This window comes from Flexivirga sp., from assembly GCF_051955415.1.
In the GTDB taxonomy this organism is placed as follows: domain Bacteria; phylum Actinomycetota; class Actinomycetes; order Actinomycetales; family Dermatophilaceae; genus Flexivirga.
The window spans coordinates 1-57671 of record NZ_JBQCGS010000048.1; the positions used below are offsets into that span (position 1 = coordinate 1).

At 69.8% G+C, this 57671-nt stretch carries 48 protein-coding genes, 1 tRNA gene and 1 pseudogene (1 of these 50 running past the window's edge); 31 read left to right on the top strand and 19 right to left on the bottom strand.

All coding sequences use genetic code 11. From position 1 onward, the window contains the following. Positions 1 to 96: 96 nt before the first annotated feature. The 3 genes from ACTHL4_RS07950 to ACTHL4_RS07960 all read right to left on the bottom strand — a co-directional run bounded on the left by ACTHL4_RS07950 (position 97) and on the right by ACTHL4_RS07960 (position 5095). Positions 97 to 1614, bottom strand: a complete 1518-nt coding sequence (locus ACTHL4_RS07950) for an aminopeptidase P family protein (RefSeq protein WP_440282212.1) — start codon at positions 1612 to 1614, stop codon at positions 97 to 99. 62 nt (positions 1615 to 1676) lie between these two features. Continuing rightward, positions 1677 to 2312 carry a hypothetical protein gene (locus tag ACTHL4_RS07955; protein ID WP_440282213.1) on the bottom strand — a complete coding sequence of 212 codons (636 nt, stop codon included), beginning with the start codon at positions 2310 to 2312 and terminating at the stop codon, positions 1677 to 1679. 44 nt (positions 2313 to 2356) lie between these two features. Continuing rightward, entirely contained in the window at positions 2357 to 5095 is a 2739-nt protein-coding gene (locus ACTHL4_RS07960; protein WP_440282214.1) for a UPF0182 family protein, read from the bottom strand. A gap of 334 nt (positions 5096 to 5429) precedes the next feature. Between ACTHL4_RS07960 and ACTHL4_RS07965 the strand changes: the two genes are divergently transcribed. Beyond that, positions 5430 to 6338 carry an ABC transporter permease gene (locus ACTHL4_RS07965; protein ID WP_440282215.1) on the top strand — a complete coding sequence of 303 codons (909 nt, stop codon included), beginning with the start codon at positions 5430 to 5432 and terminating at the stop codon, positions 6336 to 6338. Next, on the top strand, positions 6331 to 7182 hold the full coding sequence (locus ACTHL4_RS07970) for an ABC transporter ATP-binding protein (RefSeq protein ID WP_440282216.1): 852 nt from the start codon (positions 6331 to 6333) through the stop codon (positions 7180 to 7182). Before ACTHL4_RS07965 ends, ACTHL4_RS07970 begins: the two co-directional genes overlap by 8 nt. A gap of 32 nt (positions 7183 to 7214) precedes the next feature. Here ACTHL4_RS07970 and ACTHL4_RS07975 read toward each other — a convergent pair whose 3' ends face one another. After that, entirely contained in the window at positions 7215 to 7748 is a 534-nt protein-coding gene (locus tag ACTHL4_RS07975; protein WP_440282217.1) for a hypothetical protein, read from the bottom strand. Positions 7749 to 7838: 90 nt separating this feature from the next. Between ACTHL4_RS07975 and ACTHL4_RS07980 the strand changes: the two genes are divergently transcribed. Beyond that, positions 7839 to 8687, top strand: coding sequence for a PHP domain-containing protein (locus ACTHL4_RS07980; protein WP_440282218.1), 849 nt, complete (start codon positions 7839 to 7841; stop codon positions 8685 to 8687). A gap of 241 nt (positions 8688 to 8928) precedes the next feature. Here the strand turns inward: ACTHL4_RS07980 and ACTHL4_RS07985 are convergent, their stop codons facing one another. Beyond that, a complete protein-coding gene (locus tag ACTHL4_RS07985; RefSeq protein WP_440282219.1) occupies positions 8929 to 9924 on the bottom strand; it encodes a LuxR C-terminal-related transcriptional regulator in 996 nt (331 codons plus the stop codon). A gap of 9 nt (positions 9925 to 9933) precedes the next feature. Beyond that, positions 9934 to 11442, bottom strand: coding sequence for a DEAD/DEAH box helicase (locus tag ACTHL4_RS07990; protein ID WP_440282220.1), 1509 nt, complete (start codon positions 11440 to 11442; stop codon positions 9934 to 9936). Positions 11443 to 11735: 293 nt separating this feature from the next. On the opposite strand from ACTHL4_RS07990, the gene ACTHL4_RS07995 reads away from it, so the two are divergent. Beyond that, a complete protein-coding gene (locus ACTHL4_RS07995) occupies positions 11736 to 12446 on the top strand; it encodes a ferritin-like fold-containing protein (RefSeq protein WP_440282221.1) in 711 nt (236 codons plus the stop codon). Positions 12447 to 12514: 68 nt separating this feature from the next. Here ACTHL4_RS07995 and ACTHL4_RS08000 read toward each other — a convergent pair whose 3' ends face one another. Next, complete coding sequence (locus tag ACTHL4_RS08000; protein ID WP_440282222.1) at positions 12515 to 12787, bottom strand: GlsB/YeaQ/YmgE family stress response membrane protein; 273 nt, start codon at positions 12785 to 12787, stop codon at positions 12515 to 12517. A 319-nt stretch (positions 12788 to 13106) separates the two neighbouring features. Between ACTHL4_RS08000 and ACTHL4_RS08005 the strand changes: the two genes are divergently transcribed. Together ACTHL4_RS08005 and ACTHL4_RS08010 are read left to right on the top strand one after the other, a co-directional pair. Next, on the top strand, positions 13107 to 13907 hold the full coding sequence (locus ACTHL4_RS08005) for an ABC transporter ATP-binding protein (RefSeq protein WP_440282223.1): 801 nt from the start codon (positions 13107 to 13109) through the stop codon (positions 13905 to 13907). A 3-nt stretch (positions 13908 to 13910) separates the two neighbouring features. Further along, entirely contained in the window at positions 13911 to 16484 is a 2574-nt protein-coding gene (locus ACTHL4_RS08010; protein ID WP_440282224.1) for an ABC transporter permease, read from the top strand. Between the two features lie 177 nt (positions 16485 to 16661). Here the strand turns inward: ACTHL4_RS08010 and ACTHL4_RS08015 are convergent, their stop codons facing one another. Together ACTHL4_RS08015 and ACTHL4_RS08020 are read right to left on the bottom strand one after the other, a co-directional pair. Then, positions 16662 to 16883 carry a DUF3107 domain-containing protein gene (locus ACTHL4_RS08015; protein ID WP_440282225.1) on the bottom strand — a complete coding sequence of 74 codons (222 nt, stop codon included), beginning with the start codon at positions 16881 to 16883 and terminating at the stop codon, positions 16662 to 16664. 179 nt (positions 16884 to 17062) lie between these two features. Then, positions 17063 to 17695, bottom strand: coding sequence for a TetR/AcrR family transcriptional regulator (locus ACTHL4_RS08020; protein ID WP_440282226.1), 633 nt, complete (start codon positions 17693 to 17695; stop codon positions 17063 to 17065). A 77-nt stretch (positions 17696 to 17772) separates the two neighbouring features. Between ACTHL4_RS08020 and ACTHL4_RS08025 the strand changes: the two genes are divergently transcribed. From ACTHL4_RS08025 to ACTHL4_RS08050, 6 genes and pseudogenes are all read left to right on the top strand, one after another. Next, positions 17773 to 17913, top strand: a complete 141-nt coding sequence (locus ACTHL4_RS08025; RefSeq protein WP_440282227.1) for a hypothetical protein — start codon at positions 17773 to 17775, stop codon at positions 17911 to 17913. A 12-nt stretch (positions 17914 to 17925) separates the two neighbouring features. Next, positions 17926 to 18525: pseudogene (locus ACTHL4_RS08030) on the top strand (HesA/MoeB/ThiF family protein); the annotation flags it as partial. An 87-nt stretch (positions 18526 to 18612) separates the two neighbouring features. After that, positions 18613 to 18942 carry a rhodanese-like domain-containing protein gene (locus tag ACTHL4_RS08035; protein WP_440282333.1) on the top strand — a complete coding sequence of 110 codons (330 nt, stop codon included), beginning with the start codon at positions 18613 to 18615 and terminating at the stop codon, positions 18940 to 18942. Between the two features lies 1 nt (position 18943). Continuing rightward, the gene (locus ACTHL4_RS08040; protein ID WP_440282228.1) at positions 18944 to 19255 is read left to right on the top strand and encodes an MGMT family protein; all 312 of its coding nucleotides are present in this window, start codon (positions 18944 to 18946) and stop codon (positions 19253 to 19255) included. A gap of 81 nt (positions 19256 to 19336) precedes the next feature. Further along, positions 19337 to 22456 carry an ATP-dependent helicase gene (locus ACTHL4_RS08045; RefSeq protein ID WP_440282229.1) on the top strand — a complete coding sequence of 1040 codons (3120 nt, stop codon included), beginning with the start codon at positions 19337 to 19339 and terminating at the stop codon, positions 22454 to 22456. Then, complete coding sequence (locus ACTHL4_RS08050; protein WP_440282230.1) at positions 22453 to 25797, top strand: ATP-dependent helicase; 3345 nt, start codon at positions 22453 to 22455, stop codon at positions 25795 to 25797. The genes ACTHL4_RS08045 and ACTHL4_RS08050 overlap by 4 nt, the downstream gene beginning before the upstream one ends. Before the next feature lie 18 nt (positions 25798 to 25815). On the opposite strand, the gene ACTHL4_RS08055 is transcribed toward ACTHL4_RS08050, so the two are convergent. Then, entirely contained in the window at positions 25816 to 27090 is a 1275-nt protein-coding gene (locus ACTHL4_RS08055; RefSeq protein WP_440282231.1) for an MFS transporter, read from the bottom strand. A 75-nt stretch (positions 27091 to 27165) separates the two neighbouring features. Here ACTHL4_RS08055 and ACTHL4_RS08060 point away from each other — a divergent pair, with 75 nt between their 5' ends. Then, positions 27166 to 28038, top strand: a complete 873-nt coding sequence (locus ACTHL4_RS08060) for a LysR family transcriptional regulator (protein ID WP_440282232.1) — start codon at positions 27166 to 27168, stop codon at positions 28036 to 28038. 34 nt (positions 28039 to 28072) lie between these two features. Here ACTHL4_RS08060 and ACTHL4_RS08065 read toward each other — a convergent pair whose 3' ends face one another. Then, positions 28073 to 29290: a phosphotransferase gene (locus ACTHL4_RS08065; protein ID WP_440282233.1), complete on the bottom strand. Its 1218-nt coding sequence runs from the start codon at positions 29288 to 29290 to the stop codon at positions 28073 to 28075. Positions 29291 to 29331: 41 nt separating this feature from the next. Between ACTHL4_RS08065 and nudC the strand changes: the two genes are divergently transcribed. The 6 genes from nudC (at position 29332) to ACTHL4_RS08095 (ending at position 36667) form a co-directional block, all read left to right on the top strand. Then, entirely contained in the window at positions 29332 to 30345 is a 1014-nt protein-coding gene (nudC, locus tag ACTHL4_RS08070) for an NAD(+) diphosphatase (protein ID WP_440282234.1), read from the top strand. Positions 30346 to 30373: 28 nt separating this feature from the next. Further along, complete coding sequence (locus ACTHL4_RS08075) at positions 30374 to 32494, top strand: ATP-dependent DNA helicase UvrD2 (RefSeq protein ID WP_440282235.1); 2121 nt, start codon at positions 30374 to 30376, stop codon at positions 32492 to 32494. Between the two features lie 268 nt (positions 32495 to 32762). Beyond that, complete coding sequence (locus tag ACTHL4_RS08080) at positions 32763 to 33050, top strand: hypothetical protein (RefSeq protein WP_440282236.1); 288 nt, start codon at positions 32763 to 32765, stop codon at positions 33048 to 33050. A gap of 206 nt (positions 33051 to 33256) precedes the next feature. Next, complete coding sequence (locus ACTHL4_RS08085) at positions 33257 to 33544, top strand: WhiB family transcriptional regulator (protein WP_440282334.1); 288 nt, start codon at positions 33257 to 33259, stop codon at positions 33542 to 33544. A 574-nt stretch (positions 33545 to 34118) separates the two neighbouring features. Continuing rightward, the gene (locus ACTHL4_RS08090; protein WP_440282237.1) at positions 34119 to 35723 is read left to right on the top strand and encodes a PucR family transcriptional regulator; all 1605 of its coding nucleotides are present in this window, start codon (positions 34119 to 34121) and stop codon (positions 35721 to 35723) included. 80 nt (positions 35724 to 35803) lie between these two features. Beyond that, entirely contained in the window at positions 35804 to 36667 is an 864-nt protein-coding gene (locus ACTHL4_RS08095) for a hypothetical protein (protein ID WP_440282238.1), read from the top strand. A gap of 10 nt (positions 36668 to 36677) precedes the next feature. Here the strand turns inward: ACTHL4_RS08095 and ACTHL4_RS08100 are convergent, their stop codons facing one another. Beyond that, complete coding sequence (locus ACTHL4_RS08100) at positions 36678 to 38231, bottom strand: serine hydrolase domain-containing protein (protein ID WP_440282239.1); 1554 nt, start codon at positions 38229 to 38231, stop codon at positions 36678 to 36680. Between the two features lie 269 nt (positions 38232 to 38500). On the opposite strand from ACTHL4_RS08100, the gene ACTHL4_RS08105 reads away from it, so the two are divergent. Genes ACTHL4_RS08105 through ACTHL4_RS08125 form a run of 5 tightly spaced genes read left to right on the top strand, consistent with a single transcriptional unit; the run spans position 38501 to position 43795 of the window. Continuing rightward, a complete protein-coding gene (locus ACTHL4_RS08105; protein WP_440282240.1) occupies positions 38501 to 40057 on the top strand; it encodes an ABC transporter substrate-binding protein in 1557 nt (518 codons plus the stop codon). A gap of 60 nt (positions 40058 to 40117) precedes the next feature. After that, the gene (locus ACTHL4_RS08110; RefSeq protein ID WP_440282241.1) at positions 40118 to 41053 is read left to right on the top strand and encodes an ABC transporter permease; all 936 of its coding nucleotides are present in this window, start codon (positions 40118 to 40120) and stop codon (positions 41051 to 41053) included. Beyond that, on the top strand, positions 41050 to 41943 hold the full coding sequence (locus ACTHL4_RS08115) for an ABC transporter permease (protein ID WP_440282242.1): 894 nt from the start codon (positions 41050 to 41052) through the stop codon (positions 41941 to 41943). Before ACTHL4_RS08110 ends, ACTHL4_RS08115 begins: the two co-directional genes overlap by 4 nt. 8 nt (positions 41944 to 41951) lie before the next feature. After that, positions 41952 to 43022, top strand: a complete 1071-nt coding sequence (locus ACTHL4_RS08120; protein ID WP_440282243.1) for an ABC transporter ATP-binding protein — start codon at positions 41952 to 41954, stop codon at positions 43020 to 43022. After that, entirely contained in the window at positions 43019 to 43795 is a 777-nt protein-coding gene (locus ACTHL4_RS08125) for an ABC transporter ATP-binding protein (RefSeq protein ID WP_440282244.1), read from the top strand. Before ACTHL4_RS08120 ends, ACTHL4_RS08125 begins: the two co-directional genes overlap by 4 nt. On the opposite strand, the gene ACTHL4_RS08130 is transcribed toward ACTHL4_RS08125, so the two are convergent. Together ACTHL4_RS08130 and ACTHL4_RS08135 are read right to left on the bottom strand one after the other, a co-directional pair. Further along, positions 43781 to 45109 carry an ABC1 kinase family protein gene (locus ACTHL4_RS08130; protein ID WP_440282245.1) on the bottom strand — a complete coding sequence of 443 codons (1329 nt, stop codon included), beginning with the start codon at positions 45107 to 45109 and terminating at the stop codon, positions 43781 to 43783. The two genes, ACTHL4_RS08125 and ACTHL4_RS08130, sit on opposite strands and share 15 nt — an antisense overlap. Next, on the bottom strand, positions 45106 to 45960 hold the full coding sequence (locus tag ACTHL4_RS08135) for a hypothetical protein (RefSeq protein WP_440282246.1): 855 nt from the start codon (positions 45958 to 45960) through the stop codon (positions 45106 to 45108). The genes ACTHL4_RS08130 and ACTHL4_RS08135 overlap by 4 nt, the downstream gene beginning before the upstream one ends. A gap of 196 nt (positions 45961 to 46156) precedes the next feature. Here ACTHL4_RS08135 and ACTHL4_RS08140 point away from each other — a divergent pair, with 196 nt between their 5' ends. Beyond that, positions 46157 to 46750 carry a M48 metallopeptidase family protein gene (locus tag ACTHL4_RS08140; protein ID WP_440282247.1) on the top strand — a complete coding sequence of 198 codons (594 nt, stop codon included), beginning with the start codon at positions 46157 to 46159 and terminating at the stop codon, positions 46748 to 46750. Here ACTHL4_RS08140 and ACTHL4_RS08145 read toward each other — a convergent pair. Continuing rightward, positions 46742 to 47281, bottom strand: coding sequence for an NUDIX hydrolase (locus ACTHL4_RS08145; protein WP_440282248.1), 540 nt, complete (start codon positions 47279 to 47281; stop codon positions 46742 to 46744). The two genes, ACTHL4_RS08140 and ACTHL4_RS08145, sit on opposite strands and share 9 nt — an antisense overlap. After that, a complete protein-coding gene (locus tag ACTHL4_RS08150) occupies positions 47278 to 48777 on the bottom strand; it encodes a zinc-dependent metalloprotease (RefSeq protein WP_440282249.1) in 1500 nt (499 codons plus the stop codon). Before ACTHL4_RS08150 ends, ACTHL4_RS08145 begins: the two co-directional genes overlap by 4 nt. 153 nt (positions 48778 to 48930) lie before the next feature. On the opposite strand from ACTHL4_RS08150, the gene ACTHL4_RS08155 reads away from it, so the two are divergent. Both ACTHL4_RS08155 and ACTHL4_RS08160 read left to right on the top strand, forming a co-directional pair. After that, entirely contained in the window at positions 48931 to 49383 is a 453-nt protein-coding gene (locus tag ACTHL4_RS08155; protein ID WP_440282250.1) for a molybdenum cofactor biosynthesis protein MoaE, read from the top strand. A 64-nt stretch (positions 49384 to 49447) separates the two neighbouring features. Continuing rightward, positions 49448 to 50563: a YlbL family protein gene (locus ACTHL4_RS08160; RefSeq protein ID WP_440282251.1), complete on the top strand. Its 1116-nt coding sequence runs from the start codon at positions 49448 to 49450 to the stop codon at positions 50561 to 50563. Between the two features lie 92 nt (positions 50564 to 50655). On the opposite strand, the gene ACTHL4_RS08165 is transcribed toward ACTHL4_RS08160, so the two are convergent. Continuing rightward, positions 50656 to 51207 carry a PPA1309 family protein gene (locus tag ACTHL4_RS08165; RefSeq protein ID WP_440282252.1) on the bottom strand — a complete coding sequence of 184 codons (552 nt, stop codon included), beginning with the start codon at positions 51205 to 51207 and terminating at the stop codon, positions 50656 to 50658. A gap of 105 nt (positions 51208 to 51312) precedes the next feature. On the opposite strand from ACTHL4_RS08165, the gene ACTHL4_RS08170 reads away from it, so the two are divergent. After that, complete coding sequence (locus ACTHL4_RS08170) at positions 51313 to 54366, top strand: UPF0182 family membrane protein (protein WP_440282253.1); 3054 nt, start codon at positions 51313 to 51315, stop codon at positions 54364 to 54366. 287 nt (positions 54367 to 54653) lie between these two features. Next, positions 54654 to 54727 (top strand) — tRNA-Met (locus ACTHL4_RS08175). A 149-nt stretch (positions 54728 to 54876) separates the two neighbouring features. On the opposite strand, the gene ACTHL4_RS08180 is transcribed toward ACTHL4_RS08175, so the two are convergent. Beyond that, positions 54877 to 55416, bottom strand: coding sequence for an MOSC domain-containing protein (locus ACTHL4_RS08180; protein ID WP_440282254.1), 540 nt, complete (start codon positions 55414 to 55416; stop codon positions 54877 to 54879). A 115-nt stretch (positions 55417 to 55531) separates the two neighbouring features. On the opposite strand from ACTHL4_RS08180, the gene ACTHL4_RS08185 reads away from it, so the two are divergent. Both ACTHL4_RS08185 and ACTHL4_RS08190 read left to right on the top strand, forming a co-directional pair. Then, entirely contained in the window at positions 55532 to 56230 is a 699-nt protein-coding gene (locus tag ACTHL4_RS08185; RefSeq protein WP_440282255.1) for a DUF4396 domain-containing protein, read from the top strand. Between the two features lie 88 nt (positions 56231 to 56318). Then, entirely contained in the window at positions 56319 to 57545 is a 1227-nt protein-coding gene (locus ACTHL4_RS08190) for a cysteine desulfurase-like protein (protein ID WP_440282256.1), read from the top strand. Here ACTHL4_RS08190 and ACTHL4_RS08195 read toward each other — a convergent pair. After that, positions 57542 to 57671, bottom strand: the final stretch of a protein-coding gene (locus tag ACTHL4_RS08195; protein ID WP_440282257.1) for a helix-turn-helix transcriptional regulator. Its footprint extends 467 nt past the window's final position; 130 of the gene's 597 nt are visible here — the last part of the coding sequence; the start codon falls outside the window, past its right edge; the stop codon is at positions 57542 to 57544. The two genes, ACTHL4_RS08190 and ACTHL4_RS08195, sit on opposite strands and share 4 nt — an antisense overlap.

Here is a 57671-nt window from a genome sequence, read left to right on the forward strand (position 1 = left end):
CCCGCCCAGGGGCCCGGCCCATGGGGGGCCCCAACGGGGTGGGGCCGGCACCCCCGGGGCGCCCCGCCACCCGCCGTTCGCGGATCCGCGAGTCGCTCAGACGGTAGAGCCGCTGCGCACCCGCGCGATCCACGCCTCGACGTCCTCGAGCCTGCTGGGGATGTCGGCCGACAGCACCTCGTGGCCGTCCTCGGTGACCAGCACGTCGTCCTCGATGCGCACCCCGATACCGCGCAGCTCCTGCGGGACGAGCTCGTCGTCGGCCTTGAAGTAGAGCCCCGGCTCGACGGTGAGGATCATGCCGGGCTGCAGCTCGGCGTCCATGTAGTCCTCGCGCAGCGCCAGCGCGCAGTCGTGCACGTCCAGGCCGAGGTGGTGGCTGGTGCCGTGCACCATCCAGCGACGGTGGAACTGGCCGTTCTCCTTGTCGAGGGTCCCCTCGACGTCGACACCGTCGGGCAGCAGACCCCACTCGTGCAGGTGCTCGGCGATCACCCGGATGGCCGCCGCGTGGATGTCGGAGAACTTCACACCCGGCCGCACCGCGGCGATGCCGGCCTGCTGGGCGGCATACACGGCCTCGTAGACCTTGCGCTGCGCGTCGCTGTAGGTGCCGTCGACCGGCAGGGTGCGGGTGATGTCCGCGGTGTAGAGGGAGTCGACCTCGACGCCGGCGTCCAGCAGCACGAGGTCCTCCTCGTGCACGTCACCGGTGTTCTTGATCCAGTGCAGCGTGTTGGCGTGATCGCCTGCGGCGCAAATGGACTCGTAGCCCACACCGTTGCCACGGTGCCGCGCGTGCAGGCCGAAGACGCCCTCCACCCACCGCTCACCGCGACCGCGGCGAACTGCCTCGGCGAGCTCGGCGATGACCGCCTCGAAGCCCTCGGCGGTGGCGTCGACCGCCAGACGCATCTGCTCGATCTCCCACTCGTCCTTGACGGCGCGCAGGGTGGACAGCACCCGGGCCAGCTCGGAGTCGGCCTCCACGCGCTGCTCGGCGGCGGACTCGGTCTCGGCCTCGGTGGTGCGTGCCTTGTCGACGGTCGCGGTGACGTCGGCGTCCGCGTCACGAATGACGCGCACGCCGACCTCGCCGGCGTCCTTGGCCACCGCGTCGCCGAATTCGTCGATGTGGCGGGCGATGACGCCGAGCTCGGCCTCGACGTCCTCGATCGTCGGGCGGCGCCCGACCCAGAATTCGCCGTAGCGTGCGTCGGCGAAGAACTCCTCGGTGTCCCGGCCGGCCAGCGGGCGGAAGTAGAGCACCGCGTCGTGGCCGCCGCCCTCGCGTGGTTCCAGCACGAGCACGGCGTCGGGCTCACGGTCGGCGCCCAGCCCGGTCAGGTGCGCGAAGGCGGAGTGCGGACGGAAGATGTAATCGGTGTCGTTGCTGCGGACCTTCAGCCCGCCCGCCGGTATGACGAGACGCTCGCCGGGGAACGCCTCGGAGACCTGCTCGCGGCGTTTCGCCGCGAAATCCGCGACGGCGGCACGGGCCGGTGTGGCATCGCCGCGCGGCGCCCAGCCGGAACTGATGAACGCCCGGAAGGACTCCGGTGTCGGCTGACTGCGGGACTGGGACTTCTGCTGCTTCTCACTCACACCTGCCATCGTCGCACGTGAGCGGGACGACGGGGATCGGGAGCGGGTGCGGTGCGGACTGGTGCGCCGGCTCAGTGCTGCTTCCAGGCCCAGGTGGAGTAGATCCCGTCCAGCGCCTGGGCCGCCTGCGCCGCCGCATCGGGGGAGGACGCACTGGTCATCGTCATCGAGTAGACGTGGCTGCGGAAGACGACGAAGTACTGCGTCTGGGTGAAGTCCACGCCCTGGGCCTTGCGGTCGAAGGTGTAGCCCCGGGCGGGCAGCCCGCCGATCTTGCGGTCCGGTTCGTCCTTGATGTGAACGCCCTGCTGACGCCAGGCGATCTCGGCCTGGGTCACCACGTCGTCCAGTGCAGGCGTCGGTTGCGGGTTCTCGACCACCACGTTGAAGTTCGTCGTGACCCGGTCCTGCGGCGACGGTGCCCGGATCGCCAGGGTCGCCTGCTTGATGTCCAGCTTCTTCCAGCCCGTCGGAGCGACCAGGGAGAACGATCCGTCACCGCTGGTGGTGCTGCCCTGAGCAGCCGAGGTGCTCGGGGTCGGTGTGGGCGCGGCCGTCACGGTCGTGGGGACCGACACCTTGCTGCTGGGTGTGGGTGTCGTGGCGCCGCCGGAGCTCGAGCAGGCGGTCAGGCCGGCGAGCAGCACGGCTGCCGCACCGGCCGTTGACCAACGTGTCGACAGGCGGGCCGGTAACGAGACAGTCATGCCGCCCGATCCTAGATCGTCGTGTGAGTCGTCGGTCCGGGTGATCAGCCGCCCGAGGTGACGGCCGCCTGCACCGCACCCGCCAGGTCGTTGTCGAACGACGGGGCGCCGTTGCCGTACAACGCGATCACGTGCCGCAGGATCGGGAACGACTGGCTACCGGTGGACTGGGTGTAGACCGGCTCGACATACAGCAGTCGGCCACCGACGGGGATCGCCTCGAGGGAGCCCAGCACCACCTTGGACTGACCACCGCGCTGCAACGTGAGCGCCTCGGTGATGGTGGTGTCGGACTCGATGTCGTTCTGCACCTGCGACGGCGATTCGCCTGCCCCTTCGGAGGGGAAGTCCAGCACGGTGAACTTGCCGTAGTCCGGTCCCGGCTGTGCGTCGACCGACACGAAGGCGGCCAGATCGCGACCGTTGTAGGTCACCATCGGGCTGGACAGCGCGTAGCGCTGCGCGCCGAAACCGTCCGCGGACAGCGAGATGTACTGCGACGGCTGGTTCGGCGTCGCGGCCGAGCCGGCGCTGCTGCCCTTGGCATTGATCGTCTTCGCGGCCGCGACCGTGGGGTCGTTCGGCACGGTCCAGAAGTCGTTGCCGCTGTAGAAGTTCGATGCGCCGGTGACGTGGTACTTCGCCAACAGGGTGCGCTGGACGTTGAACAGGTCGGTCGGGTAGCGCAGCTGCGCCAGCAACGACGGCGAGATGCTCGACTGCGGCTGGACCAGGCCGGGGAACACCGACTCCCACGCCTTCAACAGCGGGTCCGGCTGCTGCTTCTGGTTCCACGCGTACAGCGTCACCTTGCCCGTGTAGGCATCGACGACCGCCTTCACCGAGTTGTGCAGGTAGTTGACTCCCTTGCTCGGCTGGGACACCGACGCGCCGTCCTGGGTGAGTGTGGTGTTCGTCGCGCTGTGCAGGTTGACCAGCTGGGAGTCGGGATAGCGGTTGGAGGTGGTGTATCCGTCGACGATCCAGTCGATCCTGCCGTCGACCACCGCGGGGTAGACGTCGCCGTCGAGGGTGAGCCACGGCGCGACCTGGGCGACCCGCGTGCGCGGGTTGCGCACCTCCAGCAGCTGGGAGGCGCTGTTGACCTCCGAGCTGAACAGGATGCTGGGGCTCCTCAGTTGCACCGCGAACAGGAACCGGCGCAGCGTCGACCCGATCGGGATGCCGCCGTGCGCTGCGTAGGTCGTGTGCGCCGAATCGGCGGAACCCTTCGCGCCCGGGTGGTCGAACTCGAGGTTCTGGTGGCTGCCCGCCGGCCGGCCCACGATCGCATAGGACCCGGCCGGGAAACCCTGCCCGAAGTAGACCTGCGGCCGGGTCACCGGGATCTGCTGCGCCGGCGGCATACCACCGTCCAGGAAGTCGGGGCTCTCGGTGGCCGCGTCCATCCGGTCCGAGGGAGCGGCCACGATGCCGTAGCCGTGCGTGTAGACCAGGTGGCTGTTGACCCAGCTGTTGCTCGGTATGCCGGACAGGTTCAGCTCACGGGTCGCCAGCGCGACGTCCTGCCCGGATGCGCCCGGCAGGTTGTAGTGGCCGACATCGAGGGTCGACTTGAACTGGTAGTAGGGCTCGAGCTGCTGCTTGACGGTGAACGTCGGGGAGAGCTGGTTGGGGTCCAGCACCGGGATCTGCGCGGTCGTCCGGGCCAGCTTCACCAGCGCTGCGCCCTTCGCGGCACCCTTGGCTGCCGTCGAGGAGTTGTAGGGCACGGTCGTGACGTCGTGGTCCAGACCGAAGGCGGTCAGCGTCGCCTTCTGGTTGTGCGCGATCTCCGGCAGGTCGACCTGGGCGGCGCTGGGTGCCTCCCGCAGCCGGTAGACCAGCTTCGGCCAGCCGACCCCGACCACCAGGGCGGCCACCACCAGGGTGACCAGGGCAGCCGTCAGCATGCGCACCCGGCCGACCACGAAACCGTTGGTCACCAGGGCGGCGGCGCACAGCACCGCGATCACGACCATCACATACTTGCTCGGCACCAGTGCGTGGACGGCGGTGTAACCCGCGCCGGTGACCGGACCCTGACCGGAGGTCGTGGCGGCATACCGCGCCAGCCAGAAGCCGACCGCCTTGAGCAGCACATAGCCGGCGAGGAGGAAGGAGAGCAGGATGACGAACGGCCGGGTGACCTTCTGCCGGCCGCCACGGATCCGCCAGCCGCCGTACCAGTAGCCGGCGACGACCGCGATCAGCAGCCCGTACTGCACGGCACTGGACAACAGCGAGACGATCGCGAGGTGGAAGGGGTAGACCTCCACGAAGAACGAGATGTCCTTGTGGAAGAGGGGATCGGTGCGGTGCCAGGGCGCGGCGTGGCTCCACAAGAGGTAGGTCTGCCACTGCCCGGCGGCGCGCTGCCCGATCCGGATGGCCGGCGCTGCCACCGCCGCCAGCACGAGCAACCAGGCCACGCGCGGTTCGAAGCGCCGGAACGCCGACCGGAACACGTCGTCCTCGTCGTCGATGTCCAACCGGGGCCGGGCCCGTCGCGCGGCCACCAGGGTCACGCCGCCGAGGGCGCCGGCGATCGCTCCGAAGACGACGAACAGGCCGACCTTGGCCCAGATCTCCTGGGTGTAGACCGAGCCGGCGTGCAGCGAGTCGAACCACAGGTAGGTCGTCGCGATGCGCACCGCCACCTGGAAGAGCGCGTAGGCCACGGCCAGCGCGCCGACCGCGATCGCCAGGCGGACGAGCCACCGGCGGACGAACCCGGCACGGGCGCCGCGTCGCTGCGTCTCGTGCAGTCGGGCAGACGGCATACGCAAGAGGCTCACCGCCGGACTCCGCTGTGACCCTCGGCAGCACAGTGCCCTCGACGTCGCATGGAAGCCTCCTTCGCGGGCGCCTGGCTGACGCAGAACGACCCGGTCCACTGGATGCGAGGACGCGTGCCCCTTCTGCGCGGGCCCTCAGAACGCGCACATCGTAGGGACCGAAATCGAGTGCCATCTTCAGGTAATTCGAAGGTTGCATTCAGGAAGCTGCGGCGCCCATGAGCAGGGGGCCGCGGCGGCCGGGACGGCCGTATGGCCCTCGTCACGTGCGTCGCCGGGCGGGCGGGGCGAGGCGCTGAATGCCGTATCCTTGCACGTCGTGACACAGTCGGCGCAGGCATCCACCAGCCCTCGACGCGTCCAGCCCTCCAGCAAGGAGGTGCAGGCGCTGGTCGAGCGGTTCGGCCTCAAGCGGGCCGGCGCCCGCGCGCCGCTGGCGGACTACACCCGTGAGTTGTGGTTGCGGCGGCACTTCATCGTGGAGTTCTCCCGGGCGACCAACGCGTCCGGTTATTCCAAGAGCATGCTCGGACAGGCGTGGCAGGTGCTGACGCCGCTGCTGAACGCGGCGGTCTACTTCCTCGTCTTCGGGCTGCTGATCGGCACCCGGCGCGGCGTGACGAACTACATCGGCTATCTGGTGATCGGTGTCTTCGTCTTCCAGTTCATCCAGGGCACCATGAACCTCGGCGCCCGGTCGCTGCAGTCCAACATCTCGCTGGTACGGACCCTGCGTTTCCCGCGCGCGGTGTTCCCGGTCTCGGCCACGGTGGTCTCTCTCGAGCAGATGCTCATGTCGCTCATCGTTCTCGTCCCGATCGTGCTGCTGACCGGTGAGCCGATCCGGCTGCAGTGGCTGGGGGTGATCCCGGCGCTGGCGCTGCAGTCGGGCTTCTGTGTCGGGCTGGCCTTCATCTTCGCGCGCATCGGCGCGAAGGTGCCGGACGTGTCGCAGATGCTGCCGTTCATCCTGCGGGTCTGGTTGTACGTTTCCGGTGTCATGTTCAGCATCGACCAGGTTTCTTCGAAGTTCGCTCCCTGGGTGGGCAATCTTCTCAACATCAACCCGGCTGCCGAGTTCATGTACCTCTATCGGGGATCGCTGCTCGCTTCGGAACCGAGTGTGACCCTGAATGAATGGCTGATCGCGATCTGCTGGACCGTGCTGGCGCTCGTCGGTGGGTACGTGTTCTTCTGGAAGGCCGAGGAGCAGTACGGCCGTGACTGACGTGACCCAGGAACGGACCCCGACGGTGATCGCCGACGACGTCCACCTGACCTACAAGATCTCCGGGCGGTACGCCAAGCGTGGCGGTGCCGTCGCGCTGGCGCGGGCCGTGATGCGTCAGTCCACTCCCGGCCTGCGTGAGGTGCACGCGGTACGCGGGGTTTCCTTCACCGCCTGGGAAGGTGACGCCATCGGACTCATCGGACCCAACGGGTCCGGCAAGTCGACCCTGTTGCGTGGCATCGCCGGGCTGCTCACGCCGTCGGCGGGCGCGGTCTACACCAAGGGCGACCCGGCCCTGCTCGGCGTGAACGCCGCCCTGATCGCCACGATGAGCGGCGAGCGCAACATCACCCTGGGCGGCCTCGCCATGGGTATGACGCCCGAGGAAGTGGCGGACAGCTTCGACGACATCTGCGAGTTCGCGGGGATCGGTGAGTTCATCTCGTTGCCGATGAACGCCTATTCCAGCGGGATGGGCGCCCGACTGCGCTTCGCGATCGCGGCGAGCAAGTCGCACGACATCCTGATGATCGACGAGGCGCTCGCCACCGGCGACGCGGAGTTCCGCCGCCGCAGCGAGCAGCGGATCAAGGAGCTGCGTGAGCAGGCCGGCACGGTCTTCCTGGTCAGTCACAGCCTGGGCGTCGTCCGGGAGACCTGCAACCGGGCGATCTGGCTGGAGAAGGGTGAGATCGTCATGGACGGCGCCACCGACGAGGTGCTCGACGCCTACGAGGACAAGCACGACCCCAAGAAGGCGGCGCGCCGGCGCGAGGATCAGCGCCGCGCCGCCGAGGAATCCGCCAAGCGGCAGGCCGCCGAGGTCCGGGCGACCGGTTAGGCGTACCCCTACGGGCCGTCAGGAGCGGCCGGTCACGCCGAGCCGTCCGGCATCGGCTGCCGCCCACGCGGCGTCGTCCGCAACGCGGCGCACTGTTCGAAGAACCGGTTGCTCGGTTGCTGCCACAGCAGCCAGACGGCGGCGGCCCCCACCAGCAGGGTCGGCACCTCCGCGATCGTCGCGGCGGTGGTGCCGCGGGTCGCCATACCGATGGTGAGCAGCAGGTTCATCACGACCAGCACGGTGGCCACGATGCGCGCCCAGCCCAGGCCGCGGCTGTTGGCGACCGCCATCACCAGCCAGACGACCGTCGCCACGATCGACATGGTGAGGAAGCCGTCGTAGGTCAGATCGGCCGCCTGACGCAGATCGGCCGCGGACAGTCGGTTCCCGGGCGATCGGGAGTTGTTGGTGTGCTCCAGTGCGCGGGTGATGGCGTCGCGGGACAACGCATTGACGAGCACACCGATCAGCGCCAGCAGCACCCCGGCATACATCAGCCGGATGGCGGTGACGACCGGTTTCGGGCGCAACGCGGCCAACCGGGGCGGGCGGGGTGCGGACATGGGTCCAGCTTGTCAGCCGCAGGACGGTCGTGTGGCGCACTCGCGGATACGCGGTGCGCGGCGGTCGGCCCGGCCGGTTACAGTCGGCCCGTGCGCATCGACCTGCATACCCATTCCACCCAGAGCGACGGCACCGAGACCCCCGTGGAGGTCATGCGATCCGCCGCACGGGCCGGGCTCGACGTCGTCGCGCTGACCGATCACGACACGACCCGCGGCTGGGGACAGGCCGCGCGAGCGGTCGCCGAGACGGGCGTCACGCTGGTGCCCGGCATCGAGATCTCCTGCGCGTACGACGGCATCAGCATCCACCTGCTCGGCTACTTCATCGACCCGCTGGATGCGGCCCTGCTGGGCGAGCTCGAACGTGCCCGCTCCTCCCGCCGCACCCGGGCGCAGCGGATGGTCGAACGTTTGGCACCGGACACCGGGCTGACCTGGCACCAGGTGCAGGAGCAGTTCGGGGCGGAGACGACCATCGGCCGGCCGCACATCGCCGACGCCCTGGTGGCTGCCGGCGTCGTGGCCTCCCGGGACGAGGCGTTCGCGTCCTACCTGGCGTCCGGGTCGAAGTACCACGTCTCGCACTACGCACCGGACCCGGCGTTCGCGACCCGGCTGGTGCGCGCGGCCGGGGGAGTGCCGGTGATGGCGCACCCGTTGGCGGCGGCGCGTGGGAGGACCGTCGACGTCGACGTCATCGAGGGTATGGCGGAGGCCGGCCTGGCCGGCCTGGAGATCCATCACCGGGATCACACCGACGAGGCGATCGGCAAGGGCCTGCAACTGGCCCAGCGGCTCGGGCTGCTGGTCACCGGGTCCAGTGACTACCACGGCACGGGCAAGGACAACCAGCTCGGCGAGAACACCACCTCACCGGAGGTGCTGGAACAACTCAGTGCGCAGGCGACCTCGGGGAGTGGACCGATCCGCCCCTGACGCGTGGGTCCTGCGACCACCGGCACCGGCCGGCCCCGAGCCCGGACATAAAAGATCGCCGGCACATCCCCGTATGTGCCGGCGATCTCTCCCCTGGACCGGCGTTCGCTCCCCCCAGTGCGCGAACGACCTTGTCCAAGGATGTCCGATCCCGCCAGCGCTCGCTATGCGACTGGGGCTGAACTTTCCCCGGGAACGGCCTAGGCCCAAGGACTAGGACCGGGTGGGACCCCGCGCCAGGTCAGTGGCTCGACCGGCGCAGCGCCGGGCTCAGCACCAGCTCGATGCCGGCGCGCTGGGCCACCCCGAGTTTGCGCAGCACGTTGCCGACGTGCGTCTTGACCGTCTTCTCGGAGATGTGCAGTTGCCGGGCGAGGTCGGCGTTGCTCACGCCGTCGCGGGCGATCAGCTCGGCGATCTCCCGCTCCCGGGCGGTCAGCTCGGCTGCGGGGTCGGCCAGGTCGTCGTCCGCCTCCTTGTCGGCGAGCGCGCCGAAGAGGTCGCCGATCTCGACCTGTGTCGTCTCGGACAGCTGCTGCAGTTGTTGCGCGGCCTCGGCCACCTCACCGCCGGCCGAGGCCGCCAGCTCGGCGAGGTCGCGGATCCGGCGGTGCAGCCGGTTGACCCGGGCGCTGACCTCGTCGATCAGGTCGGTCTGGTCCCGCACGCCGGTGGTGTCCAGCTCCGGATAGATCGTGTAGAGCTCGAGTTCGTCCTGCGCCGCGGTGTCCCGGGCGAAGGAGTGCATCAACGCCCGGCCGAGCCACTCCAGGGCACGGACGGCCTCGTCGTCATACACGTGCGGTTGCAGGCTCTGCGCGCTCATCAGCCCGGTGACCTCACCAGTGACCGCATCAATCAGCGGCACCGCCATCGCGTCCAGGGACACCTCGTCGGTGTCGCCGAACGGTATGGCGTTGGTGAGCAGTCGCCCGCCGTCCTCCCGGTAGACGTAGGGCCGCCTGCTGCTGCGCACCCAATAGGAGACACCGTGCTTGCCGTAGCGCCCGATGCTCGGGCGCAGGAACTGGTCGTGGTCGTAGATGTAGGGGATGAACACGGTGTCCTCGCCCCGGAAGAACCCGATGTAGAAACTGTCCACCCGGGTCAGCGCGGAGATCGTGGTCCGGCACACGGCGTAGCGTGCCGCGTGCGCGTCGCGTTCGGAACTGCGCAGCCAGCGGTCGGCGGACCGCAGCCGTTCGACGTAGGGCGGACTGAACCGCGGGCTCGCCACGGCCCGGGCTCAGCCCTGCTCGGCGGAAGCCCGACCCGCGGAACCGCCGCGATGGGTGCGGCGCCGGCGGCGCGGCGTGCCGGAGCGTCGGCTGCCCTCGCCGTCGGAGGCGTGCCCGGCGGCCTTGTGGGCGCGGCCGCCGCGGCCACCCTCGCGAGCACCGTCACGGCCGCCGGTGCGCTTGCCCGTCTCGCCCCGGTCCTCGACCCGCTCGGCACGCAGCCCGGCCCGGGTGCGCTGCGCCCGCGGCAACTCACCGGTGGCCGAGGTCGGGATGTCCAGGTCGGTGAACAGGTGGTCGGAGGAGGAGTAGGTCTCCGGCGGCTCCGGGATGCCCAGGTCGAGCGCCTTGTTGATCAGTCCCCAGCGGCCCAGGTCGTCCCAGTCGACGAAGGTGACGGCGGTGCCGGTGTTGCCGGCCCGGCCGGTGCGACCGATGCGGTGGACGTAGGTCTTCTCGTCCTCGGGGCACTGGTAATTGACCACGTGCGTGACGTTCTCGACGTCGATGCCGCGTGCCGCGACGTCGGTGGCGACCAGCGTGTCGACCTTGCCGGTCCGGAACGCGCGCAGCGCCTGCTCGCGGGCGCCCTGGCCGAGGTCGCCGTGCAGGGCGGCGGCGGCGAACCCGCGCTGGGTCAGCTCGTCGCTGACCTTGGCCGCGGTGCGCTTGGTGCGGGTGAAGACGACGGTCAGGCCGCGTCCCTCGGACTGCAGGATGCGGGCGAGCATCTCCACCTTGTCCAGGGCGTGCGCCCGGTAGACGAACTGCTCGGTGGCCGCCACGGTCTGGCGGTCGTCGCCGTCCTCGCTCATCGCCCGGATGTGCGTGGGCTGGGTCATGTAGCGGCGGGCCAGCGAGACGACGGCACCGGGCATGGTCGCCGAGAAGAGCATCGTCTGCCGGGAGGCCGGCGTCATCGCCAGCAGCTTCTCGACGTCCGGCAGGAAGCCCAGGTCGAGCATCTCGTCGGCCTCGTCGAGCACCACGCTGCGCACGTAGCTCAGGTCGAGGTGCCCCTGCCCGGCCAGGTCGATCAGCCGGCCCGGTGTGCCGACGACGATCTCGACGCCCTTGGTCAGCTGCTCGATCTGCGGCTCGAAGGCGCGGCCGCCGTAGATGGTGGCCACGCGTATGCCGCGCCGCTTCGCGGCGGTCTGCAGGTCACCGGCCACCTGCACGGCCAGCTCACGGGTCGGCGCGACGGCCAGTGCCTGCGGCTTGCCGGGCGCCGGCAACCGATCGAAAGCCTCGTCCTGCGGGGCGACGGTCTGCTGCAGCATCGGGACGGCGAAACCGAGCGTCTTGCCGGTGCCGGTCTTGGCCTGGCCGATGATGTCGTGCCCGGAGATCGCGACCGGCAGGGTCATCGCCTGGATCGGGAAGGGCGTGGTGATGCCGGCCTCGGAGAGCGCGGCCACGATGTCGGGGTGTACGCCGAAGTCGGCGAACGACGGAGCGGGGGCGGTGTCTGTGGTGGCGGCAGTCGTGTGGTCAGTGGTGGTGTCGTCGGTCATGACGCGTGATGAATCTTCCTGTGATCGGCGTGCGTCGCGTCCAGCGCCGGGGCGACCAGTCGTCGGACGGGTCGCTTCGGCGCGAGCATCGCATCGCGCGGTGTGGCGGAGCCGATCGGAATTCTTCGGATGCGGGGCGACCCCGCGGATGTGTCTTCGTGACCGACCGGGCACCTGGGTGTACCGGTTGTGCTCATGTTCGTGCGCGTGACAGGACGGGCACGCTGCTGCGGCCCGTCCACGGCGATTGTACCTTGTCGGGGCGTCATACCACGACCGCTACCATCGGCGCCATGACTCAGGAGACATCGGATCGGCCACGGCGCACCCAGGCGGATCTGTCCCTGCCGGCCTACCGGCGCGGTGTCGTCGCCCTGCTCGGCGTCCTGTCGTACGGCGAACTGGTCGGCTTCCTCACCATCGCGCAGGAGGCGGGTTACGCACCCTCGTCCCGCGACAAGGTCACGCTGGGCAAGGTGGCGACTCAGGAGTTCTCGCACTACGAACGGCTGGCGGCCCGGCTGGCGGAGCTCGGTGCCGACCCGCACCAGGCGATGGCGCCGTTCACCCGGGCGGTGGACGACTGGCACCGGCGCGCGGCCCCCACCGACTGGCTGGAGGCGCTGATGAAGGTCTACGCCGGCAACTCGATCGCGAACGACTTCTACCGCGAGGTCGCCGATCTGGTCGACGAGGAGACCCGGACCCTGATCCGGGAGGCGCTGGAGGACAGCGGCCAGGTGGAGTTCGCCGCCGGGGAACTGCGCCGGGCCATCGCGGCCGACGCGACCGTCGCCGGTCGCCTGGCGCTGTGGGGCCGGCGGCTGATCGGGGAGGCGTTGTCGCAGGCGCAGCGGGTCGCCGCGGAGAATGACGACCTGATGGGCCTGCTGGTCGACGACGGGTCCGGCTACGGGCTCGATCTGGGCGGCTGGATGCACATGTTCACCCGGCTGACCGACGCCCACACCGCACGCATGGAGGCGCTCGGCCTGTCCGCGTGAGCGCGCCATACGAACAAGTGCCCCGCGACCGGACGGCCGCGGGGCACTCTTCGTGACGCCGGTGCAGGTCAGCGGGTGACTTGCTTCCTGCCGGTCATGTTGCCGTAGATGGTGATGATGATCGCCGCGAAGACGATGCCGACGATGAACGGCACCCAGGCGAAGCCGCTCTTGTTGTGGTAACCGATGAGCCCGACGACCAGGCTCGCGATCAGTGACGCGACGATGCCGATGCCGATCGTCATCAGGATCGAGATGTCCTGTTTGCCGGGCAGAATGAGCCGTGCGAGCGCTCCGATGATGAGACCACCGATGACGGCTCCGATGATTGCGCCGATCATTGCTTCTCTCCTTCTGTCGAGGTCCCGTCGATGGACGGACCCAGGACGCTGACTGTGCTACACCCTGGGAGAACCCGCAATATTGCCTGCGGGCGCGCCGGGTATCTCTTCGGTAAAGCCCAAATTCTGTTGTTCGCACCAGCCGGTGCTGGGAGGCTGGTACCCGCCCGGGTGCCGGCCAAACCAGGCGTCATACCGGACCGCACGCTCAGGGTCGACCGGGGGACAGTCAGGGTCGAACCGCATGGTGGGGGTCCCCGCCCGGCGGAATAGTCGTAGCCGACACTGCAGCAGATCCAGCAATCTCGGGAGGAAACACATGTCCAACCCAGCAGCCGCCCCCGAGGTGGCCCGCGAGGCGCAGACGCCGCCGGCCGCCGCGGCATACAAGCTGGCCAAGACCTACGGCAAGGGCGAGACCGTGGTGCATGCACTGCGCGAGGTCTCCGTCGAATTCGCGGCGGGGGAGTTCACCGCGATCATGGGCCCGTCCGGCTCCGGCAAGTCCACGCTGATGCACTGCCTGGCCGGCCTGGACACCGCGTCGTCCGGCGACGTGCAGATCGGCGACGTCGCCCTGACCGGCCTGAACGACAAGCAGATGACCACGTTGCGCCGTGACCTGGTCGGGTTCGTCTTCCAGGCGTTCAACCTGGTGCCCACCCTCACCGCACGCGAGAACATCACCCTGCCGCTGGACATCGCGGGCAAGAAGGTGGACAAGGAGTGGATGCGCGCCGTCGTCGACCGGCTCGGGCTGGCCGACCGGCTCGGCCACCGGCCCAGCGAACTCTCCGGTGGCCAGGTGCAGCGGGTGGCCTGTGCCCGAGCGCTCGTGGGCCGGCCGCAGATCATCTTCGGGGACGAGCCGACCGGCAACCTGGACTCCCGCTCCTCGGCGGAGGTGCTGTCGATCCTGCGCGCCACCGTCGACGACTTCGGCCAGACCGTGGTGATCGTGACGCACGACCCGCGGGCCGCGTCATACGCCGACCGGGTGATCTTCCTGGCCGACGGCCAGATCGTGAACGACCGGCGCGGCCTGTCGACCGATGACATCTACGAATACATGAAGCACCTGGACGAGCACGCCCCGACGCGGCTGGCCGAGCAGGACTGACCCATGGCTTCCACGATGCGCAAGGTCTCCTTGCGAAATCTCGCGGCGCACAAATTGCGCCTGGTCCTCACCGTGCTGTCCGTCGTGCTCGGCACGTCGTTCATCGCCGGTGCGCTCGTCTTCACCTCGACGATGAGCAACTCCTTCAACGGCATCTTCGACAAGGTGGCCATCGGCGTCGACACGCAGATCAGCCCCAGGGCCACCGACACCAACGCGTATGGCGGGGTGGAGAGCCTGGGGGTGCCCGACTCGGTCATCGCACGCATCGAGCGCGACAAGGCCGCCCTCGGTGTCGCGAAGATCGTCCCGGGCTACCAGTCGACGATGACGATCGCCGGCTCCGACGGCAAGGCGATCCAGACCGGCGGCGCCCCGACGATGGGCGCCAACTGGGTGCCCAAGAGTCAGGCGCTCGATCCGGACGGCGCCACGATCCTGCCCGGTGGCCGGGCGCCGCACGGACCGCACGAGGCGGTGCTCAACGAGAGCGCGGCCGAGCGCGGGCACCTGAAGGTCGGTTCGACGACGAAGGTCGTCGTCTCCTCCGGCACCGCCACACCGTTCGAGGTCACGATCGTCGGCCTGGTCAAGATGGCCGGCGACACTTCCGGCTACACCGAGATGGACTTCGACGCCGCGACTGCCAAGAAGCTGTTCACCGACGGCTCGCACGCGTCCATCGTGCAACTCGGCGCCGTGCCCGGCGTCTCCGCCGACACCCTCAAGCAGCGGATCACCAAGGAGTTCCCCGGCTACAAGGTGCAGACCGGTGACGAGGTGCGGCAGGAGAACAAGGACGCGATCAACTCGTTCCTGCAGATCTTCAACTACATCCTGCTGGCCTTCGCGGCGATCGGCCTCATCGTCGGCACGTTCATCATCTACAACACCTTCTCGATGATCGTGGCCCAGCGGGTGCGGGAACTGGCCCTGCTGCGCGCCATCGGGGCCGCCCGTGGCCAGGTGATGCGATCGGTGATGCTCGAAGCGGTGGTGGTCGGCCTCCTCGGCTCCGTGGTGGGGCTGGGTGTCGGCATCGGGCTCGCGGCCGGCCTGCAGGCGTTGTTGTCCAGCACCGGCACCGGGCTGCCCAGTGGCTCGCTCGTGGTCGGTCCCGGCGCGATCATCGCCTGCCTGGTGGTCGGGGTGGTCGTCACCACGGTGAGCGCGCTGGCGCCGGCCCGTCGAGCGTCCAAGGTGGCGCCGGTCGAGGCGATGCGGGAGAGCCAGACCGACGGGTCCGCCACGCTACGGGTGCGCACGATCGTCGCGGTCGTACTGGCCGTGCTGGCCGTCGCGGCGCTCGCGATCGGGGCCGGCGGCAAGGGCGGCGGCGCTGCCGGCCTGGTCGGTCTCGGAGCGCTCGGGACGATCATCGCCGTCGTGTGCGGTGCGCCGGCGCTGGCCCGCCCGGTGGTGGGCTTCCTCGGCCTGCTGTTCGCCAAGCCGTTCGGCAAGCTGGGCCAGCTGGCGCGCACCAACGCCATACGCAACCCACGGCGGACGGCGGCGACGGCGTTCGCGCTCACGCTCGGCCTGATGCTGGTGGCGATCATCGGCACGCTCGGAGCATCGTTCAAGTCGACCATCGACAAGGCGGTCAACGACGAGGTGAAGGCGCCGATCATCGTGACCGGCACCACCAACTCGGGCGCCCTGCCGCCGACGGTGAGCTCGGCGATCGGCAAGGTCGACGGTGTCGACCGGGTGGTCGCGATGCACGCGGTCGCCGCCACCGTCAAGGGCAAGGAGATCGGCGGCACGTCGCCCAGTGGCGACCTGACCGCGGTGGCCAACATCAAGCTGGTCAAGGGCAGCAGCACCCTGGGATCGGACGGTCTGCTCGCGTCGCAGAAGATGGCCGCCGACAAGGGTTGGTCCGTGGGCCAGACCATCGATCTCACCAGCAAATTCGGTCAGCACGTCGCGGTGAAAGTCGTCGGCATCTACAAGGACTCGGCGCTGCTCGGCCCGTTCCAATTGGGCTCCGGAGCGTTCGAGAAGCTGACCCCGCCGCGTCTGCGCGCCGACTACGTCGACCTGATCCTGCTCAAGGACGGCGCCGATCGGTCGGCGGTGCAACAGCGGATCGAGGACGTCACCGGCAGCTACCTGACCGTGAAGGTGCAGACGAAGGCGCAGTTCGCCAACTCCTCGGCACAGCAGATCAACCAGATGCTGGTGGTGCTCTACGGCATGCTCGGACTCGCCCTCGTGATCGCCGTGCTCGGCATCATCAACACGCTGGCCCTCTCCGTGGTGGAACGCAAGCGGGAGATCGGGATGCTGCGTGCCGTCGGCATGCTGCGCAAGCAGGTGCGCCGCACCATCTACCTGGAGTCGGTGCTGATCTCCATCTTCGGGGCGCTGCTGGGCATGGTGCTCGGTGTGATCATCGGCTGGTGCCTGGTGCGGACCTTCCGCGAATGGATCGCCGGCATCACCCCGGTCGTCCCCTGGGGCACGGTGCTGTTCACGCTGGCCGCCGCCGCGGTGTGCGGTGTGCTGGCAGCACTGTGGCCCGGCATACGGGCGGCACGCACCAAGCCGCTGGAGGCCATCGCGGACCTGTGATCCCGCGGTGGTATGCCGAGCGGGCCGGTCACCCTCGATGGGTGACCGGCCCGTTCGTGTCGACGCAGTGCGGTGGCTGGGCGATGTCGCGACGACGATCGGAACGGACTCAGCCGTCGGCGAACTTGTGAGCGACGGCTGAGGACCGATCCGTGAGGAATGCGACCAACAATGCAGTCAGCCGCCGAAACCGACGCGGCCGCGCTGCTCGCTGCCGATGTCGATGTAGCCCAGCACCGCGGCCGGTATGACGACATGGTGGCCGCGCTCGTCGGCCAGCACCAGGGGAGTGCCCTTCTCCAGTGCGGTCCCCACCTGCTGCTGCACCTCGTCCGGCGACTGCTCGGACTCCAGGACGACCTCGCGTGCGACGTTCTGCACACCGATCCGGATCTCCACGTTCAAGCTCCTTCGAATAGGGCTGGTTCACGAACTGGCGCTCACTCTACGTCCGGCCCGCCGGCAGACCGGAGGGTGTCGCGGTGACTGGCACAGTTGTCGCCCAGTGGCACAGCCGTAGGTGTGCCACTCGGTGGCAGGTGTGCGACTCGGCGGCCGGGCGAGGCAGGTCAGCCGCGTCAGTCGGCGACGGATTGCTCCGGGTGCAGCGGGAACCCGGCGAGGCCGCGCCATACCAGACTGGAGACAAGGCGCTCGGCCTCCTCGCGCGGCACCGTGCGGCCGTGCAGCCAGGAACGGGCGACGGTCTGCGACATACCGACGGTGGCGACGCCGAGCAGCAACGCCTGCTCCGGCGGCAGGTCGGTGTCCTCCTGGATGACCCGGGCGACGGCGTCGGCGCACTCCGCACTCATCCGGTCCACCCGGCCGGCGACCTCGGGTTCGCCCAGCAGGTCGGACTCGAAGACCAGCCGGAACGCGGCGTCCTCGCGTTCGACGAAGGTGAAGAAGGTGCGCACCGCCGCGGCGACGCGCTCCTGGTTGTCCTGGGTCGAGGCCATCGCGGCGCGGACCAGCTCCGGCAGCTCGGAGGTGTGCTGCTCGATCAGCGCCAGGTAGAGGTCCAGCTTGCCGGGGAAGTGCTGGTAGAGCACCGGCTTGCTGACGTGTGCGCGATCGGCGATCTCGTCCATCGCCGCAGCGTGATAGCCGGACTCGGCGAACACCGACTGCGCAGCCTCCAACAGCTGGGCGCGACGCGCCGAGCGTGGTAGACGTCCTCCGCGGGCTCCCGTGTCCGCAACACTCACTCCAAGCTCCCTTTCTGACCGGCGCCGACCTGGCGGGTCCCGCTCGGCATCCTAGAGCGAGACTAGGCTGTGGCAGCGTGACGCGCCCACCAAGGTTACGGGGCAGTACGCCCGCAGACAGCAAGCAGGCCGAGCGGTACTCCCGGCACACGCTGCTGCCGGAGGTCGGGATCGCCGGTCAGGACAAGCTCGCGGCGGCCCGCGTGCTGGTCGTCTGAGCCGGTGGTCTCGCCGCACCGGTGCTCTCCTACCTGGCCGGTGCCGGGATCGGCCGGTTGACGGTCATCGACGACGACGTCGTGGAGTTGAGCAACCTGCACCGGCAGGTCATCCACCGCACCACGGACATCGGTGTCGCCAAGGTCGACTCGGCCGTGCGCGCGGCGCTCGACCTCAACCCGGACATCGAGGTCGTCGGGGTCGAGGCGCGGTTGACCGCCGACAACGCCCTGCCGCTGTTCGCCGAGCACGATGTCGTCGTCGACGCCACTGACAACTTCGCCACCCGCTATCTGATCAACGACGCTTGCGTGCTGCTCGGGCTGCCGCTGGTGTGGTCCTCGATCAACCGGTTCGACGGACAGGTCACCGTCTGGTCGTATGGCGAATCCCCTTGCTACCGCTGCATCTTCCCGACCGCTCCGCCACCCGGCACGGTGCCGTCCTGCGCCGAGGCCGGCGTGATCGGTTCGCTACCGGGTGTCATGGGCTCCATCCAGGCCACCGAGACGGTGAAGCTGGTGCTCGGCATCGGCGAGCCACTGGCCGGTCGGATCCTGGTCCACGACGCGCTCGCCGGCAGTTGGGCGGGCGTGCCCGTCGCCCGCGATCCGCATTGTGCCGTCTGCGGGGACCAACCGACCATCACCGTCCTGCAGGACGAGGCGTCCGCCTGTGCGGTGCCGCCGGAGGAGCCGGTGCCGACCATCGGTGCCCGCGAGCTGGCGGACCTGATCGAGGCGGGCCGGGCTCCGGTGCTCGTCGACGTGCGCACCCCGGCCGAGCGCGACATCGTGTCGCTGCCCGGCGGCGGCATACAGGTGGACGTGGCGCAGTTGCGCGACGGCACGGGGCTGCCGGCGGTCGCCGGATTGGACGAGTCCGCGGTCTTCTACTGCAAGAGCGGCGCGCGATCGGCCGAGGCGGTGCGGCTGGTCGCTGACGCGACCGGTGTGCGCGCTCGGTCGCTGGACGGCGGAGTGCTGGGCTGGATCGATCAGATCGACCCCTCGCTACCCCGGTACTGACATGCCGGCCGTTCACGAGCTGCCCGATCTCGCCGACGCCGTGCTCGACGTCGTCGACCGGGTGCCCGAGGGCAAGGTCGTCACGTATGGCGACATCGGCCGCGTCGTCGGTGCCGGGCCGCGTCAGGTCGGCGCGGTGATGTCGGAGTACGGCGCGTTGGTCACTTGGTGGCGCGTGCTGCGCGCCGACGGCCGGCCACCGCAGGGCCACGAGGACGAGGCATTGGCGCACTACCGCGCCGAAGAAACGCCGCTGAAGGGCACCTTCCTGGACCGGGTCGACCTCGCGCGGGCTCGCTTCGACCTGGGGTGAGCGACATACGTCCACCTGCGACCGTCGGGGCGGGGCGTCGGGGACCGAGCACCTGTGGGTATGTCGGTCGTGCGTGATGGGATGAGTCCCGTGCTGGAACTACGTCGACCGCCCGCTCTCACAGCGGAACCGTTGGTCCTGGACGACGTGCAGCAGGCCGTCTGCGACAGCACCAGCCGCGCATCGGTGGTGATCGGTGCTCCCGGCACCGGCAAGTCGACGCTCGCGGTCGAATCCGTGGTGGCAGCGGTCGAGCGCGGCATCCCGCCGGACCGCTGCCTGCTGCTCGCACCGACGCGGCTGGCGGCCGCCGACCTGCGCGACCGGGTCACCGCGCGACTGCAGCGCACCTCGACCGAGCCGCTCGCGCGCACCCACCAGGCGCTCGGCTTCGGCATCCTGCGACAGGCCGCCGCGCTGCAGGGCGAGCCGGCACCACGGCTGCTCAGTGGACCCGAGCAGGACGTCGTCCTGCGCGAGTTGCTGGCCGGTCACGCGGCCGGTGACGGCATACCGCCGGGTTGGCCCGACTTCGTGCACAACGCCCTGCCGACCAGGGGTTTCCGCAACGAGTTGCGCGACCTGCTGATGCGCGCGGTGGAGTGGGGGCTGACTGCGGACGAGCTCGCCGCGCTGGGCCGGGCACACGACCGCCCCGAGTGGCAGGCCGCCGCGCGCGTGCTGGACGAATACGACCAGGTGACCGCACTGTCGCGACCCGGTGCGTTCGACCCGGCATGGATCCTCAGCGCGGCCGCCGATCTGCTCGAGTCCGACCCGCGGGCGCGCGAGCGGGTGCACCGGGCCATCGGCTTCGTCGTGGTCGACGACGCGCAGGAGCTGACCCGGGCGGCCGCCCGGCTGTTACGGCTGGTGATCGCGCCCGACACCCGGATCGTGCTGATCGGGGATCCGGACGCGACCGTGCAGAGCTTCCGTGGCGCCGAGCCGCAGATGTTCGGCGCGCTGGGCGACCACTTCGGTGCGATCGACCAGGTCATCTTGCCGGTCGGGCACCGGCACCCGGAAGCGGTCCGCCGGGTGGCCGAGCGGGTGGCCGAACGGATCGGCGCCGTCGCGGGCGCCGAGCACCGGCTGGTGTCGTCCCGGCCGGGCGGACGGGTCGACGTGGCGCTGCTGCGGTCGGCGCCCCAGGAGGCCGCACACATCGCCGCCCAACTGCGCCGGGCACACCTGCTCGACGGTCTGGACTGGTCCCGGATGGCGGTCATCGTGCGCGGCCAGGGCCGGGCCGGTTCGCTGCGCCGCGCGCTGGCCACGGCCGGTGTGCCGGTCAACTCCCCGCCGACGGTGGTCCCGCTGCGGGACGAGCCGGCGGTCCGGCCGTTCCTGGCGCTGCTGGAGACCATCGGCAAACTCCTCGCCGACGACCCTGACCCGATCAGCCCGGAGCTGGCCGCCGATGTGCTGAGCTCACCCCTCGGCGGCGCCGATGCGGTGGCGTTGCGGCGGTTGCGTCGCGCGCTGCGCGCCGAGGAGCTGGGCGCGGACGGGTCGCGCTCCTCCGACGAGCTGCTCGCCGCGTCGGTCGTCGGGCTGCCGTGGCTGGAGCTGCTGGGTCCGGTCGCGACTCCGGCACTGCGGGTGGCGGGCGTCATCCGCGCCGGCCGGGAGGCTGCGGTTGCTGCCGGAGCCACCGCCGAGACGGTGCTGTGGGCGATGTGGGAGGCCAGCGGACTCGCCGACGACTGGCAGGCCAAGGCGCTGGCGGGCGGCCGCGAGGGCAAGCGCGCGGACAGCCGGCTCGATGCGATCGTCGCGTTGTTCGCCGACGCCGCGACGTATGTCGACCGTCTCCCGGGCGCAGCCCCGCTGGATTTCCTGGAGCACGTGCGCGGCCAGGACGTGCCCGGTGACCGGCTGGTCGCGGCGGCGCCCGACGACGAGACCGTCGCACTGCTGACTCCGCAGGCCGCCGCCGGCCGCGAGTGGCAGTTCGTGGTCGTCGCGGGCGTGCAGGAGGGCGTGTGGCCGGACCTGCGGTTGCGCGGATCGCTGCTGGGTTCCGAGCGATTGGTCGATGTGCTGGCCGACCGGGGCGACTCGTGGCGTGCCGCGCAGACCGCCGTCCGCTACGACGAGACCCGGCAGTTCCTCGTCGCGGTCAGCCGAGCCACGGAGCGGCTGCTGGTCACGGCCGTGCGCAACGAGGACGAGCAACCCTCGGCATACCTCGACGTCGTCGACCCGCTCGACGTCAGCGACGACCCGGACGCATTGCGTGATTTCACCGAGGTCGCGCGACCCACCACCCTGCCCGCGGTCGTCGCCGAGTTGCGGCGCGAGCTGGCCGTGGGTGACGAGGAGGACCGGTCCCAGGCGGCTCGACAACTCGCGCGGCTCGCCGCGGCCGGCGTTCGTGGCGCCGACCCGGCCCACTGGTGGGCGCTGCGCGAGCTCACCGACGACCGGCCGCTGCGCTCACCGGACCAGCTGGTCCAGATCTCGCCCTCCCGGGTGGAGAGCTTCGGCACCTGTTCGCTCAACTGGTTGCTGACCACGGCCGGCGGGGAAGGACCCGACGTCGGCGCGGCCGCGTTGGGCACCCTGGTGCACGAGGTCGCCCAGGAGTTCGCCGACAAGGACCCCGACGCGATGGCGGCCGCGCTCGACGAGCGGTGGGCACGGCTCGGTCTCGGGGACACGTGGGTGTCGGTCCAGAAGCGGGCGACCGCGCACCAGATGCTGCAGCGGCTGACCGGATACCTCGACGAGGCGAAGGCGCAGGGCTGGCGGCCGGTCGGTGTCGAGGTCGATTTCTCGGTGCTCGTCGGCCGGGCACGACTCACCGGGCGGGTCGACCGCATCGAGGGCCGTGGGGAGGAGATCCGGATCATCGACCTCAAGACCGGTTCGTCCAAGCCGTCCGCCGCGGAGCTGCCGGGCAACCCGCAGCTGGGCGCCTACCAGGTCGCGGTGACCGAAGGCGGCTTCGCCGAGGGCTCGGTGTCCGGCGGGGCGGCGCTGGTGCAGGTCGGTAAGGCCGCCGGCAAGAAGGCGGTCACCCAGGCCCAGGCGCCGCTGGCCGAGCAGGAGGACCCGCGATGGGCCTACGACCTGCTCGCCGAGACGGCTGACGGCATGTCCGGCGCGACATTCAGCGCACAGGTCAACTCCCGGTGTCGCACCTGCCCGGTTCTGAAGAGCTGTCCGCTGCAGCCCGAAGGCGGACGTCTGTGACCAGGCAGCAGCGTTACTCCGCCGTGGAGCTCGCCCGGGCGCTCGGTCTACCGACTCCGACCGACGAACAAGTGGCGGTGACCGAGGCCGCCCCCGGGTCCCCGCTGTTGGTGGTGGCCGGTGCCGGCTCGGGCAAGACCGAGACGATGGCCGCGCGCGTGGTGTGGCTGGTCGCCAACGGCCAGGTGGAGCCCGACCAGGTGCTCGGTCTGACCTTCACCCGCAAGGCCGCCGGTCAGCTCGCCGAGCGCATCGGCGTGCGGTTGCGGCGGCTGCGCCGCGAAGGCATCTGGCTGCCGACGACCGACGACGGCACCCAGGCGTTGGCCGAGGTGCCCACCGTGCAGACCTACCACTCCTACGCCGGCCGGCTCGTGGGGGAGCACGGGCTGCGCCTCGGCATCGAGCCGGAGTCCCGGCTGCTCTCCGAGGCCGCGGCATGGCAGCTCGCCTCCGAGGCGGTGCTCGGCTACGACGGCCCGATGGACCAGGTCACCCACACCGAGGGCAATGTCACCACCGCAGTGGTCAGCCTGGCCGGCGAACTCGCCGAGCACTTGGTCGACGCCGAGGACCTGATCGGCTATCTGGACCACTACCTCACCGACACCGCACAGCTGCCGCCGGTGGGTGCCACGAAGGTGACCGGTGGCGACATGAAGAAGGTCGCGGACGCGCTCACCGCTCGTCGGCAGATCGTGCCGATCGTGCAGCGCTACCTGCAGTTGAAGCGGCAGCGGTCTGCCCTCGACTTCGCCGATCAGATGGCCCTCGCGGCGCAGCTGGCACGGTCCTTCCCGGCACTCAGCGCGCTCGAACGCGGCCGCTTCCGTGCCGTGCTGCTGGACGAGTTCCAGGACACCAGCGAGGCGCAGATGGTGCTGCTGCGATCCCTGTATGCCGGTGACGACGAAGCACCCGGCGATGATGTTCGCGTGACCGCGGTGGGCGATCCGCACCAGTCGATCTACGGCTGGCGCGGGGCCAGCGCCACGACCCTCGGCAGCTTCCCGCACCTCTTCGCCGACACCAGTGGGCCGGCGAAAGTGCTTCAGCTGTCTCGGAGTTGGCGCAATGACAGCAGCATCCTCGCCGCGGCCAACCGGGCCGCCTCGCCGTTGCGGGCGGCCAGTGCCGTGCCGGTCGCGACGCTGCAACCCCGGCCGGGCGCGGGGGAGGGCTCCGTCGTCGCCGCACGGCTGTCCGACCAGGACGCCGAGGCGGCATACATCGCGCAGTGGATCCACGAGCGGCACACCGGCGCCGACGGTGCGTGGACCCGTCGCACGGCCGCGGTGCTGTGCCGCAAGCGGTCCCAGTTCACCGCGGTGGTCGAGGCGCTGCGAGACCGCGACCTGCCGGTCGAGGTGGTCGGTGTCGGCGGTCTGCTGACCACGCCCGAGGTGGCTGACATCGTCAGCCTGCTGTGGGCGGTGCAGGATCCGACGCGCGGCGACCAACTGATGCGGTTGCTCACCGGACCGCTGCTGCGCCTGGGCGCGGCCGACCTCGACGGTCTCGGGGAGTGGGCGCGCACGCTGGAGCGGCGCGACCGGCCGCAGCCCACGCCCGGCGGCGACGACCGCGTTCGCCAGGACATCTCAGCCGAGACCCGCGACCGGCCGTCGATCATCGAAGCCCTGGACGAATTACCCGACGCCGACTGGTGCGGGCCCGCCGGACAGCGGATCGGCCCGGTGGCGTTGGACCGCCTGGCCGGCCTGCGGGACGAGATCCGGCGGCTGCGGTCGATGACCGGACTCCCGTTGAGCGAGTTGGTCGTGGAGGCCGAACGCGCTCTCGCGCTCGACATCGAGGTGCTCGCCCGGCCGGGCCAGACGCCGGACACCGCCCGTGTGCACCTAGACGGATTCGCAGAAGTGGCAGCCGGTTTCGCGGCATCGTCCGACCGGCCGACGCTCGGCGGTTTCCTCTCCTGGCTGGCAGCCGCCGAACGCGAGGAGCGTGGCCTGGACCGCCCTTACCTGGAGGCCGAACCCCGAGCGGTGCAGGTCCTCACCGTGCACGCCGCCAAGGGCTTGGAGTGGGACATCGTCGCCATCCCCGGCCTGGTCGAGGGCACCTTCCCGGACCACAACGGTTCGGTCGGCTGGAGCGCCGACCACCACGGCTGGAAGATCAGCCCGCACGGCGTCCCCGGCGATCCCTCCACCTGGGCCGTCAATGCCAGTGAGTGGATCGGCGGGCTCGAGGGCCTGCCCTTCGACCTGCGCGGCGACGCCGACGGGCTGCCTCCACTGCGCTGGGCGGAAGCGACCGACGCCCGCGAGTTGCGCGACGCGATCGTCGAATTCCGTGCTGCCGCAGGTCAACACGGTCTGGACGAGGAACGCCGCCTCGCCTACGTCGCCTTCACCCGAGCGCGCTCGGAGCTGCTGCTGACCGCCTCGGTGTGGTCCACGGCGAGCACCCCGCGGATCACCTCTCGCTACCTCACCGAGCTCGTCGACGCCCGGCTCGTGCGCACCGACGTGTGGGAGCCGATGCCGGCACCCGCACCCGGTGAGACCACGGTCGCCAATCCCCGAGCCGACGAGGACTCGTCGGTCGGCTGGCCGACCGATCCGATGGCGGCGCGCCGGGCCGATCTGGCGGACGGTGTGGCACGGGTGTCCGCCGCGCTGGCCGGGGACCGCCAGGATCTGCTGCCGATCGGTGACCGGGAGCAGGAGATCGAGCTGCTGTTGCGCGAGCGTGACCGGTCGCGCTCCCGTGGGCTCGGAGCAGTGCTGCTGCCACGACACCTCTCCGCATCCGCCGTGGTGTCCCTGGCCGACGACCCCGTCGAGTTCACCCGGCGGCTGCGGCGCCCGATGCCGTCACCACCGGCGAGCACGGCCCGGCGGGGCACCGCGTTCCACGCCTGGATCGAACAGCACTACGCACATGCTGCGCTGGTCGACGTGCTGGAGCTGCCCGGCGCGGCGGACGAGGACGCCGACCACGACGCCGACCTCGAGGTGCTGAAGGAGCGATTCCTCGCCTCCGAATGGGCTTCGCGCACCCCTGAGGAGATCGAGGTCTCGGTCGAGACCTGGATCGACGGCATCTCGGTGCGGGGACGCATCGACGCGGTGTTCCGGCGGGACGACGGCTTCGTCATCGTCGACTGGAAGACCGGCGCACGGCCCTTCGGCGCGGCGATGCAGGCGCGGGTGCTGCAGTTGGCGGCATACCGGCTGGCCTTCGCCCGGCTGCGCGGAGTGGCGACCGATGAGGTGGACGCGGCCTTCTACTACGCCGGCACCGGCGAGACGGTGTGGCCCGCCATGCCTGCCGACGACGCGATCGCCGCCTTGCTGCGGCGGGTGCCCGGCTGATCCGGGTCCGGTGCGGCCTCAGCGATCTCCGGTCCGCAACGGCGTGGCGGCTGAGGTGCCGGCCAACGGGCGGTCGCCGCAGATCGTGGGGGCGGTGTCGCGTCGCAGCCTGCGGGTGGACATCTCCAGCAGCCAGACGGTCAGTCCCACCGTCGGGAACGCCGCTCCCAGCAGGCAGACACCGCCCCACCCATGGGAGGCATACACCGCAGCCGAGAGGGCGCTGCCGACGGACCCGGCCGCGAAGTAGGACGTCATGTAGGCGGTGTTCAGCCGGCTGCGCGCATCCGGTCGCAAGGCGTAGAACAACGACTGATTACTGATGTGGGTGCCCTGGATGCCGAGTTCCAGCAGGGCAGTGCCGACCGCCAGCGCGACCACCTGGTGCCGCCCGACATCGAGCAGCAGGAAGCTGACTGCGGTCGCGGCGACGAACACCCCGGTCTGCACGCGGGCCCACCCGCGATCGGCGAGCCGTCCCGCCACCTTGCCCGCGAGGGCGCCGGCCACGCCGCAGAGCGAGAACACGCCGATCTGTGCATCGGACCAGTGGTAGGGCGCACGGGCGAGCAGGAAGCCGATGCTGGTCCAGAACACCCCGAAGGAGGAGTAGGTCACCGCGCCGTACAGCATCCGCCGGCGCAGCACCGGCTCCTGACGGATGAGGGCGAGCACCGACACCAGCGCGCGTCGGTAGCTGAGCTGCGCGGCCGGCGGGGCGTCGGGCAGTTCCCGCCGCAGCAAGACGATGGTGGCGACCATCAGTGCCGCAGCGACCCAGAACACCGCCCGCCATCCGGCGACCTCGGCCAACAACCCGGCGACGAAGCGGGAGAGCAGGATTCCCAGCAGCAGACCGGTCATCACGTCGCCGATGACCTTGCCGCGCTCGTCGTCGGCGGCCAGCGAGGCAGCGAACGGCACGAGAATCTGGCCGACGACCGACGAGACGCCGACCAGCAACCCTGCGGCGGCGAGCGTCTGCCACGTCGGTGCGAGTGCCATGGCGAGCAGGCAGCCGGTGGTGCCGATCAGCACCGCGGTCAGCAACCGGCGCCGGTCGACCAGATCACCGATGGGCACCAGCAGCGCCAGGCCGACCGCGTAACCGATCTGTCCGGCCGTCACCACCAGGCCGATGCTCGTGGTCGACGCCGCGAAGTGGTCGGCGATCTGCGCGACCAGCGGCTGGGCGTAGTAGCTGTTGGCGACGACGATCCCGGACGCGAGTGCCATCACCAGCACCAGCCGGTGATCGATGCGACGGGCTGCGGAGGAGGGTGTCGGACTCACGGGGCCAGGCTGACGGCTGCATGAGGTACTTGTCCAACAAGGTAATCAACTCGGGTTCATTGCTAGCTTTTATAAATGGAGTTGAAGCAGCTGACCCACTTCGTCGCGGTCGCCGAAACCCACAGCTTCACCGTCGCGGCGCAACGGTTGCGGATCTCCCAGCCGGGACTGAGTTCCTCCATCCAGGCATTGGAGCGGGACGTCGGCGCCGTGCTGCTCGAGCGCACCACCCGACGTGTGTTGCTGACGCCCGCCGGAGCCGCGCTGCTGGACTCGGCGCGCCTGATCCTCGGCGAGATCGCCACCGCGCGGCGGCGCATTGCCGGAGCGGCGGGTCTGACAACGGGGCAACTCGCCGTCGGAATGGTGCAGACGTTCAGCTCGGTCGACGTGCCGGCTGCGCTGGCCGGTCTGCACCGGCGGCATCCCGGCATCCAGCTGACGCTGCGGGAGGCACCGACCGCTGACCTGCTGCGCGCGGTCCTGCGGGGCGAGCTCGACCTCGCCTTCGCGGCGCTCGACGGCACACGGCTGCCCGACGGGTTGACGGTCCGCCGGTCCTACACCGAGCGCATCGTCGTGGTCGTCGGTGAGCAGCACCGGCTCGCGGGACGTTCCCGGGTGCGCCTGGCCGACCTGGCGGAGGAGACGTTCATCGAGTTCCGGGCCGGCCAAGGGCTGCAGACCGTCATCGAGAACGTCTGCGCGGACGCGGGTCTGCATCGCCGCATCGGCTGCGCCGTCAGCGACATGGATCAGGTGCTGTCGCTGGTCGGGCACGGACTGGGCGTGGCGCTGGTGCCGGCACCGCTGGCCGATCGCAGTGGGCTGCCGGCGATCTCGGTGGCACCCCGGGCGCCGTCCCGCACGCTGGCGCTGGTGACGCGCACGACCCCCTCGGGCAATCCGGCAGCGCGCGCCCTGCTGGAGATCCTGTCGGGGGAGTGAACTTCGCGGCCGGCGCAGCGTGACGCGAGGCGTGTCAGGACGGGCGCTTCGCGTCCTTCGCGTTCTCGTCCGAGTGGTCGGGGTCGTCGGTCGCGTCCGCCTCGTCGTCCGCCTCGTCGTCCAGCGGGTATGACGACGGCTCGGGATCTTCCTCCGGGCCGGTCTCGTCGGCTGCGGCCGAGGAGGTGGACCGCTCCCGGGCGTTGACCGGGATCTCGACGGTCTCGTCGTCGGAGCCGGCGTCCTCGAACTCCACCACTTCGATGTCCTCGGGGTCGACCGCCGGCGTGGGCTCCGGCGCGACTTCCGGCACCTTGCGCCGGCCGGGTGCCGGCGGAAGGAGTGACTCGTCATCGCGCATCGCCTCGTCCAGGCGCCGGAGTGCGGCGCTGCGGCGAGCGACCAGCTCGCGGTCGTTGCTGGTCACCGCGTCCATCAGGGCGTTGACCCGCTGCAACTCGGCGGCCAGCCGGACCCGGCGCTCCAGGTGGGTGTCGATCGTGTCGCGACGTGCGCCGGCATACGCCTCCAGCACGGTGTCGAACGCGGCCGGCTCGGCGAGCACCGACAGCACCGCGAAGTCGGCGGCGGGATCGGAGACACCCGCCTGCTCCCAGCCGGTCATCGCGACCACCGCGTCACCGTCGACCAGCACGTGCGAGCCCTCCAGCGGGCCGTGCACCGTGCAGGTCGCGAACTTCCACAGCGCCACCTCCTCCAGGGCGCGTTCCCAGCGCGACAACAGCCCGGCGGGCACGTGGCCGGTCGCGGCGGCGCGGTCGAGCGTCGCGAGACGCCGGGCGCGGTAGGCGTCCGCGTCATACGTCGGCAGTCCCGCCTCCTCCACCGCCCGCGGGTCGGCGTCGTGTATGGCGGCCAGCGCCTTGCCGATGTTGCGCGCCATCGGGGAACCGGCACGCAACTCGCGCCATACCAACGGGGTGCCCGGCAACCGGGTCTGCACGGACACCACCGTGCCGTCGTCGGCGACCGCGGTGCCCTCGATGCGGGGCACTGCGAACGGGACGCGCGCCGAGAGCAGCCGCAGCAAGCCGTCCGACTGCTCCATCTGCGCACCGGCAGCGGTGCTGCGGCCGGCGCGCACGACCCAGTCCTTGCCGTCGGCGGTGGTGACGTAGGCGATCTGGAAACGATCGTCCTGCGCCGTCGACGTGCCACGGACGGTCGTCGGCGTGAAATGTGGGACGGCTGCGGTCGCGAGGGCGGCGAGGGTCAACGGGCTGCGGAGCACGGCCCCACGGTAAGCCGAACCGACCGCATAACCTGGATGGCGTGCCCGCAGCTTCGCAAACTGGTTTCGATCTGGTCCTCGACAGCTCCGCCCTCGACCGCCGTGCGTTGCGTCGCCGCGACCCGGCGCTGATCGACGCGCTCCTCGAGCAGCCCTCCACCGCAGTGCTCGAGGTGTATGGCGACAGGCTCCCCCACACCGGGGACGGTCATCGGTTGCATTATCGGGCCCCCGACCCGGCCGACCGCCACGAAGTCGTGGTCTACCTGGGCGAGATCGCCGGCCGCGAGGTGCTCGCGGTGCTGCGGGACAGCGACGACCGGCGTCCTCGCGAAGTGTCGGGGGGTGCAGCCCCTGACGAAGCATCGAAGGAGCGTAGCGGGGGAGAGCTTCGTGGGGTGGTCGGCGACGTTCCGGCCGACGGTTTGCGCTACCTCGGCATGCGGCTGCACGGCGACGACGTCCCGATCGCCGTCACCGCGACCGGCATCGGCCGGTGGCACGCGGTCAACGGGTTCTGCTCCCGGTGCGGTCACGCGACCCGGGTGACCGAGAGCGGCTGGACGCGGCACTGCGACGGATGCGGGCGCGACCACTACCCGCGCACCGATCCGGCCGTGATCATGTCGGTGGTCGATGCCGACGACCGGCTGCTGCTCGGCCGCGGCCGCAACTTCACCGGCAACGGGATGTCGGTGCTGGCTGGTTTCGTGGAGCCCGGCGAGTCGCTCGAGACCGCGGTCGCCCGGGAGGTCATGGAGGAGGTCGGGGTGGAGGTCGTCGACGTGCGATTCCTCGGCGATCAGCCGTGGCCGTTCCCGGCGTCACTGATGGTCGGCTTCACCTGCCGTGCGACCACGACCGAGCTGACCCTCGATCCCGAGGAGATCGCCGCGGCCCGATGGTTCACCCGGCCGGAGCTGGCGGCCGCCGTGGGCAGCGGCGAGGTGCGTCTGTCGGCGCGGCTGTCGATCGCGCGCCATCTGATCGAGCACTGGTACGGCGCACCGATTGACCAGGCCGACGACGGATCCCTGTTGCGGCAGGCACGGTAGGACGGTTAGGGACAGGGACAGAGCACGGATGACGACAGCAGACGAGGTCCTCGCGGGGCTCGACCCGGAGCAGCGGCAGGTAGCGAGCAACCCGCTCGGGCCGATGTGCGTGCTGGCCGGTGCCGGCACCGGGAAGACCCGGGCGATCACCCACCGCATCGCCTACGGCGTGCACTCGGGCGCCTACCGGCCGGATCGTGTGCTGGCGGTGACGTTCACCGCCCGCGCGGCGGGGGAGATGCGCACCCGGTTGCGCGGACTCGGCCTGCCCGCGGTGCAGGCGCGCACCTTCCACGCTGCCGCGCTGCGGCAGCTGCACTACTTCTGGCCGCAGGCGATCGGCGGCCCGATCCCGCAGCTCCTCAAGCACAAGGCTCCGGCGGTCGGCGAGGCCGGCGCCCGCCTGCGCCTGGAGCTGGACCGCGTCGTCATACGGGACCTGGCGGCGGAGATCGAGTGGGCCAAGGTATCGATGCTGACTCCGGAGACCTACCGCGCGGCGGCCGCCAAGGCCGGGCGCTCGCCGGCCGAGCTCGATCTGACCGCGATGGCCCGGCTGTGGGAGACCTACGAGGAGGTCAAGTCGGCCCGCGACGTCATCGATTTCGAGGACGTGCTGCTGCTGATGGCCGGTGTGCTGGCCGAACGCGACGACATCGCGGCGACCGTGCGCGGTCAATACCGGCACTTCGTGGTCGACGAATACCAGGACGTCAATGCGGCCCAGCAGGCGTTGCTCGACCTGTGGGTCGGCGACCGGCCCGACCTGTGCGTCGTCGGTGACCCGGCGCAGACGATCTACTCCTTCACCGGCGCGACACCACGCCACCTGCTCGACTTCGCCGGCCGCCGTCCCGGCACGCACACCGTGCAACTGGTGCGCAACTACCGCTCCACTCCGCAGGTCGTCGACCTGGCCAACCTCGTCCTGCAGTCCGGCACGCGGCGTGCCGAGAGCGTGCGGCTGCAGGCGCAGCGCGAGCCAGGGCCGGCCCCGGTGCTGACCCAGCTGACCGATGACGAGGCCGAAGCGGCATACGTGGCGCAAGAAGTGAAAAGGCTTCTCTCTCAAGGAGTTCCGGCGAGCGAGATCGCCGTGCTCTATCGCATCAACGCGCAGAGTGAGGCGGTCGAGCAGGCCTTGTCGGCCGCGGACATCCCCTACCTCGTGCGCGGCGGCGAGCGGTTCTTCCAACGCTCGGAGGTCAAGCAGGCGCTGGTGCTGTTGCGTGGCGCGGTGCGCGGCGACGACGGCAGCGTCGAGCTCGGCAAGCTGGTGCGCGACATCGTGACCGCGGCCGGCTGGTCCCCGCAGCGCCCCTCGGGCGGGGCGGTGCTGGAGCGCTGGCAGTCGCTCAATGCGCTGGCCGAGCTGGCCGACGACCTCGGCGGCGCCGACGAGGGCTTCCGGCTGCGCGAGTTGGTCACCGAGCTCGACCGGCGTGCCGCCGAACAACACGCGCCGACGGTCGAAGGCGTCACCCTCGCGTCGCTGCACGCTGCCAAGGGGCTGGAGTGGGACGCCGTGCTGCTCATCGGCTGCTCCGACGGGCTGCTGCCGATCTCGCTCGCCGAGGGGCCGCAGGCCGTCGAGGAGGAGCGGAGGCTGATGTATGTCGGGCTCACCCGCGCCCGCCGGCACCTGTTGCTGAGCTGGGCCGCCGCACGCAACCCCGGCGGTCGCGCGAGCCGACGGCCGTCGCGGTTCCTGGACGCAGCCGCGCCCGTCCTCGGCCCGGGAGCGCGCAGCGCACCCCGGAGCAGATCGACCGGGCCCGCCCCCAAGAAGCCGGCCAAGCCGAAGACCTGCCGCAGCTGCGGCCGCACTCTGGACACCGCGGCCGAGCGCAAGATCGAGCGGTGCGGCGACTGTCCGGCGACCTATGACGAGGCGCAGTTCGAAGCGTTGCGGGCCTGGCGGCTGGAAGTGGCGACGTTGGCCAAGGTGCCCGCATTCGTGGTGTTCACCGACGCGACTCTCATCGCCATCGCCGAACGCCGCCCGCGGGACATCGCCGGGCTCAGCGGCATCTCGGGCGTCGGCAAGCACAAGCGCGACACCTACGGCGAGGCAGTTCTCGCCGTGCTGGACGGCGCCGACCCGGAGGCGGCCGCCGCCGCATGTGTCGCCGCGCAGGACAGCGCCTAGGCCGGCGCCGTGGACCGGCGTCCGCAGACACGCTCGCCGGAGGCGCGGTGGCGAGCCCCTCGAGACGTGTCCGACGATCACGTCCTACCGTTTTTCTGTAGGTGAATCCTGTTGTGCTGCAATGTTTTTCGCCCACACGAAAATCGTGCAAAGAATTCTCGTTAATTCAGTTGCTCGCGTGCATAGACACCCCGTAGCCTGTTGGACGTTCAGCTCGCGCGTCCAGGCGACGTGGCGAGGCCCGCGAAAGCGAGAGGAGGGGTTCGACGTGGAAATCACCAAGATGACGCAGCCGTGCGACGAGCACGCCGCGATGACGTCTGCCCTTCCGGTGATGACGAGTGTCCACCTCGCTTCCTCCACCGCCCGGGTCCAGGGGATCAGTGCGCCCGCCGCCGGCAGTGTCAACGGTCTGATCATGCGCGAGCGCTCCGTCGACGGCATCGCCGTCTTCGCTGTCGGCGCCGATCTCGGCGTCACGCGCGATGTCCCGACCTACAACTCCAAGTTTGCCGGCGGTGTCCGGTGTTCCGTCCTTTCGAGGCCACCCGTCTGACTCAGACGACAACGTCCTCATCGAAGGCCGCGGAACCCGACACCAGGGTCCGCGGCCTTTTTGTGTCGCGGGCTTCCACCACCACCAGGAAGACCGAGTTCATGACCCAGTGCATGACCACCGCACGACCGGCCGGCGCTCACCAGGCGCCGACCGAGCAGGAAAGGCCCCGCACCCGGGGTGACCGCGACAAGGAGGTCCCACCGATGATGTTGTCCGATCTGATAGACGCGACCGCGCTGGCCGCAGACTGCGGGGAGCAGCTCCCGTGTCACCAGAACGATCCGGAGCTGTGGTTCGCCGAGCGCCCGGAGGACGTGGAGTTCGCCAAGGCGCTGTGCACCAGCTGCCCCCTGCGGGAGGCCTGCCTCGCCGGAGCCAAGGACCGTTCCGAGCCCTGGGGCGTCTGGGGCGGCGAGCTGTTCTCCCAGGGCGTCGTCATCCCGCGCAAACGGCCGCGGGGTCGTCCGCGCAAGCAGACCGTGGCCGCGTGATCACCATGCGTTTCACCACCTTCCTTCTGCATGACACCGGTATGCCGCACGACCGGTGCGTTCCTGACGGACACCACCGGTCGTGCCGGGATACCCCTCCCGAAAGAGCTTCCACGATGTTCCAGTTGCTGCGGGTCGAACCGACCCGACCTCGCCCACCGACGGGGCAGCCGGCGACCAGGCGAAGCAAACACGTGACGCGTGTGCTTCCCCCGCCGACCACACCACGTCGATGAACGCCCTGCAGCCGCCGTTCGGCGGCCCGATCGCAAAGCCGGTCGCGGCTTACCGCGACCGGCTTTGCCGTGTCCGGAGGTGGTTTGCTCGTCCGTCTGCCCGGGTGGTGGCCGAGCGGAAAACACGCTGAGCTGGCCGCGCCCCGCACGTTGGTTGCTCTCTCACCTCGTCCACCGCGTGAGACGCCGATCGCACATCAGCCGAAAGATCTGCGGATCTGGACCATGATGCTCGCGATCCCTGCAGGCCTTCGCCGCTGTCGCACAAAATCTGTTTCCTGCCTCCTGTGGGCCCGCTGGTATGTACCGCACACACTCGCGCCCGAAAGGACATCCTGATGGTTGCTCACACGACGCTCGGAACTGTCGTCGAATGGCTCGGCCTGACACTGCTGACCGCACGTGCGGGCTCGGTGGACAGCAGCCGGTCAGTGCGCAGTGTGGTGGTGCACGACATCGCCGACCCGCCATCGGTGCCGACCGGTGCCGTCGTGCTGGGCGTCGGGGTGCAGGGGGAGTGCGCCATCGCAAACCTGCTGCGCGAGCTTGCCGCGCGGGAGGCCGCCGCCCTGATCGTCCGGGAGCCGGTGACGGTCACCCCGTTGATCGACGAACTGGCCTCGCGGAGCGGCGTCGTCGTGCTGGGGCTGGTCCGGGGCGCGTCGTGGCTGCAGGTCGCCCGGATGCTCGACGACCGGCAGGTCGACGACGACGGCTGGTCCGGCGGGGCGACCGAGGCACTCGACCTCTTCGAGGTCGCCAACTCGCTGTCCGCGTTGCTGACCACCCCGGTCACCATCGAGGACGTCAGCTCGCACATCGTCGCCTTCTCGGCGGACCAGGCGGAGGCGGACGAGGCCCGCAAGGCCAGCGTGCTGGGTCACCAGGTGCCGGCACGCTACAACGACCCGATGGTGGAGGCGGGTGTCTTCCGCCGGCTGTATGCCGCCACCGCGCCGATCTTCGTGCCGTCACTCGCCGACGGCATCCGGCCGCGTGCGGCCATGCCGGTACGCGCCGGGGCAGAGGTGATGGGATCCATCTGGGCGATCGTCGACGAGCCGTTGAGTGAGTCGCGCGCGACCGCGATGATCGAGGCCGCGAGCACGGCAGCGATCGCGATGCTGCGGCGCCGGGTGGCTTCCGACGCTTCCCGCCAGATGCGCGCCGCGCTGGTGGGCGGCCTCATCGACGGTGGTCCCGCGGCGGTCGGGACCGCAGGCCGGATGGGCGGGAATGTGACGGGCGGCTGCGTCATCGCGGCCGGCATACGTGGCCGTCGCACCGCCGGCCACGCCGCTGTGTCGGCCGAACTGGACCGGCTGGCGAATGCGCTGCGGATGTGGCTGCACCCGGAGTTGCCGGAGTCGGCGGTGGCAGTCGTGGACGAGACCGTCTACGCGGTGATCCCGGCATACCGTGGCGACTGCCTGCAGCTGCGCCAATTGCGCCGGCTGGCAGAGGGATTCGTGCAACGGGCCGCCCGGCACGACGAGTTCGTCATGGCGATCGGCAAGCCGGTCGTGGGCGTCGCGGCCATGGGCGAGTCTCGGCGAGAGGCCGATCTCGGACTCCGCGTGCTGCGCACCGTCACCACCGTGCGGCAGCGCGTGGCCGTGGCGAGCGACCTGCAGCCACAGATCCTGCTGATGCAACTGTCCGACCTGATGGCCCACGAGAACACCACGCTCTCCGGGCCCATCGCCGTCCTGCATGCGTATGACGAACAACATCAGTCGGCGCTGGGGGAGACACTGCACGCGTGGCTGGACAACTTCGGTGATGTCGCAGCGGCTGCCGCCGCGTTGCACGTGCACAAGAACACCTTCCGCTACCGGCTGGGCCGATTGGTGCAGATCGCGGACATCGATCTGGACGACCCCGAAGTGCGCTTCCAGCTGATGATGCAATTCCGCCTGAGCGCACCGGCGTTCGTCCGGTAGGACAACGGCGGCGGGGAAGTTCGTCCCCACGCATGAGGTCCCGAGCCCTGCGATGATCGATGCTGACTCACGTGACAGCGATGGGTGAGCCGTCGGACGGGCGGCGCGGGGAACGGACGGCCGCCGCGTGCCGGCCGGTGCCGGACGCGGCGTGGCAGGTCGCCGGCCGCCGGGCCCGGGACAGTGGCGTGGCGGTCCGTCGGCTGCGTACGGCGGAGACGTCCGAGGCCGCCGAGCTGCTGGCCGGGATCTGGTCACCCGGACGCGGACGGGTGCCGATCGAGGCGAGTCTGCTGATCGCGCTGCTGCATTCGGACAACTACGTGGCCGGAGCCTTCGACGGTCGGCTACTGGTCGGCGTGTGTGTCGGGTTCTCCACGGTGCCAGCGGGTTCCGGGTTGCACTCGCACATCACGGGTGTCCGCGATACGCATCTCGGCCGTGGGTTGGGGGCCGCGCTCAAGCTGCACCAGCGCGCCTGGGCCCTCGGGAACGGCATGACCACCATCACCTGGACCTACGATCCGCTGGTGGCGCGCAACGCCTACTTCAATCTGCATCGCCTCGGGGCCCGGGCGGTCGAGTACGTCCCCGACTTCTACGGCCGGATGGGCGACGCCCTCAACGACGGACAGGCGAGCGATCGGATGGTGACGCGTTGGGAGCTGCCGGTGTGGCCACGCGCGCTACCGGACCTGCCCGTCGGGCCCCCGGCCCTCGAACTCGGCATGGCCAGGGAGCCGGTCCGGATCACGGTGCCGGCCGAGGCGATGACGTGCCGCGTCGCGGTGCCCGACGACATCGCCGCCCTGCGGCTGCGCGACCCCGGGTTGGCTCACGACTGGCGTCTGGCGACCCGCGAGGTGCTGATCGACCTGACCCGGAACGGCTGGCACATCGACGGATTCGACCGGTCCGGGTTCTACCGGCTGGGCAGATCCTGAGCGACGGGGTTCAGGGCAGTTCGACCCGCACATTGCGCAGCGCGGTGATCGTCGTGTCACCGGGGTTGCCGCGGCGTGGAGAGATGTCCACCGGCGCTGCCGTGCGGGGGCGGCCGACCGGGACCGCCTGGATGACGAACTCCTGCACCTGCGCCGGCTCGACCGGAGTCAGGTGGATCATGCACAACAGCTCGCCGCGTGCTGCGGGGATGGACCACGTCACGTCTGCTGCCGTCGCAGCGGAGACGATGTCGTGTGCCGGGCGCGCTTCGCCGAGCGGGCCGACCTCGGCGACCAATTCGTTGATTTCAGCGCGTCGTTCGACCAGCGGTCGGTCGAAGTCGACGTTCGGGGCGAAGACTTCCGCCGCCAGCTCGTCGTCCCAGGAACGGATCAACCGCTCCACCGAGGCACGAAGGTGCACGGTCTCCGGCCACAGGACGATCGTCTCGGCCGGAGTGTCGTCATACGCCAGCAGTGTGCCCAGGGCGTCCATGCAGAGGATGCCGGCACTACTGCGATGGCTGTTGGTCAGGGCGACGATGCCGTGGCCGGAGTCGGGGTGCCAGCACATGAAGAGACTGAAGCCGGGCAGCCCGCCGCCGTGCGCGACGATCGGTCCGCGCTGCAGGTCCAGGTCGATGCGCAGGCCGAGCCCGTAGCCGGAGACGGACGGGTGCAGCGCACCGCCCGTGGTGACAGTGACCGAGGGGGTGTCGACGATGTGCAGTCGTTGCATCTCCCGCCGGGAGGCGCGACTGAGCACCGGCACGTCGCCGTCCTGCGGTGCGCGGAAGGCTGCACCCAGCCAGCTGATCCAGGTGGTCAGATCCCGCACGCTGCTCATGATGCCGCCGGCCGCCGCGAACGCGGCCGAGGCGACATACGGGTAGCCGACCCAGTTGCCGCCGGTGTCCAGGTGATAGCCGGTCGCACGGCGCACGTCGCTCGGCGCCGCATTGTCGAAACAGGTTGCGTCCAGGTGCAGTGGTGTGAAGATCTCGTCGCGGACGAAGTCCTCGATCGGGCGTCCGACGGCCCGGCCGACGGCGAGACCGGCGAGTGTGTAGCCCAGGTTGGAGTATTCGTAGACGGCGCCGGGCATGTGGCTGTATCGCAGCCCCTTGGCTACCTGCTCCAGCAACACCTCCTCGGTGGCGTCGATGAACGGGTCCACCCACGAGTTGTCCTCGGTCAGGCCGCCCGACATCGACAGCAGCATGCCGAGCGTCGGCGGCTCACACGGGTCGTCGGCGGTGCCGCTCGCCGAGAACTGCGGGAAGTATGCCGTGATCGGATCGTGCAGCGACAACGCGCCGCGATCCCGGGCGATGAGCGCCGCACACGCGATGAAGCTCTTGGACATCGAGGCGATCGGGAAGACGGTGTCCACGTCGGGCACCAGGCCGTCGTCCGAGACCACTCCGAACCCCCGGCCGTGTCGTAGCCCGCCGGGTCCGCTGATGCCGTAGGCCAATCCCTTGGCCGTGTCGGCCGCGACGTAGTGCGCGAAGTAGGCGTCCAGTTGGGACTCGATCGGGATCCGGATCGTCTCGTTCGACATCGTGTCCATGCTCCTCGGGCGGCGGCTGGGCCGGTTCGTCGGGTGAGTGGCCGTCGGGGGCATCGGCCACCCACAAACTAGTGAGACCGACGCGGTGGCGGACCGTTCGGCTGCACCAAATCGACGCCGAACTTTCGTGCCAGCGACCAGTTCGGACCGGTCGGCCACGCACCTACTGTGGCTCGTGCCCGGCAGGGCGGACCTCAGTGAGTGGGCGGCGGCAGCGTGATCGCAGCGGCCCTTCCTCGTGCGACAGGAGCTGACGATCAATGACCCGCAGGAAGACTCTCACCAGCGCAGTGGTGATGGTGGCCGCAGCATCGCTGGCCGCGTGTTCGTCGGGCTCCACCAGCTCGGGCGCGGCCGCCGGCACACCCCAGTCCGGGGGCACGCTGGTGATGGCACGTGCCGACGAAGCCACCAGCCTGTTGCCGTCGGTCCCCACCGACAATGCGTCCATCTGGATCATCGAGGAGATCTACGACACCCTCACCGTCCCGGCACAGGACGGCAAGGACGTGCAGCCGTCGCTCGCGACGTCGTGGACCCAGTCCGCGGACAAACTGAGCTGGACCTTCCATCTGCGCAAAGACGCGAAGTTCACCAATGGCAGCCCGGTCACCTCGGCCGACGTGAAGTTCTCCATCGAACAGAACCAGGCCAAGGATGCTCCGTTCTCGTTCATCGACTCCATCATCACCAAGATCGACACACCGGACGCCCACACCGTGGTGTTCCACACCGCCCAGCCGTGGGCGCCGTTGCCGGCCGACATGGCGCTCTACGCCAATTCGATCGTGCCCAAGAACTACGGGGGCAAGTCGGCCACGGCATTCGCCCAGCACCCGATCGGATCCGGGCCGTTCAAGTTCGACAGCTGGACCAAGGGCAGCAGCCTGAAGATCGTCAAGAACACGGCGTACTGGAAGAAGAACACGCCCCGCCTGGACTCGGTGGAGTTCACCGTGGTTCCGGACAGCAACACCCGCAGCACGCAACTGTCCAGCGGTCAGATCCAGATCAACGAGTACCCGTCCAACTCCAGCATCCAGTCGGTGCAGAAGACGCCCTCGCTGCAGGTGAGCACCTTCCCGTCCAGTGAAGTCGACTACCTCGGGATGAACACCAAACGCAAGCCGCTGAACGATCTCAACGTGCGCAAGGCGATCCGGCTCGCGATCGACAAGAAGGCCATCCTGAAATCCGTGTACTACGGGCACGGAACGATCGCCGGCTCCTACCTGTCACCGACGAGCTGGGCGCACGACGCGTCGATCAAGAGCACGCCGTACGACCTCGCCTCCGCCAAGGCCGCGCTGGCCAAATCCACGGTGCCGCAGGGTTTCAGCACGACGATCACCATCCCCTCGGGCGATCAGAACGCCTCGGGCGAAGCGCAGCTGGTGCAGAGCGACCTGGCCAAGATCGGCATCACACTGAAGATCAAGACGCTGGACCCGTCGGCGATCGTGACCGCCAAGCATGCCGGCAACTACGACATGGCGTTCGGGCTCTACACCACCGACATCGTCGACCCGGACGAGATCGCCCGTTTCGCAGGCACGTTCACCGGTGGCGTGCACACCGTCTACACCTGGTTCGACAGCGCGAAGATGAACCAGCTGGCCGCGACCGGCAGCAGCGCATCGGACCAGGGCACCCGCAAGAAGGCCTATGACCAGATGCAGCAGATCATCGACGACAACGTGCCGTTCATCCCGCTGTTCTACGTGCCGGGCATCTACTCCTACTCCCAGAAGGTCGGCGGCTTCCGGCCCGGTGCCACCGGCAACTACTTCCTGGAGCGGGCCTGGTTGGCCCACTAGCGATCCTGCTCCCACCCCGTTGCAACCCTGACCTGATCGCCCTGGCGAAAGGAGCCATCCGTGCTGCGCTGGCTGGTCCGGCGGCTACTGCTCGCCATCCCGGTCGTGTGGGGCGTCGTCACCATCTCGTTCTTCCTGATGCATCTGGCGCCCGGTGACCCGGCCCGAACAGCGTTGGGTGAGAAGGCCGATGCCGCCTCGATCGCCGCACTGCGGCATCAGTGGGGCCTCGACCAGAGCCTGCCGATGCAGTACCTGTCCTACCTCGGACAGCTGATCCACGGCGACCTCGGCACGTCCTTCTACTACCACTCGCAGATCACCGCGCTGATGGCGCAACGGCTCCCGGTCACGCTGATCCTGATCCTGCTGAGCGCGGTCTTCGCGGTCGTCATCTCCATCCCCCTGGCCTCGCGCAGTGCGACGCGGCCGAACGGTGTCGCGGCAACGCTCGTCCGGTTGTTCAATGCCGTCATACAGGGTTCACCGACGTTCTTCATCGGCAGCATGCTGATCCTCTTCCTCGGGGTGCGGATCGCGATCTTCCCCGCCGGTGGCTACCCGAGCGGGCTCGGTGCCCGGGCCTGGGCGCTGGTGCTGCCGGCGATCACCATCGCACTGAGCATCGTGCCCCTGTTGGTGCGTGGCCTGCGCGCGGCCATGATCGAGTCCTACGGCAGCGAATACGTCATGTTCGCGAGGTCGAAAGGCTTGACAGCAGGGCCGATCCGACGGCGCTACGTGCTGCGCAATGCGGGCATCTCGGGTGTGAGCATCCTCGGCATCCAGGTCGGCGCACTGGCCAGCGGGGCCCTCGTCATCGAGCAGGTCTTCGCCATACCCGGCATGGGTTCGATGCTGATGACCGGCATCCTCAACCGCGACTACGCGCTGGTGCAGGCCTGCACGCTCATCTTCGGTCTCATCGTCGTGGTGGTCTACCTGCTCACCGATCTGATCTACGCCCGGCTGGACCCGAGAGCGAGGTTGTCATGACCACGACCGAATCCGCCACCTCCGTCGTCCCGCCCGAAACGGTGCCGGAGGTCCGTTCCGCCGGCTGGGCGCCGGGATGGCTACGTCGGCACAATCTGCAGCTGTGGCTCGGCGCGTCGATGATCGGTGTGCTGGCGCTGGCAGCCATCTTCGCGCCACTGATCACCCGGCACGATCCGACCACCCCCGACGCCATGCACACGCTGCTGGGACCGTCCGCGGACCATTGGTTCGGCACCGACAACCTGGGCCGTGACGTCTTCTCGCGCGTGGTGTACGGCGCCCGCAGCGACCTGACCATCGCAGTGGTCGCGGTCATCGCGCCCTTCCTCATCGGGCTCGTATTCGGTGTCGTGTCAGGCTATTTCGGTGGCTGGATCGACACGATCCTGATGCGTCTGGCCGACATCGTCACGGCGTTCCCGTTCTTCATCCTGGTCATCGCATTGGTGTTCGTGCTGGGCAACGGTGCCTGGAGCATCTTCGTGGCGATCACCTGCGTGTCGTGGGTGGCCTACGCACGCCTGGTGCGCGGCGAGGCGATGGTGCTGCGCCACAAGGAGTTCGTCGCGGCCTGCCAGGCCGGCGGCATCTCGACCGGACGGATCCTGGTGCGGCACTTCGCGCCCAACGTCGCCACCCAGGCGATCGTCTATGCGATGAGCGACATCGTGATGAACGTCGGCGTGATCGTGACGCTCAGCTACTTCGGGCTCGGCATCGTGCCGCCGACACCGGACTGGGGCTCGATGATGGCCGACGGCCAGCAGTTCCTGGCCGGCGGCTACTACGGGGTGACGTTGTTCCCCGCCGGTGCCGTCATCTGGACCAGTCTGGCGCTGTCCTTCATCGGCGACGGGCTGGCGCACGCACTGCGGGTCGAGCGATGAGCAGCGGTATGACGTCCCGCGAACCCTTGCTGTCCGTGGAGGACCTGACACTGAAGGTGCGGGTCGGAGGCGCCGAATGGGCTGCGCTGGAGCACCTTTCGTTCGATGTCGGGTATGGCGAGGCGCGTGGCCTGGTGGGCGAATCCGGCTCCGGCAAGAGCCTCACATTGCGTGCCATCCTCGGGCTGCTGCCGCCGAATGCAGTCATCACGTCGGGTCGGATGCAGTTCGACGGTGATGAGTTCGACCTCGCGCGGCAGGGCAAGCAGGAGCGCCGGCGGCTGGAACGCCTTCGTGGCGCCGGGATCTCGATGATCTTCCAGGAACCGTCGGTCGCACTGAATCCGGTGATCCCGGTCGGCGAGCAGATCGTCGACGCCGTCATGCGGCGCGACGGGATGCGGCGCGCCGCGGCGCGCGACTACGCCATACACCTGATGGAGCTGGTGGGGATCCACGACGCCGAGCAGAAGGTCGACGCCTATCCGTTCGAGTTGTCCGGTGGCCTCAAACAACGCGTGATGATCGCTGCCGCGGTCGCCGGCAAGCCCAAGCTGATCCTCTGCGACGAACCGACGACCGCGCTGGACGTGACCGTGCAGCAGCAGATCCTGAGCCTGTTCACCCATCTGCGGGACGAGCTGGACGCCGGATTGCTCTATGTCACACACGATCTGGCAGTCGTCGCGCAGCTATGCGACTCGGTGACCGTGCTCTACTCGGGCAACGTCATGGAAGGCTCGACGGACCTGCGGGCGGTCTTCGAACGACCGCAACATCCCTACACCGAGGCACGGCTGCGGTCGACACCGGACATCGACCGCATCGGCCGCCGGCTCTACTCGATCCCCGGCAGCGCGCCCTCGCTGGCGGACCGGCCCGTCGGCTGTCCGTTCGCGCCTCGCTGCGAACACCGGCAGGACGACTGCGAGATCACGCGGGTGCCCGACACGTCCTCGATCGACGGCCGGGAGGTGCACTGCCTGCATCCGGTCGGCAGCGCCACCGGACAGATCGAACTGGCCGAGGAGGCACGAGGACCGTCGAGCCGTTGCTTCAGTGCACCGACGTGGTGGTGACGTTTCAGCAGAAGCAATCCCACACGATGCTGCAAGCGGTCCGGTCGGCATCGCTGACCGTGGGGCGCGGCGAGATCGTCGGGCTGGTCGGTGAGTCCGGCTCCGGCAAGTCGACCCTCGCCCGCGCGGTGGTGGGGCTGCAGCCGATCGACTCCGGCTCGATCAGCTTCGAGGGCAAGCGGTTCGGCGCGCGACGCAGCCGTGCGGACCGGCGCGGCATACAGATGGTGTTCCAGGACCCCTACGGCTCGCTGGACCCGCGCATGACGATCCGCGGCACCCTGGTCGAGATGCTGCGCCGGCACACAGCACTGCGCGGCTCGGCCATCGACGAACGGTGCCGGGAGCTGATGGACCAGGTCCGGTTGCCCGCCTCGCTGCTCGGCTCCCGGCCGGCCGGCATGTCCGGCGGTCAACGGCAGCGGGTGGCCATCGCCCGGGCGTTGTCGATCCAGCCGCGGCTGCTGGTGGCCGATGAACCGGTCGCGGCGCTGGACGTGTCGGTGCAGGCCGGCATCGTCAACCTGCTGTCCGACCTGCGCGATCAGGTCGGTCTGTCGATCCTGTTCATCTCCCACGACCTGTCGATCGTGCGTACCCTGTGCGACCGGGTGAACGTCATCTATCGCGGTGAGATCGTCGAGGAGCAGGGCTGTGCGGAGCTCTTCGCCGATCCGCGCGACGACTACACCAAGACGTTGCTCGCCGCGATCCCGCGGCTGGGAGGCCCGCGCAGCGTCGGGCTGGCCGACGGGCGCTCACTGCTCCGGTAGCGGCGGCAGGTCGGCGCCGGGCACCCAGCGGTCGAAGATCTCGCGCGCGGGCACCGTGCCGCCGATCTGGCACAGCACGGCGATGCCGCCCAGCCAGGCACGGTGGATCATCACGTAGCTCGGCGGCAGGTTGAGCCGCAGACCGACGGTGAACGTGGAGTTGCGGGGATCGTTGAGGAAGTTGAAGATGCCGCGCAACCACTCGCGGTCGAAGCGGAAATCATTGCTGCGCAACGGTTTCAGGAAAACTCCGAGATAGTCGAGCACGTCCTGGGCGTCGACGTCGATCGAACGCTTCACGAAGCCCTCGTCACGCAAACCCTCCAGCAGTGCCACCTCGTCGCCGCGCAGCGCCGCCGAGATCAACTCGCCCATCGCGGGGGGCAGCCCGTCGGGCAGCCGATTGACCGCGCCGAAGTCGAGGACACCCAGCCGCCCGCCCGGCAGCAACCGGAAGTTGCCGGGATGCGGGTCGGCGTGCAGCAGTCCGGCGCGCTCCGGGCCGCTCACGAGGAACTCGAAGTAGCGCGCGGCCGCGAGGTCGCGTTCCTCGGGGGTGCCCGACGTGATGATCTGGGACAGCGGCACACCGTCGATCCAGTCGCTGACGATGACCTGCTCGGTGGCGAAGACGACCTGCGGCAGCAGGTAGTCGGGGTCGTCGGCATACGCCTCGGCGAACTGCTCGTGCATCGCCGCTTCGAGGCTGTAGTCGGTCTCCTCGGCCATCCGTCCCTTCAGCTCGCGCAGGATCGGCGCCACGTCGAGTCCGGGCACCCAGCTGGTGCTCATTCGGGCCACCCGGGACAGCTGGTTGAGGTCGGACATGAGCGCCTCGGCGGCGCCCGGATATTGCACCTTGACCGCGACCTCGCGCCCGTCGCGCCATACGGCGTGGTGCACCTGGCCGATCGACGCGGCCGCGCGCGGCTGCTCCTCGAACTCGCGGAATGTGGCGCGCCACTTCGCCCCGAGCTGGTCGGCGAGGACGGCGTGCAACGACGTGGTGGACATCGCCGGAGCGGTGTCCTGCAGCTTGGTCAACGTCGACCGGTAGGGCGCGGCGAGCTCCTCCGGCAGCGCCGCCTCGAACATCGACAGCGACTGGCCGAACTTCATCGCGCCGCCCTTGAGTCCGCCGAGCACGCGGAAGAGCTGCTCGGCGGTCTGCGCCTGCAGTTCGGCGGTGACCGCCTCGGCAGGGCGGCCTCCGACACGCTTGCCGAGCCCGACGGCGGCGCGCGCGCCGATGCCGAGCGGCAGCGTCGCGAGCCGGGCGGCCCGGGTCACGGCCTTACGGGGCAATTCGCTCATGCCCTCATTGTCACCCTTGCCTCCGCGGCGCCGCAGCAGGACGGGTGGCACGTCCACAAGTGGTGCCGCACGCGAGGCTGCGGACGCTCCAGGCTGAGGCTCACCCCGGCCGGCAACGGCTCGTGCTCCAGCAGCCCGCGCGCAATCAGCGCGGTGAGCGCCGCCGCGGCGCTGCGTAGTTCGGGCGCCGTGTCCATCTCGCGGTCGACGTCGGTGTGCACGGCGCGCGACGCGAGCCAGGACGCCCAGCCCGGATCACGGGCACCGCGATGCAGGTCGAGGCAGCTGAGGCAGGGCCCGCTGCCCGGGCGCACCAGCGGCCCGACGCTGAGGCGGCCACCGGACACCACGACCGGCAGCTGCGGTATGCCGCGACGCTGCCACGGCTGTCCGGCCAGCGGCGCGAGCGCGTCGACCGCGGGCAGCACCACCAGGTCAGCAGGTGGTCCGGCGGGATCGGACTCCGGTGCCAGCAACGCCTCGGGCTCGTTGACGACCCGCCCCACGACCGGCTGCAGGGCCCGGCAGATCTCCTCCGGCAACGGACCCGCACCCAGCACCAGCACCTGTCCGGCGACCGTCTGGCCGGCGGTGAGCCGAGCGGCCGCCCGGTGGACCGCGCCGAGCACCTGCGACCACCGCGCGGAGGGGGCGCACCGATGCCGGACGACACCGGGGGCACGCAGCGCGGCGGTCAGGCCGACGACCGCGGTGGTCTCGGCCTCGGTGAGACCTTCCAGGACCAGTGCGCCGGGACTGCCGCCGGTCATCAGAACGGCGCCGGCGCCGCGGCGGCGGACCGCGAGGGTCGACGGCAGCCGCGGCGCGAGCTCCCGCACTGGTTCAGTCATCAGCGGTGTCCCTTCGATCCCGAGGCGATGGCGTGTGACGCCGGTCGCGGCGCACCCAGCCACCGTGCCAGCAGCGCCGCGTTCCCCGCAGAAGTTGTCCACAGGCCCGACCTGCTCCGGCCCGACGGACACGTCGGGCTGAGGATCGCGGGCCGACCTCGTCGCCAATGTCACCCGCATCGCTTAGGTTCGGGGTATGACGTCGCCGACACCCGAAGTGGAAGTGCGGCGCTCTGCGCGACGGCGGCGCACGGTGTCGGCATACCGCGAAGGCGACCGCATCGTGGTGCTCGTGCCCGCCCGGTTGTCCAAACGCGACGAGGAGCGGCTGGTCGCCGACATGGTCCGCAAGGTGGAGGCGGCGGCGGCCCGGGGCAGGTCCACCGACGCCGAGTTGATGGAGCGGGCGGCGGCATTGTCCACCCGCTATCTCGGCGGTCTGGCGCATCCGGTGTCGGTGCGGTGGGTCGCCAATCAGCGCGCCCGCTGGGGCTCGTGCACCCCGGCCAACGGCACCATCCGGCTGTCCGACCGGCTGCAGGGCATGCCCGAATACGTCAGCGACTACGTCCTGCTGCACGAGTTGGCGCACCTGCTGCAGCCCGACCACGGCAAGAGCTTCTGGTCGCTGCTGGAGGCCTTCCCGCGCCTGGAACGGGCCCGTGGTTACCTCGACGGTGTCGCGTTCGGGTTGGGCATGCCGTCCGATCAGGACGACGAGACGGTCGGTGACCCGGCGGACGATCCGGACGGCGACCTGCCGGCGGTGGTGCGCGACTCCTCAGGCTGAGACCAGCTGCGTGCGCAACTGCTCGATGCAGTGCGCGAGGTCGGGATCGGTCGGCTCCGGCAGGGCGTCGACCGGCCACCAGCGCACGTCGTGCGACTCGTCGGAGACGGTCACTCCGGCCTCCTGTGGTGCGACCGCCGCGACCCGAAGGTCCCAGTGCGCCGTGCACCGCCCGAACGCGCCGGTCAGGTCGTGCCGGTGCAGATAGATCGCCCCGGGCACCGCGGTGAGACCCTCGATGCCGGATTCCTCGGTCGCCTCGCGCAGCGCCGCACCGGCGACCGTGCGGTCGCCGGCCTCGAAATGTCCGCCGGGCTGCAACCACAGCCGGGCCTTCTTGTGCAGCACCAGCAGCACCTGCTGTCCGTCGGCCGAGAAGACGACCGCGCTGGCGGTGAAGTGCTCCGGCGGCCCGTGCCGCCACATCGCGTCGTCGTATGCCGCCAGGTGTGCCTCGAACGCGTCCCGCAACGGAGTCGCCGGCGCGGTGCGCAACACCTCGAAGGCGTTGTCGCGCAGCGGATCGCTCACGCGTCGCCCGTGCCGTGGTCGCCCTTGCCGTCGTCACCGTCGGGCCGGTCGTCCTCGCCGCCGCGCTCGGCATCCAGCTCCGCGGTGCCCTGCGCCAACAGCGCTTCGAGGGCGGCATCGACCTCGTCGGGCGCGGTCGCGGCCTCCTCCGGCTGCTGACGGCGTCGGACGTAGCCGCTGGGGTCGTCGAGGTCGGCGGTGGTCGGCGCGAAGTCCGGGTGCTTCCACGCGGCGTCGCGCTCCGCGGCGCCGAGGGCGGCCTCCAGCTCGGTGAAGACCTGGGCCGCGTCGCGCAGCCGTCGCGGCCGCAGCTCCAGGCCGACCAGGGAGGCGAAGACGCGCTCCGCCGGGCCGCCGGAGGCCCGGCGGCGGCGGACGGCCTCGGACAACTGCACGGTGTGCGGCAGGTGCTTGCCGGCGGCCTCGTTGGTGACGACGTCCACCCAGCCCTCGACCAGTGCCAGCAACGTCTCGAGATGCGCCAGCGCGCGCTGCTGCGCCTCGGACGGTTCGTTGCTGAAGAGCGAACCCTGCAGCGCCTCCTGCATCGCCGCCGGGTCGGAGGTGTCGGCGTCGGCGACCGCGCGTTCGATGCCGTCGGTGTCGATGGAGATGTCTCCGGCATACGACTGCACGGCGGCGATCAGCGCGGGGCCGAGCCAGGCGACCGAGGCGAAGAGGCGGGCGCGGGCGGCCTCGCGCACGGCGAGATAGAGGTGCACCTCACCACCGTCGATCTCCAGGCCTTCGGCGAAGTCGCGCACGTTGGCCGGCAGCATCGCAATCCCGTCGGTGAGCGGCAGCCCGACCTCGGTGCCGCTGACCAGCTCACCCGCGAGCGCACCGACGGCCTGCCCGATCTGCGCACCGAACATGCCGGCGCTCATCCGCGCCATCATCGGCTGCATCTGCCCCATCATCTCGGCGGGATTGATGCCGGCCGGCAGGCCCATCTCCTCGGCCTGGTGCGGATCCAGCCGGCGCAGCTGCTCGCCCATCGCGCGCTCGATCGCGGCGTTCACACCGCCGGCGACCGGCTCGACCAGTTGACGCCACATGGGCATCGTCTGCTCGACCCACTCGGCGCGACTGAGTGCCTTGGCGGGGCCGACGGCCGCGAACTCGGTGACCTCGTCCAGCCACAGGTTGGCGACCTGCACGACCTGCTCCACGTCACGCACCGTCGCGGCACCGACGCTGGAGTCGCCGGCCGCGGCGACCGTCTTACGGGCGACGTCGGTGGCCAGCTCGAGGTTGACCGGGCCGTCGACCGGGGCGGACATCATCGCCTGCAGCTGGCTCTGCAGCATCTGCATCATCTGCGGGTTGATGCCGTCCGGACCGAGCTCGATGCCCATCTGCTCCAGGGCACCTGCAAGTTGGTCGTTGCCGGAGTCGCCGCCGAGGATCGACCGCAGGAGTTCGGACAGGTCCGGCTCCTTGGCGGAGTCGTCGCCGAAGTTGTCGTCGGGGCGCTCGGGTGGGTTGTCAGACATCTCTCTCCGTCCTGTGCCGGTGCCCGGGCGGGGCACGCGGCGAATGCGCGCCGGTCGCGGTGAATAGGCTCTCCACTAGACAACCACGAAGCGGCCGGTGGGGTTCCACCACCCGGGCTGTGTTCGCTGCCAGCGCAACGAGGAGGAGCAGGTATGACGATCTCGGACGGCACGACGGACCGGACGCCCGATGCCCGGGTGCGTCTGGTGGACCTGCGGGACGAGGCGTTGTCCGTCGACGAGGCGCTCGCCGCGGTGAGCGATCCGGCCGCCGGCGGAGTCGCGCTCTTCGTCGGCACGGTGCGCCGGCAGGACCACGCCAAAGCCGTTGAGCTGCTGGACTACTCGGCTCACCCCAGCGCGGTGGACACGCTGCGCGAGGTGGCCGAGTCGGTGTTGACCGACGAGATCACCGCGCTCGCGGCGGTGCACCGGGTCGGCCGGCTGGCGATCGGGGATACGGCCGTGGTGGTCGCGGTCAGTGCACCGCACCGTGGAGCCGCGCTCACAGTTTGCCGGGAGATGATCGACACTCTCAAAGCGCGGGTGCCGATCTGGAAGCACCAGGTGTTCCGCGATGGAAGTGACGAATGGGTCGGACTGTAGATCGATGACAGGTGCGCAGGACCGAGGCGAGGACACGGACACAGTGGGTGGATCACCAGGGACCATGAACGCACAGCCGGACGGTCACCCGGGTACGGGAGCGGCCCCCGGGCCGGTCACGGGGGCGAAGCGGTCGCTCAGCGGGCGCAACGTCGCGCTGCTGGTGACCGCCGTGGTGCTGGTGATCGCGGTGGCCGCACTCAACCTGATCCACGTGCCCAAGGTGATCCTGCGTCCGGGGCCGGTGACCAACACGCTGGGCAAGACCGACGGCAAGCCGGTGATCGAGGTCAAGGGCGTCAAGACGTACCCGACGTCGGGCACCCTGGACTTCACGACGGTGTCGATGGCCGGTGGGCCGCAGTACCCGGTGAGCATCATGGAGTGGCTGCGCGCCAAGTATTTCGAGGACGACGCCGAGATCTATCCCGAGGACGTCTGGTTCCCCCAGGGCATCACCTCCAAGCAGGTGCAGAAGCAGAGCACCGCGGAGATGACCAACTCGCAACAGACCGCGGAGGTCGTCGCCATGCGCGCCGCCGGCATCACCGTCCCGGAGACCATCAAGGTCATCCAGCTGCAGAAGGGCGCCGCTGCGCAGGGCACGCTGAAGCCCGGCGACGTGCTGGTCAAGCTCGACGGCACGAAGGTCACCACGCTGAAGTCCGTCTCCACGGTGATGGCGAAGGTCAAGGCCGGCACCGCGGTGCCCGTCACCGTCGAGCGCGGCGGCAAGCAGCTGCGGTTGACGGTGCCCACCAGCGCGGGGGACGGCGGCCACGCGGTGTTCGGCATCGCGATCTCCCCGTCATACGCATTCCCCTACCAGGTGAAGGTCAACGCGGGCGACGTGGGCGGACCGTCGGCGGGCACGATGTTCACGCTGGCGATCTACGACCTGCTGACTCCGGGTGCGCTGACCGGTGGCCACCAGATCGCCGGCACCGGGACGATGAGCGAGGACGGGTCCGTCGGTCCCATCGGCGGCATCCGGCAGAAGATGCTGGGGGCCAAACGCGCCGGCGCGAAGTTCTTCCTCGCACCGACCAGTGACTGTTCGGAGGCGAAGGGTCACGAGCCGAAGGGTCTGACCGTCATCCGGATCGACACGGTCAAGGACGCCATCTCCGAGGTCGAGCAGATCGCCCAGGGCAAGACCAGCGGGTTCCCCAGCTGCTGACTCGGCCGTCCAGCGAAGGAGCCGCAATGCCGACGTCGGGGTCCCCGCGACGTATGAGGTGACCCAGCGGAGGAGAACGCCGTGGGGTGACGTCAGTCCTGCAGGGTGACCTGCAGGGCGTGCACCAGGCCCGGTGCGATGTCCTTGCCGACCGCGACCTTGTCGTCGGCGTCGTGGGCCCGCTGCCGCAGCAGGCAGATCGAGTCACCGTTGCGCAGCACCGCGACCAGCAGCCGCACGTCGGCCCGGTCCGGATGCGCCGCCAGCGCCTCCGCCGCGGCCTCGGCGTTCTCCGGCAGATCCCGCTCGGCCTCCGGCGGCACGACGATCCGCTCCACCGCCAGCGCGACGCCGTCGACCTCGGCCGGCCAGGCGAGTTGACGCAACAGGCTCTCGATGTTGGAGGTCTGCGGCAGCCCCTCCTGCTCGATGGTGCTGTATGCCGAGGGGTCCGCCCCGGCAAGCTGTCCGGCCAGACCCGGCTCGCGGGCCAGCAGGTCGGCGTTGCGCGCGATGGCGAACAGCCGCGGCGACTGGTCCCACCCGGCGGAGGCGACGTGTCGTTCGGTGTCGAGGGCGCATTCGGCCAGCGGGCTCAGGACCTGCTTGAGCTGCTGACCCGGGTCAGTGGCGTCTTCCGGCATACGACCAATGCTGCCGTATTGCGATCGGGCAACGCCTGGGCCCCGCACATAAGTGCGCGGGTTAGGTTGTCCCCAGACCCTGCACCCTTGGACACGAGGCCCACGTTGACTTCTTCGGACGAGCCGGCCGGCAACGAGCACGACGAGCGTGGCGCGGCGGTGCGCCGTTTCGGACCCATCGGTGCGCGACGGGTCGTGATCGTCGCCGCGGCGATCGTGGCCGTCCTGGTGCTGGTCCAGGTCTGGGCCAACGTGTGGACCAATCAGCTGTGGTTCTCCAGCATCGGCTACTCCTCGGTGTTCCGGACCGAATACCTCACCAAGAGCACGATGTTCGTCGGTGGCGCACTGTTGGCGGGCGGCCTCATCTGGGTCAGCATGTGGCTGGCCTACCGGCAGCGGCCGATCTACGCGCCGGCGACCGCCGAGCTGGACAGCATGGACCGTTACCGCGAGGCGATCGAGCCGTTCCGCCGAGCGGCGTTCTGGGTGGTGCCGCTGGTTTTCGCGCTGTTCACCGGCTCCGCCGCGATCGGGCAGTGGAAGATCGCGCTGCTGTGGCTCAACCGGCAGCGTTTCGGCACCCAGGACCCGGAGTTCCACAAGGACATCGGCTTCTACGTCTTCACCCTGCCGTGGCTGCAGGTGGTCGTCGGCTTCCTCACCATGACGTTGATCCTGTCGCTGATCGCCGCCGTCGTGATGCATTACCTGTATGGCGGGATCGCCCTGCGGGACAAGGGCATTCGCACCACCGGTGCGGCACGCATCCACCTGTCGCTGCTGTTGGCGGCGCTGGTGCTGGTGCGTGCGGTCGCCTACTGGCTGGGCCGCTACGACCTGACCGCGATCGACAACTCGCTCTTCACCGGCATCGACTACACCGCCCAGCACGCCACGCTGCCGGCCAAGGCGATGCTGGCCGGAGCGGCGGTGATCTGCGCGGTGCTGTTCGTCGCCACCATCTGGACCCGCACCTGGCGGCTGCCGATCGTCGGACTCGCGCTGCTGGTGGTCTGCGCGATCGTGCTGGGTGCGATCTACCCGGCACTGGTGCAGCGCTTCAAGGTGCGCCCGACCGAGCAGTCGCTGCAGACGCCGTACATCGCCCAGAACATCGAGGCGACCAAGACGGCATATGGGCTCGACAAGGTGAAGATCACCTCCTACACGCCGACCAAGAAGACCGATGCCGGGCAGCTGGCACAGGACGCGGCGACGGTGCCCGGCATCCGCCTGGTCGACCCGTCGATCGTCTCCCCGACCTTCCGGCAATTGCAGGGGCAGCGCAACTACTACCAGTTCGGCAACACGCTGGACGTCGACCGCTACCGGATCGACGGCAAGACCGACGACGTCGTGGTCGGGGTGCGCGAGCTGGACCTGAACGGCGTGCCCGATTCGCAGCGCAACTGGGTCAACGACCACACCGTCTACACGCACGGGTTCGGTGTCGTGGCGGCATACGGCAACGAGCGCACCGACGACGGGCAGCCGGTGTTTCTGGAGTCCGACATCCCGCCGGTGGGCAAGCTGGGCGACTTCGAGCCCCGCATCTACTTCGGCGAGTCCTCGCCGCGCTTCTCGATCGTCGGCGGCCCTGCGGGCGGGCCGAAGCGCGAGCTGGACTATCCGCGCACCTCCTCCGGCGGCGAGCAGCGCACCACCTACACCGGCGGTGGCGGCGTCGGCGTGGGTTCGTGGCCCCGAAAGCTGGCGTATGCCACCAAGTTCCACGACTTGAACTTCCTCTTCTCGGGCTCGATCAACAGCGAGTCGCGTGTGCTGGACACCCGCAACCCGGTCGACCGGGTCAAGAAGGTCGCGCCGTGGCTGACCGTCGACGGCGACCCCTACCCGGTGGTCGAAGGCGGCCACGTGCAGTGGGTGGTCGACGGTTACACGACCTCGGCGCACTACCCGAACTCGCAGCTGCAGTCGCTGGGCAACGCCACCGCGGACGCGCTGACCAGTTCCTCGAGCAACCTGCGCAAGCTGGCCGGTGGGCGGGTCAACTACATCCGCAACTCGGTCAAGGCCACGGTCGACGCCTACACCGGCCAGGTGACGATGTACGCCTGGGACGACAAGGATCCGGTGCTCAAGGCGTGGCGCAGTGCGTTCCCCGGCACGGTGAAGCCGATGGCGAAGATCCCGGCCGGGCTGATGTCGCACCTGCGGTACCCGGAGGACCTTTTCAAGGTGCAGCGGGAGCTGCTGACCAAATACCACGTGACCGATGCGGGGCAGTTCTTCCAGGGCAACGACCAGTGGCAGATCCCGACGGACCCGGCCCGCGGCAACCGTGAGCAGCAGCCGCCGTACTACCTGTCGGTGGCCATGCCGGACCAGAAGTCGCCGACGTTCTCGCTGACCTCGACCTTCATCCCGACCGGCGACCGGCAGAACCTCGCCGCATTCATGACCGTCGACGCGGACGCCGGCTCGACACCGGGGAAGAAGAGTCCCGGCTACGGAACGTTCCGCATCCTGGAGATGCCGCGCAACGTCACGGTCAAGGGGCCGGGGCAGTTCCAGAACGACATCAACTCCTCGCAGGCGGTGTCGCCCACCACCAAGCAGACGCTGGCGCAGTTCCTGACCTACAACAAGCAGGTCGGCTCCGAGGTACAGGAGGGCAATCTGCTCACCCTGCCGGTCGGGGGAGGGCTGCTGTATGTCGAACCGATCTACGTCAAGGCGGCCGGCAACACCTCGTTCCCACTGCTGAAGGCCGTCGTCGTCGGGTTCGGCGACAAGCTGGCGTGGGACACCACCCTGGACGGTGCGCTGAACGAACTCTTCGGCGGGAACTCCGGTGCCAGCGCAGGGGATTCGGGACAATCGACGCCGCCGTCGTCCACACCTTCGCCGTCCCCGTCGGGCTCGTCCGATTCGTCGTCGGGCTCGCCGTCCGGTTCGTCGAAGTCCAGCGGCAACCCCGCCCTGCAGCAGGCGCTGCAGGACGCGAACAAGTGGTACACGCAGGGTGAGCAGGACCTCAAGAAGGGCGACTTCGCGGCATACGGCGAGGACCAGAAGAAGTTGAAGGCCGCCATCGAGAAGGCCATCGCGGCCCAAGGTGGCAGCTCGTCGTCCAATCCGTCGTCCAGTCCGTCGTCCAGCTCGTCGCCGGCGCCGAAGTCGACCAGCAAGTAGGTCCTGCCGTCTGGCGCGGTGTCGCCCGGGCGGGAGTATGCCGATCGCGGTGTATGGCGCGCGATGGGCATAGTCGGAAGGTGTGGCCCGGCCCGGAGTATGCCGATCGCGGTGTATGGCGCGCGATGGGCATAGTCGGAAGGTGTGGCCCGGCCCGGAGTATGCCGATCGCGGTGTATGGCGCGCGAGGGCATAGTCGGAGAATCTCGGCGGATTCGTGCATATTGGATGAGTCAACGCGCCGATTTGGCGCTCCGGCCGGTGTCACGTAAGGTGGTGTTCACCGACGCGGGGTGGAGCAGCTCGGTAGCTCGCCGGGCTCATAACCCGGAGGTCGCAGGTTCAAATCCTGCCCCCGCTACTACGCGAAGCGTCGCGGAAAGCGCCTCGGATCACAGCGGTCCGGGGCGCTTTCGTCATACCCGCGGGCGTCATACCCGCGGGCGTCATGCCCGCGCGTCATACCCCAAGGCGGGGGCGGCGCACCGGCCGCGGGTGCCCCCGGCCGGTCTAGACGCGGGTGAGCGGGAAGTGGGGCAGCGGCGGCAACTGCTGCTCGATCCGATCGCCCGGACGCACGGCACCTCCCCGGCTGACGACCGCCATCACCCCGGCCAGCCGCTGCACCGCTCCGTCGGCGTCCTTGCGCAGGACCTGTTGGAGCAGGCCGCGCTGGAAGGTGTTGATCTGCCGGCAGGGATTGCGCAGGCCGGTCACCGTCAGTTCCGCCGGACCGATGCGCAGGCGGGTGCCGACCGGCAGCGACAGCAGGTCGATGTCGGTCGTGGTGATGTTCTCGCCGAGCTCACCCGGCCCTACCCGGTGGCCCGCCGCGCTCAACAGGTCGAAGAGTTCGGTGTGGATCAGGTGCACCTGGCGCAGGTTGGGCTGGCTCGGGTCGGCGGCCACCCGGCTGCGGTGCTGGACCGTGACGCCGGCGTGCGCGTCACCTGCCACGCCGATGCCCTCGATGAGCCGGATGGCGGGCACCGGCGTCTTACTGAACGAGTGGCTGGAGCTGACATGGACGGAGTCGACGCGTGCTGTCACCCGCCCATCCTGTCCTACGGGCGCCGTCGCCCGTCGCCGGACCGCGCCGGGAATATACCCGCAGGGGGTATACGTTGGACGCGTCGTCACGCAGTCGAAGCGCCGGGAGAGATCGATGAGCGATCAGCACGCACAGCATCACGACATGGCCGCCGGCCACGAGCACCACATGGACGCGAGTTGGTCGATGGCGGTGGCGGCGACGTTGCACTGCCTCACCGGCTGCGCGATCGGCGAGATCGTCGGCATGATGATCTCCACCGGTGCCGGTCTGAGCAACGGATGGTCGGTCGCGATCTCGATCGGGCTCGCTTTCGTCTTCGGCTTCTCGCTGTCGAGTCTGCCGCTGGTCCGGGTGGGAGTCGCTCCGCTGGCCGCACTCGGTGTCGTGCTCGCGGCGGACACGGTGTCGATCGCCACGATGGAAGTGGTGGACAACGTCGTCATGGTGCTGCTGCCCGGTGCGATGAACGCCGGACTGGTCAACGTCGTCTTCTGGGTCGGCATGATGATCTCGCTGACTGCCGCGTTCCTGGCCGCGGTGCCGGTCAACCAGTGGCTGCTCAGCAGGGGCAAGGGCCACGCACTCACCCACGAGTTCCACGGGATGACGGCATCCGCGACCGGCTGGCGTCGACTGCTGCCCAACCTGCCGACCGCCGCGCTGGTCGCGGTCCTGGTCGCCTTCATCCTCGGCGGGCTGACCGTGTCGATCGCCGACGAGGCCGGCTGGCAGCAGCATTCGTCCATGGGACAGTCCGCGCGGCCTGCCGGCATCGCGGGGGCGCTCGGCGCACCGAGCCGCGCGCTCTGAGGTCCGGCCGCCCTGCCGCGGCCGGCCGGGACGACCCCTGGGATGCTGAGCGCGGTGCTGCAACCGACGTGCGAAAGGGCTCTCCGTGATGGATCGACCGACAACCTCCGAGCGGTATGACGTGACGGCCGTGCGGGAGCAGTTCCCGTCGTTGCGCAGCGGACGCGCGCACTTCGACGCACCGGGCGGCACCCAGACCCCCGCACCCGTCGCGCGGGCGATGTATGACGCCCTCACCGCGCCGTTGTCCAACCGTGGCCGGCGCACACCGGCGGAGCGCAACGCCGACGCCATCGTGCTCGGCGCCCGCACCGCGATCGGCGACCTGCTCGGCGTCGACCCCGGCTCGGTCGTCTTCGGCCGCAGCGCCACCGAGCTGACGTTCATGGCGTCACGCGCGCTGGCACGCACCTGGCAGCCCGGCGACGAGATCATCCTCAGCCGCCTGGACCACGACGCCAACGTCGGCCCCTGGTTGCTGGCCGCCGAGCGAGCCGACGTGCAAGTGCGGTGGGCCGACTTCGACCCGGCGACCGGCGAGTTGGACATGGCTTCGATCACCGGTCAGCTGTCGGAACGCACCCGGCTCGTCGCGCTGACCGCGGCCTCGAATCTGCTGGGCACCCAGCCGGACATCGCTGCGGTGGCTGCTGCGGCACATGACGCGGGTGCGTTGCTGTATGTCGACGGCGTGCACCACACCGCGCACGACGTCGTCGACGTGCCGGTGCTCGGCGCGGACTTCTACGTCTGTTCGCCATACAAATTCCTGGGGCCGCACTGCGGCGTGCTCACCGGCCGGGCGGAACTGCTCGACCACATGCGGCCGGACAAGCTGCGGCCGTCGACCGACACGGTGCCGGAACGCTTCGAAATCGGCACGCTGCCCTACGAATTGCTGGCCGGCACCACGGCGGCGGTCGACTTCCTGGCCGGCCTGGTGCCCGGCAGCGGCAGCCGCCGGGAGCGGCTGCGCAGCTCACTGGAGGCGCTGCACGCCCACGAGGAGGCGCTGCGCGAACGGCTCGAAGCAGGACTGGCCCAGTTCCCCGAGGTGACAGTGCATTCCCGTGCGAAGCGCCGGACCCCGACGCTGTTCATGACCTTCGCCGGCCGCCCTGCCGACCAGGTCGCCGATTATCTGGCCACCGACGGCATCGATGCACCCGCCGGCACCTTCTACGCCTACGAAACCGCCCGTCGGCTGGGCATCGACAGCGGGCTGCGGGCCGGCCTGGCGCCATACAGCAGCGTGGACGACGTCGACCGGTTCCTCACCTCGCTGGGGGCGTGCCTGCGCGGCGATCAGCTCTAACGCAGCGTGGCCACGCACCGGTCGGGCGTCACGAAGGGATCGAGTCGTGCGACGTCGGCAGCGGAGTCGGCCAGCAGGCCTTGCATCAGCCCCAGGTGTATGGCGCAGACGGGCCCGCCCTGCGGC

What these genes read in the sequence shown, in the direction of transcription:
- ACTHL4_RS08005 (WP_440282223.1), top strand. Translation starts at nt 13,107, where the DNA reads ATGTCCAACCCAGCAGCCGCCCCCGAGGTGGCCCGCGAGGCGCAGACG.
- ACTHL4_RS08105 (WP_440282240.1), top strand. Translation starts at nt 38,501, where the DNA reads ATGACCCGCAGGAAGACTCTCACCAGCGCAGTGGTGATGGTGGCCGCA.
- ACTHL4_RS08130 (WP_440282245.1), bottom strand. Translation starts at nt 45,109, where the DNA reads ATGAGCGAATTGCCCCGTAAGGCCGTGACCCGGGCCGCCCGGCTCGCG.
- ACTHL4_RS07955 (WP_440282213.1), bottom strand. Translation starts at nt 2,312, where the DNA reads ATGACTGTCTCGTTACCGGCCCGCCTGTCGACACGTTGGTCAACGGCC.
- ACTHL4_RS08100 (WP_440282239.1), bottom strand. Translation starts at nt 38,231, where the DNA reads ATGTCGAACGAGACGATCCGGATCCCGATCGAGTCCCAACTGGACGCC.
- ACTHL4_RS08140 (WP_440282247.1), top strand. Translation starts at nt 46,157, where the DNA reads ATGACGTCGCCGACACCCGAAGTGGAAGTGCGGCGCTCTGCGCGACGG.
- ACTHL4_RS08000 (WP_440282222.1), bottom strand. Translation starts at nt 12,787, where the DNA reads ATGATCGGCGCAATCATCGGAGCCGTCATCGGTGGTCTCATCATCGGA.
- ACTHL4_RS08085 (WP_440282334.1), top strand. Translation starts at nt 33,257, where the DNA reads ATGATGTTGTCCGATCTGATAGACGCGACCGCGCTGGCCGCAGACTGC.
- ACTHL4_RS08190 (WP_440282256.1), top strand. Translation starts at nt 56,319, where the DNA reads ATGGATCGACCGACAACCTCCGAGCGGTATGACGTGACGGCCGTGCGG.
- ACTHL4_RS08095 (WP_440282238.1), top strand. Translation starts at nt 35,804, where the DNA reads ATGGGTGAGCCGTCGGACGGGCGGCGCGGGGAACGGACGGCCGCCGCG.
- ACTHL4_RS07960 (WP_440282214.1), bottom strand. Translation starts at nt 5,095, where the DNA reads ATGCCGTCTGCCCGACTGCACGAGACGCAGCGACGCGGCGCCCGTGCC.
- ACTHL4_RS08010 (WP_440282224.1), top strand. Translation starts at nt 13,911, where the DNA reads ATGGCTTCCACGATGCGCAAGGTCTCCTTGCGAAATCTCGCGGCGCAC.
- ACTHL4_RS08135 (WP_440282246.1), bottom strand. Translation starts at nt 45,960, where the DNA reads ATGACTGAACCAGTGCGGGAGCTCGCGCCGCGGCTGCCGTCGACCCTC.
- ACTHL4_RS07990 (WP_440282220.1), bottom strand. Translation starts at nt 11,442, where the DNA reads ATGACCGACGACACCACCACTGACCACACGACTGCCGCCACCACAGAC.
- ACTHL4_RS08040 (WP_440282228.1), top strand. Translation starts at nt 18,944, where the DNA reads ATGCCGGCCGTTCACGAGCTGCCCGATCTCGCCGACGCCGTGCTCGAC.
- ACTHL4_RS08120 (WP_440282243.1), top strand. Translation starts at nt 41,952, where the DNA reads ATGACGTCCCGCGAACCCTTGCTGTCCGTGGAGGACCTGACACTGAAG.
- ACTHL4_RS08150 (WP_440282249.1), bottom strand. Translation starts at nt 48,777, where the DNA reads ATGTCTGACAACCCACCCGAGCGCCCCGACGACAACTTCGGCGACGAC.
- ACTHL4_RS08155 (WP_440282250.1), top strand. Translation starts at nt 48,931, where the DNA reads ATGACGATCTCGGACGGCACGACGGACCGGACGCCCGATGCCCGGGTG.
- ACTHL4_RS08115 (WP_440282242.1), top strand. Translation starts at nt 41,050, where the DNA reads ATGACCACGACCGAATCCGCCACCTCCGTCGTCCCGCCCGAAACGGTG.
- ACTHL4_RS08060 (WP_440282232.1), top strand. Translation starts at nt 27,166, where the DNA reads ATGGAGTTGAAGCAGCTGACCCACTTCGTCGCGGTCGCCGAAACCCAC.
- ACTHL4_RS08090 (WP_440282237.1), top strand. Translation starts at nt 34,119, where the DNA reads ATGGTTGCTCACACGACGCTCGGAACTGTCGTCGAATGGCTCGGCCTG.
- ACTHL4_RS08160 (WP_440282251.1), top strand. Translation starts at nt 49,448, where the DNA reads ATGAACGCACAGCCGGACGGTCACCCGGGTACGGGAGCGGCCCCCGGG.
- ACTHL4_RS07995 (WP_440282221.1), top strand. Translation starts at nt 11,736, where the DNA reads ATGACTCAGGAGACATCGGATCGGCCACGGCGCACCCAGGCGGATCTG.
- ACTHL4_RS07975 (WP_440282217.1), bottom strand. Translation starts at nt 7,748, where the DNA reads ATGTCCGCACCCCGCCCGCCCCGGTTGGCCGCGTTGCGCCCGAAACCG.
- ACTHL4_RS08185 (WP_440282255.1), top strand. Translation starts at nt 55,532, where the DNA reads ATGAGCGATCAGCACGCACAGCATCACGACATGGCCGCCGGCCACGAG.
- ACTHL4_RS08165 (WP_440282252.1), bottom strand. Translation starts at nt 51,207, where the DNA reads ATGCCGGAAGACGCCACTGACCCGGGTCAGCAGCTCAAGCAGGTCCTG.
- ACTHL4_RS08045 (WP_440282229.1), top strand. Translation starts at nt 19,337, where the DNA reads ATGAGTCCCGTGCTGGAACTACGTCGACCGCCCGCTCTCACAGCGGAA.
- ACTHL4_RS08075 (WP_440282235.1), top strand. Translation starts at nt 30,374, where the DNA reads ATGACGACAGCAGACGAGGTCCTCGCGGGGCTCGACCCGGAGCAGCGG.
- ACTHL4_RS07950 (WP_440282212.1), bottom strand. Translation starts at nt 1,614, where the DNA reads ATGGCAGGTGTGAGTGAGAAGCAGCAGAAGTCCCAGTCCCGCAGTCAG.